The sequence below is a fragment of the Aeromonas bestiarum genome (genome assembly GCF_000819745.1).
In the GTDB taxonomy this organism is placed as follows: domain Bacteria; phylum Pseudomonadota; class Gammaproteobacteria; order Enterobacterales; family Aeromonadaceae; genus Aeromonas; species Aeromonas bestiarum.
Map to the genome: position 1 here is coordinate 258,429 of NZ_CDDA01000006.1, position 43,489 is coordinate 301,917.

48 protein-coding genes and 3 tRNA genes are annotated in these 43,489 nt (G+C 59.2%); 34 read left to right on the forward strand and 17 right to left on the reverse strand.

What is annotated here, in order from left to right:
- Positions 1–71 precede the first annotated feature (71 nt).
- A complete protein-coding gene (locus BN1118_RS02980) occupies positions 72–2,450 on the reverse strand; it encodes a PilZ domain-containing protein (protein WP_043554504.1) in 2,379 nt (792 codons plus the stop codon).
- A gap of 100 nt (positions 2,451–2,550) precedes the next feature.
- On the opposite strand from BN1118_RS02980, the gene radA reads away from it, so the two are divergent.
- Positions 2,551–3,915 carry a DNA repair protein RadA gene (gene radA / locus BN1118_RS02985; RefSeq protein ID WP_043142423.1) on the forward strand — a complete coding sequence of 455 codons (1,365 nt, stop codon included), beginning with the start codon at positions 2,551–2,553 and terminating at the stop codon, positions 3,913–3,915.
- Positions 3,916–4,026: 111 nt separating this feature from the next.
- On the opposite strand, the gene BN1118_RS02990 is transcribed toward radA, so the two are convergent.
- Both BN1118_RS02990 and BN1118_RS02995 read right to left on the reverse strand, forming a co-directional pair.
- Positions 4,027–4,407, reverse strand: a complete 381-nt coding sequence (locus BN1118_RS02990) for a PilZ domain-containing protein (protein ID WP_043554505.1) — start codon at positions 4,405–4,407, stop codon at positions 4,027–4,029.
- Positions 4,408–4,508: 101 nt separating this feature from the next.
- Entirely contained in the window at positions 4,509–4,991 is a 483-nt protein-coding gene (locus tag BN1118_RS02995) for an Rsd/AlgQ family anti-sigma factor (RefSeq protein ID WP_043554507.1), read from the reverse strand.
- A 341-nt stretch (positions 4,992–5,332) separates the two neighbouring features.
- Here BN1118_RS02995 and hupA point away from each other — a divergent pair, with 341 nt between their 5' ends.
- Both hupA and BN1118_RS03005 read left to right on the forward strand, forming a co-directional pair.
- Positions 5,333–5,605, forward strand: coding sequence for a nucleoid-associated protein HU-alpha (hupA, locus tag BN1118_RS03000; RefSeq protein WP_005305063.1), 273 nt, complete (start codon positions 5,333–5,335; stop codon positions 5,603–5,605).
- Positions 5,606–5,706: 101 nt separating this feature from the next.
- Positions 5,707–6,132 carry a hypothetical protein gene (locus BN1118_RS03005; RefSeq protein ID WP_005320448.1) on the forward strand — a complete coding sequence of 142 codons (426 nt, stop codon included), beginning with the start codon at positions 5,707–5,709 and terminating at the stop codon, positions 6,130–6,132.
- A gap of 82 nt (positions 6,133–6,214) precedes the next feature.
- Here BN1118_RS03005 and BN1118_RS21530 read toward each other — a convergent pair whose 3' ends face one another.
- Positions 6,215–6,364 (reverse strand): hypothetical protein, encoded by a 150-nt coding sequence (locus BN1118_RS21530; protein WP_098982287.1) that lies wholly within the window; start codon positions 6,362–6,364, stop codon positions 6,215–6,217.
- Between the two features lie 2 nt (positions 6,365–6,366).
- The gene (gene dusA / locus BN1118_RS03010) at positions 6,367–7,353 is read right to left on the reverse strand and encodes a tRNA dihydrouridine(20/20a) synthase DusA (RefSeq protein ID WP_043554508.1); all 987 of its coding nucleotides are present in this window, start codon (positions 7,351–7,353) and stop codon (positions 6,367–6,369) included.
- A gap of 138 nt (positions 7,354–7,491) precedes the next feature.
- On the opposite strand from dusA, the gene zur reads away from it, so the two are divergent.
- Genes zur through BN1118_RS03025 form a run of 3 tightly spaced genes read left to right on the forward strand, consistent with a single transcriptional unit; the run spans position 7,492 to position 8,636 of the window.
- A complete protein-coding gene (gene zur / locus BN1118_RS20950) occupies positions 7,492–7,950 on the forward strand; it encodes a zinc uptake transcriptional repressor Zur (RefSeq protein WP_084213995.1) in 459 nt (152 codons plus the stop codon).
- Positions 7,940–8,401: a chemotaxis protein CheX gene (locus BN1118_RS03020; protein WP_016351979.1), complete on the forward strand. Its 462-nt coding sequence runs from the start codon at positions 7,940–7,942 to the stop codon at positions 8,399–8,401. The genes zur and BN1118_RS03020 overlap by 11 nt, the downstream gene beginning before the upstream one ends.
- A 4-nt stretch (positions 8,402–8,405) precedes the next feature.
- A complete protein-coding gene (locus BN1118_RS03025; RefSeq protein ID WP_043554511.1) occupies positions 8,406–8,636 on the forward strand; it encodes a hypothetical protein in 231 nt (76 codons plus the stop codon).
- A gap of 71 nt (positions 8,637–8,707) precedes the next feature.
- On the opposite strand, the gene brnQ (BN1118_RS03030) is transcribed toward BN1118_RS03025, so the two are convergent.
- The 3 genes from brnQ (BN1118_RS03030) to BN1118_RS03040 all read right to left on the reverse strand — a co-directional run bounded on the left by brnQ (BN1118_RS03030) (position 8,708) and on the right by BN1118_RS03040 (position 12,591).
- Complete coding sequence (gene brnQ, locus BN1118_RS03030) at positions 8,708–9,985, reverse strand: branched-chain amino acid transport system II carrier protein (RefSeq protein ID WP_052449149.1); 1,278 nt, start codon at positions 9,983–9,985, stop codon at positions 8,708–8,710.
- Between the two features lie 396 nt (positions 9,986–10,381).
- Complete coding sequence (gene brnQ, locus BN1118_RS03035) at positions 10,382–11,689, reverse strand: branched-chain amino acid transport system II carrier protein (RefSeq protein ID WP_043554556.1); 1,308 nt, start codon at positions 11,687–11,689, stop codon at positions 10,382–10,384.
- A gap of 191 nt (positions 11,690–11,880) precedes the next feature.
- Complete coding sequence (locus BN1118_RS03040; protein WP_043554513.1) at positions 11,881–12,591, reverse strand: tRNA1(Val) (adenine(37)-N6)-methyltransferase; 711 nt, start codon at positions 12,589–12,591, stop codon at positions 11,881–11,883.
- A gap of 128 nt (positions 12,592–12,719) precedes the next feature.
- On the opposite strand from BN1118_RS03040, the gene srmB reads away from it, so the two are divergent.
- On the forward strand, positions 12,720–13,943 hold the full coding sequence (gene srmB / locus BN1118_RS03045) for an ATP-dependent RNA helicase SrmB (protein ID WP_043142402.1): 1,224 nt from the start codon (positions 12,720–12,722) through the stop codon (positions 13,941–13,943).
- Between the two features lie 190 nt (positions 13,944–14,133).
- On the opposite strand, the gene yaaA is transcribed toward srmB, so the two are convergent.
- From yaaA to tapT, 3 genes are read right to left on the reverse strand one after another with little or no spacing between them, the layout of a single operon-like run.
- Complete coding sequence (gene yaaA, locus BN1118_RS03050; protein WP_043554515.1) at positions 14,134–14,907, reverse strand: peroxide stress protein YaaA; 774 nt, start codon at positions 14,905–14,907, stop codon at positions 14,134–14,136.
- A 31-nt stretch (positions 14,908–14,938) separates the two neighbouring features.
- Entirely contained in the window at positions 14,939–16,048 is a 1,110-nt protein-coding gene (gene tapU, locus BN1118_RS03055; protein WP_043142397.1) for a type IVa pilus ATPase TapU, read from the reverse strand.
- A 28-nt stretch (positions 16,049–16,076) separates the two neighbouring features.
- Positions 16,077–17,111, reverse strand: coding sequence for a type IVa pilus ATPase TapT (tapT, locus tag BN1118_RS03060; RefSeq protein WP_005320466.1), 1,035 nt, complete (start codon positions 17,109–17,111; stop codon positions 16,077–16,079).
- A 39-nt stretch (positions 17,112–17,150) separates the two neighbouring features.
- Here tapT and BN1118_RS03065 point away from each other — a divergent pair, with 39 nt between their 5' ends.
- The 5 genes from BN1118_RS03065 (at position 17,151) to BN1118_RS03085 (ending at position 20,084) form a co-directional block, all read left to right on the forward strand.
- Complete coding sequence (locus tag BN1118_RS03065) at positions 17,151–17,852, forward strand: YggS family pyridoxal phosphate-dependent enzyme (RefSeq protein ID WP_043554516.1); 702 nt, start codon at positions 17,151–17,153, stop codon at positions 17,850–17,852.
- Between the two features lie 90 nt (positions 17,853–17,942).
- Positions 17,943–18,767, forward strand: a complete 825-nt coding sequence (proC, locus tag BN1118_RS03070; RefSeq protein ID WP_043554520.1) for a pyrroline-5-carboxylate reductase — start codon at positions 17,943–17,945, stop codon at positions 18,765–18,767.
- Positions 18,768–18,795: 28 nt separating this feature from the next.
- A complete protein-coding gene (locus BN1118_RS03075) occupies positions 18,796–19,347 on the forward strand; it encodes a YggT family protein (RefSeq protein ID WP_043142388.1) in 552 nt (183 codons plus the stop codon).
- On the forward strand, positions 19,347–19,646 hold the full coding sequence (gene yggU / locus BN1118_RS03080; protein WP_043554521.1) for a DUF167 family protein YggU: 300 nt from the start codon (positions 19,347–19,349) through the stop codon (positions 19,644–19,646). Before BN1118_RS03075 ends, yggU begins: the two co-directional genes overlap by 1 nt.
- An 18-nt stretch (positions 19,647–19,664) precedes the next feature.
- Positions 19,665–20,084, forward strand: coding sequence for a DUF4426 domain-containing protein (locus BN1118_RS03085; protein WP_043142382.1), 420 nt, complete (start codon positions 19,665–19,667; stop codon positions 20,082–20,084).
- A 69-nt stretch (positions 20,085–20,153) separates the two neighbouring features.
- Here the strand turns inward: BN1118_RS03085 and BN1118_RS03090 are convergent, their stop codons facing one another.
- Positions 20,154–20,453 (reverse strand): hypothetical protein, encoded by a 300-nt coding sequence (locus tag BN1118_RS03090; protein ID WP_043554522.1) that lies wholly within the window; start codon positions 20,451–20,453, stop codon positions 20,154–20,156.
- Positions 20,454–20,567: 114 nt separating this feature from the next.
- A complete protein-coding gene (locus BN1118_RS03095) occupies positions 20,568–22,172 on the reverse strand; it encodes a peptide ABC transporter substrate-binding protein (RefSeq protein WP_043554523.1) in 1,605 nt (534 codons plus the stop codon).
- Positions 22,173–22,353: 181 nt separating this feature from the next.
- On the opposite strand from BN1118_RS03095, the gene BN1118_RS03100 reads away from it, so the two are divergent.
- Positions 22,354–23,061, forward strand: a complete 708-nt coding sequence (locus tag BN1118_RS03100; RefSeq protein ID WP_043554525.1) for a ParB-like protein — start codon at positions 22,354–22,356, stop codon at positions 23,059–23,061.
- A gap of 56 nt (positions 23,062–23,117) precedes the next feature.
- Here BN1118_RS03100 and BN1118_RS03105 read toward each other — a convergent pair whose 3' ends face one another.
- Positions 23,118–23,780, reverse strand: a complete 663-nt coding sequence (locus tag BN1118_RS03105) for a CatB-related O-acetyltransferase (RefSeq protein ID WP_043554526.1) — start codon at positions 23,778–23,780, stop codon at positions 23,118–23,120.
- 301 nt (positions 23,781–24,081) lie between these two features.
- On the opposite strand from BN1118_RS03105, the gene BN1118_RS03110 reads away from it, so the two are divergent.
- Positions 24,082–24,510 carry a DUF2753 family protein gene (locus BN1118_RS03110; protein WP_043554527.1) on the forward strand — a complete coding sequence of 143 codons (429 nt, stop codon included), beginning with the start codon at positions 24,082–24,084 and terminating at the stop codon, positions 24,508–24,510.
- Positions 24,511–24,513: 3 nt separating this feature from the next.
- Here BN1118_RS03110 and BN1118_RS03115 read toward each other — a convergent pair whose 3' ends face one another.
- On the reverse strand, positions 24,514–25,263 hold the full coding sequence (locus tag BN1118_RS03115) for an enoyl-CoA hydratase-related protein (RefSeq protein WP_043554528.1): 750 nt from the start codon (positions 25,261–25,263) through the stop codon (positions 24,514–24,516).
- Between the two features lie 89 nt (positions 25,264–25,352).
- Here BN1118_RS03115 and BN1118_RS03120 point away from each other — a divergent pair, with 89 nt between their 5' ends.
- The 3 genes from BN1118_RS03120 to BN1118_RS03130 all read left to right on the forward strand — a co-directional run bounded on the left by BN1118_RS03120 (position 25,353) and on the right by BN1118_RS03130 (position 27,227).
- Positions 25,353–25,793 (forward strand): copper chaperone PCu(A)C, encoded by a 441-nt coding sequence (locus tag BN1118_RS03120; RefSeq protein ID WP_043554529.1) that lies wholly within the window; start codon positions 25,353–25,355, stop codon positions 25,791–25,793.
- A gap of 92 nt (positions 25,794–25,885) precedes the next feature.
- Complete coding sequence (locus tag BN1118_RS03125; RefSeq protein WP_043554558.1) at positions 25,886–26,515, forward strand: TIGR04219 family outer membrane beta-barrel protein; 630 nt, start codon at positions 25,886–25,888, stop codon at positions 26,513–26,515.
- 31 nt (positions 26,516–26,546) lie between these two features.
- Positions 26,547–27,227 carry an SDR family oxidoreductase gene (locus BN1118_RS03130; RefSeq protein WP_043554530.1) on the forward strand — a complete coding sequence of 227 codons (681 nt, stop codon included), beginning with the start codon at positions 26,547–26,549 and terminating at the stop codon, positions 27,225–27,227.
- Positions 27,228–27,322: 95 nt separating this feature from the next.
- Here BN1118_RS03130 and BN1118_RS03135 read toward each other — a convergent pair whose 3' ends face one another.
- On the reverse strand, positions 27,323–29,047 hold the full coding sequence (locus BN1118_RS03135) for a proline--tRNA ligase (RefSeq protein WP_043554531.1): 1,725 nt from the start codon (positions 29,045–29,047) through the stop codon (positions 27,323–27,325).
- Between the two features lie 136 nt (positions 29,048–29,183).
- Positions 29,184–31,193: a methyl-accepting chemotaxis protein gene (locus tag BN1118_RS03140; RefSeq protein WP_043554533.1), complete on the reverse strand. Its 2,010-nt coding sequence runs from the start codon at positions 31,191–31,193 to the stop codon at positions 29,184–29,186.
- Between the two features lie 239 nt (positions 31,194–31,432).
- Between BN1118_RS03140 and ruvA the strand changes: the two genes are divergently transcribed.
- From ruvA to BN1118_RS03220, 17 genes are all read left to right on the forward strand, one after another.
- A complete protein-coding gene (gene ruvA, locus BN1118_RS03145) occupies positions 31,433–32,047 on the forward strand; it encodes a Holliday junction branch migration protein RuvA (protein WP_043142349.1) in 615 nt (204 codons plus the stop codon).
- An 8-nt stretch (positions 32,048–32,055) separates the two neighbouring features.
- Entirely contained in the window at positions 32,056–33,066 is a 1,011-nt protein-coding gene (gene ruvB, locus BN1118_RS03150) for a Holliday junction branch migration DNA helicase RuvB (protein ID WP_042865606.1), read from the forward strand.
- Positions 33,067–33,506: 440 nt separating this feature from the next.
- Entirely contained in the window at positions 33,507–33,653 is a 147-nt protein-coding gene (locus tag BN1118_RS21535) for a hypothetical protein (RefSeq protein ID WP_156994804.1), read from the forward strand.
- Between the two features lie 349 nt (positions 33,654–34,002).
- Positions 34,003–35,559, forward strand: coding sequence for a cytochrome ubiquinol oxidase subunit I (cydA, locus tag BN1118_RS03155; RefSeq protein ID WP_043554535.1), 1,557 nt, complete (start codon positions 34,003–34,005; stop codon positions 35,557–35,559).
- 12 nt (positions 35,560–35,571) lie between these two features.
- Positions 35,572–36,708 carry a cytochrome d ubiquinol oxidase subunit II gene (gene cydB, locus BN1118_RS03160; protein ID WP_042865604.1) on the forward strand — a complete coding sequence of 379 codons (1,137 nt, stop codon included), beginning with the start codon at positions 35,572–35,574 and terminating at the stop codon, positions 36,706–36,708.
- A 14-nt stretch (positions 36,709–36,722) separates the two neighbouring features.
- Positions 36,723–36,839, forward strand: coding sequence for a cytochrome bd-I oxidase subunit CydX (cydX, locus tag BN1118_RS20955; RefSeq protein WP_043142346.1), 117 nt, complete (start codon positions 36,723–36,725; stop codon positions 36,837–36,839).
- Positions 36,826–37,137 (forward strand): cyd operon YbgE family protein, encoded by a 312-nt coding sequence (locus BN1118_RS03170; protein ID WP_043554536.1) that lies wholly within the window; start codon positions 36,826–36,828, stop codon positions 37,135–37,137. Before cydX ends, BN1118_RS03170 begins: the two co-directional genes overlap by 14 nt.
- A 105-nt stretch (positions 37,138–37,242) precedes the next feature.
- The gene (ybgC, locus tag BN1118_RS03175; protein ID WP_043554537.1) at positions 37,243–37,650 is read left to right on the forward strand and encodes a tol-pal system-associated acyl-CoA thioesterase; all 408 of its coding nucleotides are present in this window, start codon (positions 37,243–37,245) and stop codon (positions 37,648–37,650) included.
- Positions 37,640–38,329 (forward strand): protein TolQ, encoded by a 690-nt coding sequence (gene tolQ, locus BN1118_RS03180; RefSeq protein ID WP_043554539.1) that lies wholly within the window; start codon positions 37,640–37,642, stop codon positions 38,327–38,329. The genes ybgC and tolQ overlap by 11 nt, the downstream gene beginning before the upstream one ends.
- Positions 38,329–38,775: a protein TolR gene (gene tolR / locus BN1118_RS03185; RefSeq protein WP_042036135.1), complete on the forward strand. Its 447-nt coding sequence runs from the start codon at positions 38,329–38,331 to the stop codon at positions 38,773–38,775. Before tolQ ends, tolR begins: the two co-directional genes overlap by 1 nt.
- A gap of 5 nt (positions 38,776–38,780) precedes the next feature.
- Entirely contained in the window at positions 38,781–39,947 is a 1,167-nt protein-coding gene (gene tolA, locus BN1118_RS03190) for a cell envelope integrity protein TolA (RefSeq protein ID WP_043554540.1), read from the forward strand.
- An 82-nt stretch (positions 39,948–40,029) separates the two neighbouring features.
- Entirely contained in the window at positions 40,030–41,355 is a 1,326-nt protein-coding gene (tolB, locus tag BN1118_RS03195) for a Tol-Pal system beta propeller repeat protein TolB (RefSeq protein WP_042865600.1), read from the forward strand.
- Positions 41,356–41,404: 49 nt separating this feature from the next.
- Entirely contained in the window at positions 41,405–41,929 is a 525-nt protein-coding gene (gene pal / locus BN1118_RS03200; protein ID WP_005304908.1) for a peptidoglycan-associated lipoprotein Pal, read from the forward strand.
- A 234-nt stretch (positions 41,930–42,163) separates the two neighbouring features.
- On the forward strand, positions 42,164–42,964 hold the full coding sequence (gene ybgF, locus BN1118_RS03205; RefSeq protein WP_043554542.1) for a tol-pal system protein YbgF: 801 nt from the start codon (positions 42,164–42,166) through the stop codon (positions 42,962–42,964).
- Between the two features lie 174 nt (positions 42,965–43,138).
- A tRNA-Lys gene (locus BN1118_RS03210) sits at positions 43,139–43,214 on the forward strand.
- Between the two features lie 29 nt (positions 43,215–43,243).
- Positions 43,244–43,319: transfer RNA gene (locus tag BN1118_RS03215), tRNA-Val, on the forward strand.
- A gap of 59 nt (positions 43,320–43,378) precedes the next feature.
- A tRNA-Lys gene (locus BN1118_RS03220) sits at positions 43,379–43,454 on the forward strand.
- The last annotated feature ends 35 nt before the right edge of the window (positions 43,455–43,489 follow it).

Sequence of the window (43,489 nt, forward strand, 5' to 3'; positions counted from 1 at the left end):
GGCCCGCCATTATTTTCTTGCTGGTTTGCCAGGCCGATATCCGTGAGCAGGCTTGCTGGCATGCCGCCCGCTCAGTTGATGGGCGGGGTGATGCCGAGCCGGAACAGGGTGGCCTGACTGGTATCGGTCAGCTCGCCCACCCCCACCACGCTCCACAGCTCCTCCTCCAGCTTCTTGGCCTTGTGGATGGCGAACTTGGCGATGTAATCCAGCTCGTTGGCGATGAAGTTGGTATCGGGTCGGCCGGTGCGAGAGATGCCGACCAGCACCGAATAGAATTCCCCCTGACGCAGTGCCAGCTCGATGAAGCTGCGCTTTTCCGCTATGTCCTGAAAACTGCTGGCCAGCCGGCTGGAGAAGACGGGCAGGCCGGCCGGCGTGTGCAGACTGGCGATGTAGACCTCCTCTTCTTGCGGCTTGTCTTCCCGTTCAATGGCGCGCAGCGGGTTCATGATCAGCTGCTTGAGCAGATCCCCCTGGAACAGAGGATAGAGGTTGTCCTGATCCCCCTGCTCGGCGCAGGCCCGCAACAGGCGTGACAGGCTGCGATCCTGTGGGGCATGACCGACCGAGGCCGGCTTGGGCGCGCCCTTCAGCTTGTTGATGTAGACGGGCGTGCTGAAGATATGGTGGGTGTAGATGTTGCGCAGCGCCCTGGCCATGCCGCGATAACGACGCTGCTCCTGCGCCGCCTTGAGCTTGTTCTGGTTGCTCTCGATCAGCAGGCTGAAGAACTGGCGGCCGGTGTGGCGCTCAGGGTCCCCCTCTATACACAGATGCAGCACTGTCCGGGTCAGGTTGATGCTGACCAGCCGGTAGGGGAGGCGTTGCAGATCCATGCTCTTGGAGAGTTCCTGCAGGCGGGGCAGGGCCAGGGTGACTATGTCATCCTTCTCCCCCTCGAACGCCTCTTCCAGCTCTATTTGCATGCCGTGGGCCGAGATGTCGCGGGTCCAACCAAGCCAGGCCCGCCCGTTATGCTTGATGGCGACGGCCGTCTTGTGGATGTAGCGCGCCTCTTTGCGCAACTGCACATAATGCAGCGTCTCTATCTCGAAGGGCGCGGCCCCGAGATCATGGCCGAAGCGCTGCAGCTCGTTGGCGTTGTGTTGCACGCTGGCGTCGTAGTGAAACTCTTCCCGCTGGCTGTCGAGGCCGATATCTTGCAGCAGGCCAACGTAGTTTATCTGCCTGAGCCGCTCCTGCAGCAGCATGTCCTGCAACTGGGGGCTGTCCTGGCTCTGCTGGCTGGCGAGATCGGCCTCGTGCAGATCGCAGCGCTCCAGGCTGAACTTGTACACGCGCCAGCTGGGACGGCGGGCGCCGACCTGGAAGAAGAGGGACATCAGACCGCTCTGTTGCAACTCCTCCCGGGTGGCGGAGAAAAAGTAGAGGTGGCTGCGCACCGAATGGGTGAAGCAGTAGATCAGGGTCTCCCGCAGGGTGCCCGGGGCCGGCAGCAGGGATTGCATGCGGGCCGCCGAGAACAGGCTGGCGAGCATGTCGCGGTTCTTGGCATCGCGCCAGTATTCGAGGATGTGCTGATTGTTCTCGGTACGCAGGGCTATCTCCAGGCTGGGGCTGTCTCCCGAGCCGAAGAACAGCGGCATGCCGGTCATACGTGGCAGGTAGAACTGCTCGTACCCCTTGATGATGGCGGCAGACAGCAGATAGTCGACGCTGACCCGATAGCGGTTCTTGTTGTTCTCGATGAAATCGCTCAGGAAGCGGTCAAAGCCGGTGTGCTCGCCGGTTTTGATCAGTCGTAGCCAGTACTTCCCCTCCTTGCTCTCTTCGCCCAGGATTTGATAGCTGACCGAGTGGTGCAATATGGGGTTGGGGTGGTCCCGCTCCAGCCCGGTGAAGAAGACTTCGACCTGGGCTCCGGTCTGATAGTTGGGCAGATAGGGCACCGAGACCCGGATCCCGCCGAGGGAGAGATCCGAGCTCTTGGCAAACAGCTTGTCGCCGTCGGCAAACTTGATGAGCACGGGAGAGCTGAAGTGCATCCGCTCCTGACGCCGGCCGTAGTAGCTGGCGAAGGGGATGGGATTGACATCGTATTGGCGAAACGGGCTGGCAGGGGGCAGCAGGGGACTGTCACCCTTGCTCTGGTGGTGTTTCTGCCAATATTGCAGCGCCTCGTTGACACCCAGGGTGTAGGCATCCCGGTAGAGATAGCACTGGGACTGGAACAGACCTATGGCCTCGGCCGGCATGAAGTGGGTGACCCCTTCAAACTCATGGACCAGGCACTCCTCGCCCAGCTCGTCGCGCATGTCGATGACCCGCCGGCAGGGGGTGCATTTGCGCTTTATCTCCATCTTGATCAGGAAACGGCTGTTGCTGTTCTCGTCCTGCGTCAGGCGATTGAAGATGTCATCAAAATCTTTTTCTCTGAGCAGAGGAATGAGCTGTTCAATCAGGTGCTGTTGTTGTTCTGAATCCATGTGTTCCTGCCACGGAAAGTCACTTTTCCGATTCTGGGTTTGATCTGTCGGTCGCAAACAAGTATATCAAGCAGGAATTCATCCTGTCCCCGAGTTATCAATGGCCAAAAATAAAACTGCCTATGTTTGTACCGAATGTGGTGCCGACTTCACACGCTGGCAAGGCCAGTGCGGCGAATGCAAGGAGTGGAACACCATCACCGAGGTGCGTCTTGGCTCGGTGACGCCGGGCAAAAATGCCCGCTACACCGGCTACGCCGGCGCCATCGGCAGTCAGGTCCAGACGCTGGCGGAGATCGCCACCACAGAGATCCCGCGCTTTTCCTCCGGCTTCAAGGAGCTGGATCGGGTGCTCGGCGGCGGTGTTGTGCCGGGTTCGGCCATTCTGATTGGCGGCAATCCGGGGGCGGGCAAGTCTACCCTGCTGCTGCAGACCATGTGTGGTCTGGCCGAGCGGATGAAGACCCTCTATGTCACGGGGGAGGAGTCGCTGCAGCAGGTGGCGATGCGTGCCGGCCGGCTGGGGCTGCCTACCGACAAGCTGCGCATGCTGTCGGAGACCAGTGTCGAGCAGATCTGCATCATAGCGCAGCAGGAGCAGCCGCAGATCATGGTCATCGACTCCATCCAGGTGATGCATGTGGCGGATGTCCAGTCATCTCCCGGTTCCGTCTCCCAGGTGCGGGAGGCCGCGGCCTTGTTGACCCGTTACGCCAAGCAGAATCACGTCGCCATCTTCATGGTGGGCCATGTGACCAAGGATGGCACCCTGGCGGGTCCCAAGGTGCTGGAGCACTGTGTCGACTGTTCGGTATTGCTGGATGGCGCCAACGATTCGCGTTTTCGCACCCTGCGCTCCCACAAGAACCGCTTCGGTGCCGTCAACGAACTCGGCGTGTTCGCCATGACGGGGCAAGGCATGCGAGAGGTGAGCAACCCCTCCGCCATCTTCCTCAGTCGGGGCGAGGAGCAGGCACCCGGCTCTATCGTCATGGTGATCTGGGAGGGCACCCGGCCGCTGCTGGTGGAGCTGCAGGCGCTGGTGGACTATTCCCAGCTCTCCAACCCACGGCGGGTGGCCGTGGGGATGGACCACAACCGTCTCGCCATGCTGCTGGCGGTATTGCATCGTCACGGCGGCCTGCAGATGGCGGATCAGGATGTCTTCATCAACGTGGTGGGGGGCGTCAAGGTTGAAGAGACCAGTGCGGATCTGGCCCTGTTGCTGGCCATGGTCTCCAGCTTCAGAGATCAGGCCCTGCCCAAGGATCTGGTGGTGTTTGGCGAAGTGGGCCTGTCCGGCGAGATCCGGCCCGTGCCGTCCGGTCAGGAACGATTGCAGGAGGCGGCCAAGCACGGTTTCCGCCGTGCCATAGTGCCTCACGCCAATGCGCCCAAGCACCCCATAGAGGGAATGGAAGTGGTGCCGGTGAAAAAGCTGGCCGACGCGCTGGAAGCCTTGTAGTCATTGATGCAGCTGTGTTCCAAAACATGGATATAACCGGTCTGGGCAATCAATCTAGGCAATAAAAAAGAGCGCCATCGGCGCTCTTTTTTATTGCCTCAGGAGGGCTCCTCAGGGGTGGGGGTGTTCCAGATGCTCGTTCAGCAGTTGCTCCAGTTCACGATGGAGCAGCTCTTCATCTCCGACGTTGAGCTCTACCATCCGCTTGAGGTGGGTCGCACTGTCGATATCGATATGGTGGCAGTAGAATCCCAGCTTCTTGCTGGCCTCATGGTTCAGCTCGACCTGCATCTTGATCTCGATGTCGCTGCCGCTCAGCACGAAGCTGAGTGAATACTCTTTGTTGTCGTGGCTTTCCCAGTCATCGGGCCGGATCAAGAGCGCGCCCTGCAGGGAGATATCCACCAGCTGGGTCCGCCATTTCTTGTCGCCCTGGACGAGGTCGGCCATGGTCAAGTAAAGGATCCGTGAAAAACGGCGACGCTCGGACATTCTCATCTCCTGTCAGCAATAGGGTTTGGTGCTAAAGGTCATGACATAAAGTGTAATGCACCTTGCGCATCAGGATCTTGAACTGGCTCCGAAATTGGATATCAAACCTGTTGGGTGCTGAGTGACTCTACCACTTGCAACGCCTTGACCAGCCGATCCTCCTGTTTGAAGCGATCCTCCAGCACAGGGCCGAGTTGATTCAGGTCTTCGTCCAGCAGCAGCAACTGAGCCTCATCTGCGTTGCTGTACTTGTCGTTGAATTCCAGTGCGAATTCGGTGCATGCCCGAATATTGGGGTAGATGCGCTTGGCGAGCTCGAGTTTGTCGCCGCTGGCTTTTTCGAAGGCGGTAACTACATGGTTGTAGATTTCGAAGTGACCGGCGCTGACGTAATCGACCAGCTGTTCACAGAAACGCTGCAGCTCGACATGGCCGGGGAGTGAACGTTGCTTGATGCGGGCGGGCGTCAGCCCGGCGAGCCGCATGTATTCGACCAGCAGAGCCTGCCTGGCATCCAGCCAGTCATCGATAGCCCGGTGTTTTCCTGCCAATGCGCGCTTGGTTTGTTCCAGTTCAGTTAACATAATCCCTCCGTGGGGCATAGGCATGGAGTGCTATTGCTACAGGCCTCCGGCCTTTCTTATTGACTGACGACACTCCCTATAACTAGGGAAAATCCTGTTGACCGTCAATAGGTGCATGGGGATATTGTTACATCAGATGGTGTTTTGGCTACAAGACCCCATCATTTGCTCTCCTCTTCCAATCCATCGCGATAACGAAGGGGCGAGATATGTGACTATTTCCGCAGATCTTGATGAAAACCCCAGCATTCAAGCCAATCTGGCTGATAAAGCCTTTGCCTGAGTGTTTTTTTTTGAATAGAGTGGCCCGGTGCTAAATGCCCGATCATAAAGGAAATGTTATGAACAAAGCTCAACTTGTCGATGCAATTGCCGCCAAAGCCGATCTGAGCAAAGCTCAGGCCAAAGTTGCTCTGGAAGAGATCATCAATGGTATTACCCAGAGCCTGAAAGAAGGCGATGCTGTGCAGTTGGTGGGTTTTGGTACCTTCAAGGTGAACCATCGCGCGGGCCGTACCGGCCGTAACCCGCAAACTGGTAAAGAAATCCAGATTGCAGCCGCGAATGTGCCGTCCTTTGTGGCAGGCAAGGCGCTCAAAGACGCCGTCAAGTAATCGTGTAAAACCCGGCGCCAGCCGGGTTTTTTATTGCCATCGTCAGCGGAATTTGTTTCAGATACACTCAAGATATGGCGTGCGCCGTAGTGAGGTGGATGATGGAACAGAAAAATGCCATTCGGCAGGTTGCCGTACCTTGGGCTCCGTCCCGCCAACTCCCCCCAGGCCTGGTTGTGGCCGAACTTCATCAGGATATCTGGAGTGACTCCCTGACCGTCATGCTGGGTCGGGCGCGCAGCATAGATCTGCCGCCACAGATCCTGTGCCGGGTCTACTTTCGTCATATCTTCGCCGTGCGGGTCATGGAGGATTGCGATCTGTCGGAAGGCAAGGAGAGCCATGCCATCGAGGAGCAGATCCAGCTCATCACCCCGTCCCGTTTTGCCAGCTGGTTCCATCAGGAATCGGAGGGGCTTCATCTGGACGAGGATCTGCAGCATTATCGCATCTCGACCTGGGACTACTGTGCCGATGTGCTGACGTCATTTGCACCCGAACTGCAGTTTGTTGACAAAGGGGAGTAGCGTCAGCGCGATGGCCACGCATAGAAAAGCCGGCAACACCTGATGTTACCGGCTTTTTCATTGGTGCTGAAGGCGATGAGGATCAGCCCAGCAACTGTTCCCTGTGCAGGCCCAGCACGATCAGCAATCCGAGAAAGTAGAAGGCGCTGAGCTTGAGACCTAGGATGGCGAGCAGGCCGGCGCAGAGCCGGACCAGCGCCTTGTGCAGCCATGAACCAGTGAAGCGATACATGATTACTCCACCGACTCGGCGCTGGCGAATTCCGGCACCTTGGCCATGGCATCCAGCACGACCTGAATGCCGGCGCCCGGCTTGCAGGCGTTCTCGCTCAGGTGACGACGCCAGGCGCGGGCACCCTGCATGTTCTGGAACAGGCCCAGCATGTGGCGGGTCATGTGGGATAGGTAGTTGCCCTTGGCCAGCTCCTGCTCCATGTAGGGCAGCATCATCCGCACCACCTCGTGACGGCTGGGGGCCTCGCCTGCCAGGCCGAACAGCTGGCTGTCTACCTGCGCCAGGAGATAGGGATTCTGATAGGCTTCGCGCCCCATCATGACCCCGTCCACCTGCTGCAGGTGCTCCAGGGTCTGCTCGATGGAGGTGACGCCGCCGTTGAGGGCTATGGTCAGTTCGGGGTAATCCTGCTTGACTCGATAGACGCGGGGATAATCGAGCGGCGGGATCTCGCGGTTTTCCTTGGGGCTCAGGCCGCTGAGCCAGGCTTTGCGGGCGTGGACGATGAAGGTATCGCAACCGGCGTCGCGCACCTGCTCGATGAAGGCCTGCAAGAATTCGTAGGAGTCCTGATCGTCGATGCCGATCCGGGTCTTGACGGTGACCGGGATGTCCACCACATCGCGCATCGCCTTGACGCAGTCGGCCACCAGCGCGGGTTCGCCCATCAGGCAGGCACCGAAGCGACCATTCTGGACCCGATCCGACGGGCAACCCACGTTGAGGTTGATCTCGTCATAGCCGCGCGCCTGTGCCAGTCTGGCGCAGTGGGCCAGATCCGCCGGGTTGCTGCCGCCCAGTTGCAGCGAGATGGGATGCTCCTGCTCGCTATAGCCCAGATAATCCCCTTTGCCATGGATGATGGCGCCCGTGGTCACCATCTCGGTATAGAGCAAGGTCTGGCGGGTCATCAGACGGTGGAAATAACGGCAATGCCGATCGGTCCAGTCCAGCATGGGGGCGATGGAAAAACGCTGCGCCTGCATAAAAATCATCCGGGTTGGCTAAACAAAGGGGCCGGATTTTATCACAACGTGAGGCAGCCCCAGAAAATGAATTTTGTCGCCGCGCCACTGGGGGCCCTGTGATATTATCCGGCTAATAAAAAGGGTATTTGCGTGATCATGAATCAAGACCAACTTTTACAACGAGCCGAACGACTCTGCGAACAACGCGGGATCCGCTTCACCCCTACCCGGCGCCAGGTTTTCACTCTGCTGGCTGCTCACGGCAACGCCATCAGCGCCTATGATTTGTTAGCCCAGCTGCAGCAAACCGAGGCTCATGCCAAGCCGCCTACTGTCTATCGGGCACTCGATTTTCTGCTCGAACAGGGCTTTGCCCACAAGGTGGAGTCGCTCAACGCCTTCATATTCTGTTGTCACTTTGACCATGCCCATCCGATGCAACTGCTGATCTGCGATCGGTGTGGCGAGGTGGTCGAACTCCATGACACGGCGATCGACAGCGCGTTTTCCGAGCAGGCCCATCAGCATGGTTTTACTATTACCAATAAGACAATAGAGGCACATGGCCAATGTGCTCGCTGTACGTCCACCGTAGGAAATCAACATGAAGGCTGATTTTGTAAACCCGTTCCTGCTTTCCCTGCTCAATGTGCTCTCCACCATGGCACAGTTGGAGCTTAAACCGGGTAAACCCAAGCGCAAGATGGATGAACTGGCGCGAGGGGATGTCTCAGGCCTCATCGGCATGGTGGGCCCGCAGACCCGTGGCTCGCTTTCCATCAGCTTCGAGAAGGGGCTGGCGCTCGAGATCATGCGCCGCATGCTGGGGGAAGCCCCCGCCACCATCAATGAAGAAGTGACCGACATGGTGGGAGAGATCACCAACATGGTCACCGGTGGCGCCAAGCGTATGCTGGGGGAGAAAGGTTACGAGTTCGACATGGCGACCCCCATCATAGTCTCGGGCCCCAACCACACCATCACCCACAGGGCCGATGGCACCAAGATCATGATGCCGTTCGAGTCAGATTATGGCCGGGCCACCATCGAAATCTGCTTCGAGTAACCCTATGTGGAAAGCGCTGAAATGGTTCTTCATCGGTTGGACTCTGCTGCTCATACTGTCTGATATCCAGATCAACACCTCGCTCTACAAGTACAACGACAACAAGGTGGTGGTGAGTTTTCCACGCTGGCAGGCAGACAGGCCCTGGGGCACCTTCCAGTGGCATGCCGGTCGGGTCGAGACCCACTGGTATGGCCTGGAAGGCAGGCCCAAACCGGTAGAGCCTCTGCTGTGAAGTCGACGACAAAATCAGAAAATGAAAGAGGCCAGCATATGCTGGCCTCTTTTTTATTGGTTTGAGAGTGATCAGGCGGTTTCGGCAGCCAGCTTCTCGCTGGAACGCGTCACCATGCCAAGGCTACAGGCCAGCAGAGTCGGCAGCAACCAGGCGAGGCCCTTGTCAAACAGCGGCAGGAAGGCGAAGGCATCCATCTGCATGCCGGCGGCTCCCAGCCCGTCCAGACAGCCGAACAGAAACGCCACCAGCAGCACGGCGCGAAACGCCAGTCGTGGCCGGCCAAAATAACCCTGTACAAAGGTCACCAGCACCAGTGCGATGGCGACCGGGTAGATGGCGACCAGCACCGGGATGGAGAGGCTGATGAGCTGACTCAGCCCGACGTTGGCCACCAGGATGGAGACACATCCCATCAGCAGTACCCACTTGCGGTATGTCCAGCCGGCCAGACCGTGGAAGTAGTCGGCGCTGGCGCAGAGCAGGCCGACTGCGCTGGTGAAGCAGGCCAGGGTGATGATGGCGGCCAGGATCAACTGGCCGTAGTGGCCGAACAGGCTCAGTACATAGGCGTTGACGATGGCGCCGCCATTGTCGACGTTGGTGACCACGCCCGCCGCGCTGTTGCCCAGATAGAACAGGGAGATGTAGACCGCCGAGAGGCCAACTGCCGAGATGAGGCCGGCGATGGTCAGGTACTTGAACTGGCTTGGGTAGTCCTCGATACCCCTGCGTTGCAGCAGACCGATGATGAGAGCACCGAACATCAGCGAGCCGAGAGTATCCATGGTGTTGTACCCCTCCAGCATCCCCTTGATGAACGGCGTATCCGTGTAGTCGCCGCTGGCCTCTGGCAGGGTGCCTTGCGGGTCAACCAAGACCCCGACCGCCAGGATCAGCAACATCACCATCAAGACAGGTGTCATGTACTTGCCCACCGCATCGAGCAGCCTGCCCCGATCCAGCGATACCATGATCACCAGCGCGAAGAAGAGCAGGCTGTAGAGCAGCAGCCCGTGTTGGCCGGCTTCGCCTAGCCAGGGTTTGAGCCCCATTTCATAAGCCACCAGCCCGGTGCGGGGGGTGGCAAAGGCCGGCCCCATGATGATGTAGATGGCGATGGCCAGCGCCGTGGCCGCCCAGGTCGGCAGATAGCGGGTCATCGCCGTCCAGCCGCTGCTGCCTTGTCCAGCGCTGCCTCTGGCAACGGCGACCAGCGTCAGCAGAGGGAGACCCACCGCCGTCAGCAGAAAGCCGACCATGGCTGGCATCAAATGTTCACCGGCCATAAAGCCGGCGAGCGGCGGAAAAATGATGTTGCCTGCCCCCAGATAGAAGGCAAACGTCATAAAACCCAGTCCGAATACGTCGGACAACTTAAGTGATTTCGTCAAACCTTACCTCATCTGCCTTATCAGCTTGTTCTTGTTGATTGCACCCACTGCCTGGCAGATAACCGGATAACAATGCTTCCCTCTCCTCCACGATGAGTACATCGATGAAGGAGCACTCTTCTGAGCATAAAGAAGAGAAATTTGATCTCAATCACACATTAATATCTTGAAACAATTTAATTGGCCAGAATAAATCACCGATTAGCCAGCTGCTGGCAGCAGTGAGGGAGGTCGGGAGCAGCAGCAGATTACTGGTGGCAGGAAAGGGGCAACTCAATGTGAAAGGCTGTTGGCAGACAAACAAAAGAGCCTGCACAAGGCAGGCTCTTCAGAAGGCATAGCGAAGCGGGATCAGGCGGCTTCGGCAGCCAGCTTCTCGCTGGAACGCATCACAACGCCAAGGCCACAGGCCAGCAGGGTCGGCAGCAACCAGGCGAGGCCCTTGTCAAACAGCGGCAGGAAGGCGAAGGCATCCATCTTCATGCCGGCGGCGCCCAGGCCGTCCAGGCAACCGAACAGGAAGGCGACCAGCAGCACGGAGCGGAACACCAGGCGCGGACGACCGAAGTAACCCTTCAGGAAGGTGACCAGCACCAGGGCCACGGCGACCGGATAGATGGCAACCAGCACAGGGATGGAGAGGCTGATGAGCTGGCTCAGACCCACGTTGGCGACCACAGCGCAGATAACCCCCAGCAGCAGCACCAGCTTCTTGTAAGCCACCCCGGTGAGGTTGTGGAAGAAGTCGGAGCAGGCGGAGATCAGGCCCACGGCCGTGGTGAAGCAGGCCAGGGTGATGATGGCCGCCAGAATGAACTGACCCGGCTGGCCGAACAGGCTCAGCACATAGGCGTTGACGATGGCACCGCCATTGCTGACGTCGGTGGCGACGCCAGCAGCCGTGTTGCCCAGCTGGAACAGGGAGACATAGACCACGGACAGGCCGATGGCGGAGATGACGCCGGCGATGGCCAGATACTTGAACTGGCTCTTATAGTCGTGAATGCCTTTCTGACGCAGCAGATCGACGATCAGGGCGCCAAACATCAGGGACGCCAGGGTGTCCATGGTGTTGTAGCCTTCCAGGATCCCTTTCACGAAGGGGCCGTTCTGATAGTCACCGGACGCGGCCGGCATTGTACCTTGCGGCGCGATGAACACACCCACGGCCAGGGTCAGCAACAGCAGCATCAACACCGGGGTCAGGTACTTGCCGATGGCATCCATCAGCTTGCCCTGGTTCATGGAGACCAGTACGGCGACCCCGAAGAAGATCACTGTGTAGGCAGCCAGACCGGCCTGACCCATGTCGCCAATGAAGGGCTTGAGGCCCATCTCGTAGGCCACCAGACCGGTTCGGGGAGCCGCGAAGGCCGGGCCTATGATGATGTAGATGGCGACCGCCAGTGCGGTTGCCAGTCCGGCAGGCAGCAGCTTGGTCATGCCGGCCCAGCCATTGCCCGCCTTGGCGACGGCGAGGATGGTGATGAGGGGCAGGCCCACTGCTGTCACCAGGAAGCCCAGCATGGCCAGGGAGAGGTGCTCGCCAGCCATGTAGCCGGCCAGCGGCGGGAAAATGATGTTGCCGGCGCCCAGATAGAAGGCAAAGGTCATGAAGCCCAATCCGAGTACATCGGATAATGTGAGTGATTTCGTCAAGTTCAACCTCGTCTGTCTTGTAAACTATTGCTTGTTATAGTTTTTTATTGGTCAGTGACCAGTGTTGTGCCGGGGTAAAAAAAAGGAGCCCCGCTTGTTTTTTCATCGCAACCAGTGGTTTTAGCTGGTCTGGAGCGGGCGCTCGTTTAAGAGTCAGCATAATGGCGTGAAAAAATAGTTCAAGACGAAATTTACATCTTCAAATAGAAGGGGTGGGTCAGTTGGATGTATCTGTCGGAATAGGCTCCATCAGCAGAATGGATCACAATCTCATCCTGCTCACACCTGCTTAATCCTCTGCCAAGTAGCAATAAAACACGATTTGCCTCTTTGCCTGCCCTGGTGATAACAGCTGTATAACAAACGCCATGCAGATCATAATCCGCCGAGATGTCTAAAATTTCATCGGCCATAGCGGTCGGCAGCACCAGGGCTACCTGTCCGGTGGCGCTCAGCAAACGGTGGCACGCAGCCAGCAAATCCCGGCTGTCGAGTGCTCCTGTATGGCGGGCCAGCGCCCTGGCCGGATCGCTGAATGACTGGCCTGCCACGAAATAGGGCGGGTTGGAGACGATGAGATCGTAGGGAGGGGCCTGATAATCCTGAATGGCGTTTTCCACTATGTTGACCCGTGAGACCCAGGGGGAGGCCGCCACGTTCTCGCGCGCCTGCGTCGCTGCACCCATATCCAGTTCCACCCCGTCGATGAGGCAGTCGGCATGGCTGCGCTGGGCCAGCATCAGGGCGATCAGGCCGCTGCCGGTGCCAATGTCCAGCACCCGGCGGGCGTCGGTAACCGGAGCCCAGGCGCCCAGCAGTATGCCGTCCGTGCCCACCTTCATGGCGCAGCGGTCGTGCTCGACGTGAAACTGCTTGAAGGTAAAACCACTATTTCGTCCCATCTGACCCCCACCATATGCCGGCTACACAGAAAATGGTCGGCGATTATAGCGACTAAGCCACAGTCACCATAGGAGCCGACGACATAATCGCCTATAATCTGCCGTTTCCTTAATGACCGAGTATTGCCATGAGCCAGTCCTTTGATGATTTCGACCTGAATCCAGCCCTCAACCGGGCCTTGGCCGAGATGGGATTCACCCGCCCCACCACCATCCAGCAGATGGTGCTGGAGCCAGCCCTGGACGGCCGCGATATTCTGGCATCCGCTCCGACCGGCACCGGCAAGACGGCTGCCTTCCTGCTGCCAGCCCTGCAACATCTGCTGGACTTCCCGCGCCGCAAGCCGGGCCCGTGCCGCATGCTGATCCTGACCCCGACCCGCGAACTGGCCCTGCAGGTCACCGCCCACGCCAAGGCGCTGGCGGTGCACACCAACCTCAGCATCGAGACCATCATCGGCGGCGTCAGCCACGACGAGCAGCTGCCTGCCCTGACCAAGACCACCGACATAGTGGTGGCGACCCCGGGTCGTCTGCTCGAGTACATAGAGAAAGAGGAGTTCGAGAGCCACGATATCGAGGTGCTGGTGCTGGATGAAGCGGATCGCATGCTGGACATGGGCTTCATCAAGGACGTGAACCGTATCGTGGCCGAGGCGCGCTATCGCAAGCACACCATGCTGTTCTCCGCCACCCTGGAAGGGGCCGGTCTCGAGAAGTTTGCCAACGAGATCCTCAACGAGCCGGTGGAGCTGCATGCCGAGCCGCCCCGCAGCGAGCGTCGTCCCATCACCCAGTGGGTGCATCTGGCCGATGACGCCGCCCACAAGCTGGCCCTGCTGGTGCATATCCTCAAGGATCCGGAAACCCAGAAGGCCATCGTCTTCGTCAGAACCCGTGAACGGCTGGCGGAGCTCTCAGGCCAGTTGCAGGCGGCCGGCGTCTCCTGCGCCTGGATCCGGGGCGAGATGGAGCAGAGCAAGCGCATCGAATCGATCCGCAAGTTCCATGCGGGAGAAGTGCCCTTCCTCATCGCCACCGACGTCGCCGCCCGTGGCATCGACTTGCCCAACGTCAGCCATGTCATCAACTACGACATGCCTTATGGCACAGACGTCTATGTGCACCGTATCGGTCGGACCGGCCGCGCCGGCAACCGTGGCTGCGCCATCAGCCTGGTGGAAGCCCACGACATGGGCATGGTCGCCAAGATAGAGCGTTACACCGAGGAGCGTCTCAAGCGCCGGGTGATCGACGAACTGCGTCCCAAGCACAAAGAGGCGCGGGTACCGGTGAAGAAGAAAAAGCCGAAGGATGGCAAGAAGAAGAACGCCAAGAAGAAAAAGAAATAAGCTCATGCCTGCTGCAACGGCCATCCTCGGATGGCCGTTTTGCTTGCTGCCTGCGGTGAATGTGGCTGTGTTCGCGGATCGCGCGCAGAAAAAAGCCGACGCATAGACGTCGGCTGATAAAAAGTGCTTACAACAGAGGATTCACGTATTCAGACCCGGGGATCCTGAATTTGGTTCCCTCTTTCTGTAATTAATTTTCGGCGCGTTTAAACATCAGGGTCTGAGAATCGGACTCTTCTGGCACGAAGTAGTAACCATCGACGTTGAAGCCGGTCAATTGTTCCACCTCGGTCAGCCGGTGCTTGATGATGTGACGGGCCATCATGCCGCGCGCCTTCTTGGCGTAGAAGCTGATGATCTTGAACTGGCCGTTCTTCTCGTCCTTGAACACCGGGGTGACGATCCGCCCTTGCAGGCGCTTGGGTCGTACCGACTTGAAATACTCGTCGGAGGCCAGGTTGATCAACACCTCATCCCCCTGCGCCGCCAGCGCCTGGTTGAGCCGCTCCGTGATGATGTCCCCCCAGAACTGATAGAGATCCTTGCCACGCGCGTTATCGAGCCGGATCCCCATCTCCAGCCGATACGGCATCATGAGATCGAGCGGGCGCAGCACGCCGTAGAGGCCGGACAGCATGCGCAGGTGCCCTTGGGCGAAGTCGAGGTCCGCTTCGCTGAAATCCTCCACCGCCAGACCCGTGTAGACATCCCCCTTGAAGGCCAGCAGTGCCTGACGGGCGTTGCCTGGATGGAAGTCGGGTTGCCACTGGGCGAAGCGGGCGGCGTTGAGACCGGCCAGCTTGTCGCTGATCTTCATCAGGCTGGCGATCTGATCCGGCGTCAGCTGGCGGGCTCGGGTGATCAGCTCGGCCGAATGATCCAGCAATTCGGGTTGGGTGAAACGGGAGCTCACCAGAGGCGACTCGTAATCCAGCGTCTTGGCCGGGGAAACCACAATCAGCATAACGATCCTTTATAGCGGTGACACACGCCCCTCATTCATCCAGGGTGACGTTGTCGAGTGTGCCTGCACCCAGCTGTTCACGGCCGGACAGCTTGATCAGCAGTCGCAGGTCGTTGGCCGAGTCGGCATGGGCAAGGGCCTCACTGTAGCCAATTTGGCCGGCACAGAACAGGGTGAACAGCGCCTGATCGAAGGTCTGCATGCCGAGCTCGGTGGACTTGGTCATCACCTCCTTGAGCCGGTGCATCTCCCCCTTGCGGATGATGTCGGTGATGAGCGGGGTGTTGAGCAGCACCTCGAAGGCCGCAAAACGGCGGCGACCGTCCACGCTCGGCAGCAGTTGCTGGGCGACGATGGCGCGCAGGTTGAAGGAGAGATCGAACAGGAACTGGCGGTGTTTCTCCTGCGGTACCAGGTGGAGGATGCGATCCAGCGCCTGGTTGGCATTGTTGGCGTGCAGGGTGGCGAGACAGAGGTGACCCGTCTCGGCAAATTGCAGCGCAAACTCCATGGTCTCCTGACTGCGGATCTCGCCGATGAGGATCACGTCCGGCGCCTGGCGCAACGAGCTCTTCAGCGCCACGTCGAACGACTCCGTGTCTATCCCCACCTCCCGCTGGGTGATCAGGCTGCGGCCGTGCTGGTGCACGAATTCTACCGGGTCTTCCACCGTCAGGATATGGCCATCGGCGTGCTGGTTGCGAAACCCTATCATGGCGGCCTGGGTGGTGGACTTGCCCGCACCTGTGGCGCCGACGAACAGCACAAGCCCGCGCTTGGCCATGGCCACCTCCTGCAAGATGGGGGGCAGGGTCAGCTCGTCGAAGGTCGGGATCCGGGTCTCGATACGGCGCAGCACCATGCCCGGCAGATCCTGCTGCCAGAAGGCGCTGACCCGAAACCGGCCAAGATCCTCGCGGTGGATGGCGTAGTTGGCTTCCTTGGTGCGGATGTAACGCTCGAAGTGATCCTGGCTTAACGTTTCCTTGACCAGGGTCAGGGCACTCTTCTTGTCGAGCGGCTCTCCCCCCAGGGACTGCAGATGGCCGTTCACCTTGAGGGTGGGGGGCGTGCCGACCGTGATGAACAGATCCGAACCTTTACGTGCGACCAGTTCGGTCAACAGGGCATCCAGACTCATAACGACTCCTTCCTTAGATTCGTTGTGCTTAAACGCTATTGGGGTCGACCGCCTTGGCCTTGGCATCCAGGGAGGCCACCACGCCACGGCTGACCAGCTGCTTGAGGCTCTGATCCATGGTCTGCATGCCGTGGGTCATCCCGGTCTGGATCACCGAGTAGAGCTGGGCGATCTTGTCTTCCCGGATGAGGTTGCGCACCGCGGGTATGCCCATCATGATCTCGTGCGCAGCCACCCGGCCACCGCCGATCCGCTTGAGCAGGGTCTGGGAGATGACGGCGCGCAGGGATTCGGAGAGCATGGATCGCACCATGTCTTTTTCCGCGCCGGGGAAGACGTCGATGATACGGTCTATGGTCTTGGCCGCCGACGAGGTGTGCAGGGTGCCAAACACCAGGTGGCCCGTCTCGGCCGCCGTCATGGCCAAGCGTATGGTCTCGAGGTCACGCATCTCACCTACCAGTATGATGTCAGGGTCTTCCCGCAGTGCCGAGCGCAGGGCGTTACTGAAGCTCTTGGTGTCGCGGTGTACTTCCCGCTGGTTCACCAGGCAGCGCTTGTTCTCGTGCACGAATTCGATGGGATCTTCGATGGTGAGTATGTGGTGGTGGAAGTTCTCGTTGATGTAGTTGACCATGGCCGCCAAGGTGGTCGATTTGCCCGAGCCGGTCGGCCCTGTCACCAGCACCAGGCCGCGGGGGTATTCGGATATCTTGCGAAAGATTTCGGGGGCATCGAGATCCTCCAGACTCAGCACTGTGCTGGGGATGGTACGAAACACGGCGCCCGAACCGCGCGATTGTTGGAAGGCGTTGACCCGGAAACGGGCCAGGTTGGGCACCTCGAACGAGAAATCGACCTCGAAGTTCTCCTCCAGCTCCTTGCGCTGGTGGTCGTTCATGATGTCGTAAATGAGGGCATGCACTTCCCTGTGTTCCAGGGCGGGCAAATTGATCTTGCGAACCTCGCCATCAACCCGGATCATCGGGGGAACCCCGGCCGAGAGGTGTAGATCCGAGGCTTTATGCTTTACACTGAAAGCCAATAACTCTGTGATATCCATAGATTTGTCATTCTCCCATCACAAGATCACTAACGAAATATGAGCCAGATTGCCCAGCACCTGCTTCAGGTAAAGGAGCGTATTGTACAAGCCGCGAGCCAGTCGGGTCGTTGTGTCGATCACATCCACCTGCTTGCGGTCAGTAAAACCAAGCCACTTGAGGCCATTTGCGAGGCCTATGCCGCCGGCCAGCGCCGCTTCGGTGAGTCCTATGCCCAGGAAGCGGCCACCAAGATAGATACACTGAGCGAGCGGGCCCTCTGTGCAGACATAGAGTGGCACTTTATCGGCCCGCTGCAATCGAACAAGTCCAGGCTGGTGGCCGAACGGTTCGACTGGGTACAGAGCGTGGACAGAGACAAGCTGATCGAGCGCCTCAACAACCAGCGTCCTGTCGGGTTGGCGCCGCTAAATGTCTGTCTGCAAATCAATATTAGCGGAGAGAGCAGCAAATCCGGAACGTCGGAGCAAGAGATTTTCCGGCTGGCCGAGCTGGTCTCCCGCAGCGAACGGCTGGTATTGCGGGGGCTGATGGCCATCCCGGAACATACCAGTGACGAGGCGGTATTGGCCGCCCAGATGGTGCGCATGCAGACTCTGTTCACCGAGCTTGCGCGACAATACCCGAGTGTCGATACCCTCTCGATGGGCATGACAGAGGATCTTGAGCTGGCGATCGCCCATGGCAGCACCATGGTGCGGGTCGGTACCGCCATCTTCGGTGCCCGTGACTATTCATAAGCAAGACCACCTGATGCAATATGGAACCCTCGCCTTCATCGGCGCAGGCCGTGCCGGTGTCAGCAGCTATTTCAGCAACAGGAGTGTTTGATGCAGCAAAGAATCCTCGCCTTTATCGGCGCAGGCAACATGAGCCGCAGTATCATTGCCGGCCTGATCCAGGCGGGTTATCCGGCCGAGCGTATCATAGCCGCCAATCCCAGCCGTCCCAAACTGGACGCGCTGGCGAGCGACTACGGCATCCGCATCACCCAGCATAATGCCGAGGCGGCCCGCGAGGCTGACGTCATAGTGCTGGCGGTCAAGCCCCAGTTGATGGCCGGCATGCTGAGCGCACTGGTCGATGAGCTGGGGTCGCTGGCGGGCAAGCTGCTCATCTCCATCGCCGCCGGCATCAAGGTGGCACGCCTTGGCGAGATGGCGGGCGATCACGCTCGCATCATCCGCACCATGCCCAACACCCCCTCCTTGCTGGGATTGGGCATGACAGGCCTCTATGCCCCCCCCGGGGTCGAGCAGGCCGATCGCGACTTCGCCGAGCAGATGATGCAGGCCGTGGGCAAAACCCTCTGGGTGGCGCAGGAGTCTGGCATCAACGGCGTCATCGCCGCGGCGGGCAGTGCCCCGGCTTACTTCTTCCTGTTCATGCAGGCGATAGCCGAGGAGGCGCAGGCCATGGGCTTCTCGGCCGAGCAGGCGCGCCTGCTGGTGCAGCAGACCGCCCTTGGCGCCGCTGCCATGGTGGAGCAGAATCCCGATTTGTCGCTGCAGACCCTGCGCGAGCAGGTGACCAGCAAGGGAGGCACGACCGCCGAGGCCATCAAGACATTCCAGGCGCAGGGGCTGATGCCGCTGACCGCTCACGCCATGCAGGCGGCCGTCGCACGGGCCGCCGAGATGGAAACTCTTTTCTGAACACTCTTCTCTTACCGCTGGAGCTCAGATGAACACAGCTTATTTTCTGATTAACACGATTTTTGATATCTACCTCATGGTGGTGCTGCTGCGTGTCTGGCTGCAGTGGGCCCGCGCCGACTTCTACAACCCCATGAGCCAGATGGTGGTCAAGGTGACCAATCCGCTGGTGATACCGCTGCGTCGGGTCATTCCGGGCTTCGGCGGGCTGGACATGGCCTCGGTGCTGCTGGCGCTGATCATCGCCTTCGCCAAGCTGGCGCTGCTCAAGAGCATGAACGTGCTGCTGGCCGACTGGCTCACCCTCAGCCTGTTTGCCGCCCTGACCGTGCTGAAGAAAGCGGGCTCCATGATCTTCTGGGTGCTGCTGGTTCGCGCCATCCTGAGCTGGGTCAGCCAGGGTCGTAATCCCATCGAATACGTGATGCACCAGCTGACCGAGCCATTCCTTGCCCCCATTCGTCGCATCTTGCCGGCGCTGGGCGGGCTGGATCTCTCCGTGCTGGTCGCCTTTATCGGGCTGCAGGCCATAAACTATCTGTTGGGTGATCTGTTCGGCCAGCTGTGGTGGATGATTTGATGCCAGCCGTCCTGCGGGAAGGGGATGAGCTGATATTGCACCTGATGATCCAGCCCAAGGCGAGCCGGGATCAGATCGTCGGACTGCACGGTGAGGAAGTGAAAGTGGCCATCACGGCGCCGCCGGTGGATGGCCAGGCCAACAGCCACTTGATCAAGTATCTGGCCAAGCAGTTCAAGGTGGCCAAGGGGCAGGTTCGCATAGTGCGCGGGGAGCTGGGGCGGCACAAGACGGTTGCCATCGAGGCGCCCAGGCAGATCCCTGCCGAGATCAGTGCCCTGCTGGAGACTCAGGGTTAACACGAGAAGGATGACACCATGAAAACAGCCTGGATAAGCTGCCTGCTGGCACTGCTGATGACCTTGCCGCTGCGGGCGGAACAGATGAAGGAGCTGGGCCCCTGGCAGGTGCACTACAGCGCCTTCAACTCCAGCTTCCTCACCCCGGACGTGGCCAAGGCCTACGGCCTGGAGCGCAGTCGCTACAACGGCATCATCAATATCGCCGTACAGAACAAGCAGGGCGTGGCGCAGGCGGTGGGTATCACGGGCGAGGCCAAGAACCTCACCGGTACCCTGCGTACCCTGACCTTCCAGGAGGTCAGGGAGGGGGACGCCATCTACTATCTGGCGGTGCTGCCCTATCGCAACGAGGATACCTACCAGTTCACCCTGAAGATCATGGGAGAGGGGCAGCAACAGACGCTGACCTTCCAGCAGACCTTCTACGTCGACTGAGGCTGTTGCCCTGCTTGCCGAATGAAGAAGCCCCGAACTCAGGTTCGGGGCTTTTTTCATGGGGTGGCGTCAGCTGGCCGGGGCGAAGTCGTGGATCTCGCCCGAACGCGGGGTGAAGCGAGGATCCTGATCCTGGTTGCGCTCCACCCACTCCATGGTCTGGCAGAAGCTCTCCTGCCTGGCAAACTCGTCGCGCACCTGATCGATGGCCCGCTCGGCGCTGCGCCGTTCCATCTTGCTCGCCTTGCGATCGCTGAACTGTTTTTGCTGGGCCAGCATCCAGTCCGTGAATGCCTGACGGCACTGCGCCTCGTTGGCCGCCTGGGCGGGCAGTGTCATCAACAGGGCGATCATCAATACATAGCGCATAACAAACCGACGACGATAGGGTGGGGACAGGGTGAAAAGGCGGCATTTTAGGCCGAAAGCATGAGCATGAACAGGGGGAATAGTGGGGGCCGGCATGGCCGGCCCCAGGCAGGATCAGTGCTTGATGAGGTAGAGCTGGCGGCTGTAGGCCACGTCTTCCGGGTTGTTGATGGGGTAGCCCTTGAGCCAGGGCTTGATCAGCCGGGCGTTGGTGTATTGATAAATGGGAGCGATCGGCGCCTCATCCTGCAATATGGTTTCGGCCTGATCGAACAGCCGGGCCCGCTCGCGGGGATCCTGGCTGCTGGCCGCCTTGGTCAGCAGGGCATCGTAGCCGGCGTTGGCGAAGCGGGCCATGTTGCCGCTGTGGTGGGAGCCCCACAGACCGAGGAAGGCGGAGGGGTCGTTGTAATCGGCCACCCAGGAGGAGCGGATCACCTCGAACTGGCCGCTCTGGCGGCTGTCGAGATAGGTTTTCCACTCCTGATTGGTGAGCTCGACCTGGGCGCCCAGTTTCTGCTTCCAGAGGTTGGCGATGGCCAGCGCCATCTTCTTGTGAATTTCCGCCGTGTTGTAGAGCAGGGTCAGCTTGAGTGGCTTGCCCGGGCCGTAACCGGCCTCCTTGAGCAGCGCCTTGGCCTTCTCATCCAGCGCCTGCTGGCTGCTGCTGGAGAGCAGGTTGGCCTTGGGCTCGAAACCGGCCACCACGTCCGGGGTGAAGTGATAGGCGGGTTTCTCGCCCGTACCCAGCACCTTGGCGGCGATGAGGCCGCGGTCGATGGTGTAGGAGAGCGCCTTGCGCACCCGCACATCGTTCAGCGGTGGCTGTTGGGTGTTGAAGGCGTAGTAATAGGTGCCGAGTTGATCCGGGGTATGGACCTCACCCGGGATCTGCTGCATCAGCTTGTGATACTGCTCCTTGGGGAAAGACTCTGTGATGTGCAGATCCCCTGCCAGGTAGCGGTTGGTGGCGGCGGTTTCCTGGTTGATGGGCACGAAGGTGACCTTGGTCAGCACCGTATGGGCGCGATCCCAGTAATAGGGGTTGGGAGTCAGCTCCAGCTTCTCGTTCACCACCCGGTGGCTCAATACGAAGGCGCCGTTGCCGACCAGCTTGCCGGGCTGGGTCCACTGGTTGCCATATTGCTCCATGCTGGCCTGATGCAGCGGTGACAGGCTGGGGTGGGTCAGCAGGCTCAGGAAATAGGGCACAGGCTGGGAGAGGGTTACCTGCAGCGTGTGCTCGTCGAGCGCCTTGACCCCAAGCTCGCTGGGGGCCAGCTTGCCGGCCACTATCTCGTCCACCTTGTCGAAGCGGGCCAGCTGGGCAAACCAGGCGAAGGTCGCGGCCTCTTTCGGATCAACCAGTTTGCGCCAGCCGTAGACGAAGTCGGCGGCCTTGACCTTGTCACCGTTGGACCAGCGCGCATCCGGTCGCAGATGGAAGGTAAACTGCTGATTGTCCTTGTTGTCCCAGCTGGCGGCGACGCCAGGCAGCACCTTGCCGTCCGGCCCCTGGGTCAGCAGCCCCTCGTAGAGATCCCGCAATACCTGCAGTTCGGGCAGGCCGACCAGTTTGAGCGGGCTCAGGCTCGCCGGTTCATCTTTCAGATGACGTACGACGGCCTGTTCGGCAGCGAGTTGAGTGCCGGGCGGAACATCGGCGGCCTGGACACAGGCACAACCCAGCAGGGCCAGCAAGGGACTCCATCCTTTCATGGTTGATCCTTCAAATAGTGTGAAGCGGGGAGAAAACTCGGCGAGAAATGATCGCCGGCAGACGGGAAATCATGATATCCCGTTTGCTGGTCAGACCGCCAGTATGAGTCCCGTGATTTCAGGGACGGTATGGAACCTTATTTGACCCGCTGATCTGCGATCAGGGGAAGAGGAGTGAACGATGAGAGCATGGATCCTGTTGGCCTTGGCCATCAGTCAGGGCGCCTGGGCGCTGGCGCCTTGTGAGCGTGGGAGTCCGGTCGGCAGCTGGTGCGAGGTGAACATAGATCAGCTGCACCCGACCCAGGGTGGGGTCGGCCAGATCCAGGTCGACAATACCCAGGCGGAGCTTGCAGGAAAAAGTGCGAAGCAACTCGACAAGTTGATGAAAAAGAAAGAGATCCCCATCGTCATTGCCCCCGATGGCGGCTACTGGCTGGTGGACAGGCATCACCTCACCAAGGCGTTGTGGCAGGCGGGGGTGAAGCAGGCCAGGGTCAAGGTGATCGGCCGCCTGCAGGACAAGTCCAGCTTCTGGAGCCAGATGCAGGGCAATCACTGGGCCTGGCTCAAGGACGAGAAGGGGCTGCCGCTGACCCCTGAGCAGTTGCCCGCCCATATCGGCGAGCTGCCGGATTACCCCTACCGGACCGTGGCGGGCTTGCTGCAGGATGCGGGCTATGTCGACAAGCGGGATCAGGTCTATTTCGTCGAGTTCGCCTGGGCCAGCTGGCTTGGCCAGCAGATGGACTGGTTGCCGGTCGATGGCGCCAATCTGGCGGATCGTCTCTATCAGGCCAAGCGGCTGGCGTGCAGCAGCAAGGCGGGGGAGCTGCCCGGTTATCCCGGCAAGCAGTGCCGGGTCAATCAGTCGCGCAGTGGCAGCTGAGCAAGCGCCAAACCAGTTACCGGAGCGGGGTGCCAGGCGCCCCCGCTCCGGTGTCGTCACGCCTGCTCGGCCGGTTGCCAGCGGGCGGCGGCTTGTTCCAACAAGGCCACCTCGCCTTGCTGGATCAGCGGCAGCAGGGCTTGTACCTGTTCATCGGGCCAGTCCCACCAGGCGAGCGCCTGTAGCCGGGCAATCTCGTCCGAGCCAAAGCGCTGGCGGATCACCCTGGCTGGCGTGCCTGCCACCATGCAGTAGGCCGGCACGTCCCGCGTCACCAGGCTGCGGGCGGCGATAATGGCGCCATCCCCGATAGTGACGCCCGGCATTATCATGGCGTCCATTCCTATCCAGACATCGTTGCCGATACGGGTATCGCCGGCGGGGCGATAGCTGCGCTTGAGGGCAGCCAGATCGGCAAATGGATAGGTGCTGATGAAGGCCGGGTTGTGGGTGTGGTTGCCCCCCATGATGATCTTCACGCCGGCGGCGATTTGCACATAGTCACCTATGTGGAGCCTGTCTATGTGCCAGAGCGGCTCCCAGCCGGTCTCCGGGCTGCGGCTAACGCTGTCGCCATAGAGGTAGCGCACGGCCTCCTCCTCGAACAGGCCGTCCCAGGCCCCCGAGTAGTAGCTGTGCCGCCCCTTGAGGCAGATGTTGGGATTGGTCACCGTCAGATTCAGGTATTCGACCTGCGACCAGTGTTGGCAGGGTGTCATGGCTGTGTTCCTCTTTGAATGGACAGAATGAATGGCGCGAGGAGCGCAGCTAATAGATCCAGACCAGCAGGCGGGGCACGCACAGGGTCGAGCAGCCCAGATCCTGGGGTAAACGGGGTCGCAACATGCAGACAGTGTCCTGACGGTGGAGGCCAGATGATGGACCTGGATGGTAAGGCATGAGAAGGGCTATGCCAACCCGGTGAGGTTTTTCTGGTTAAAACCTGCACAAAACATCGGGTTGATATTCATTCTCGACTGGGCATGATAAGTATCCCACCCATAGACTCGGGAGATCGTCATGACGAATCATGTCTGGCAGCGCTACATGCTGGAGGCCGAAAACGCATTGGGGGCCGGGGCGCTCGGCACCGCCATCTGCCTCTATCAGCAGGCCCTTGCCGAAGTGTACGAACTGGCTGATGAAGATCTGGACGAACTGGCCAGCATGCGGGTGGCTACCTGCCATCGGCTTGCCGACTTCTGGCGCGCCATGGAGGAGCCCGCTTATGAGCTGCGCTACCTCAAGCTCGCCTCCGAGCTGGTGACTGCGCTGGTGCCCCAGTGCCCGAACCGGGATTGCGAGTCCCTTGTAAGCGAGCTGGGTTGCTGCCGGGCGGCGCTTATCTCCTTCCTCAAGCGTCACCCCAATCCCGAGATCGCCAAATTGATCCAGCTGCAGGACAAGGTGCAGGGCTGCGAGCTGATCGGCCGTTTTCGCCTCAACTGAGGATCAGCCTCTGGGCTTGAGCTTTTGCGCGATCCGCTGCTGCGCCTCCTCTCCCTGCAGGGCGAGGGAGAAGGCGCGCGCCTCCAGATCGATGACGAAGTGCACCGCCTGTTTGAGCTCCTGTTTGAGCAGGGCCTTGCTCTTCTGTAGCGCCTTTGGCGGTTTGGCCGCCAGTTTCAAACCCTGCTCACGGGCCAGTGCCAGCAGCGCATCGGCGGCCACCACCCGGTTGGCGAGGCCCAGGCGCAGCGCCTCACCGGCATCGATGGCCTCGGCCAGCAGCAACAGCTCCGCCGCCTTCAGATGGCCCACGGCGCGGGGCAAGAGCAGACTGGAGGCAAACTCCGGCACCAGTCCCAGCTCGACGAACGGCAGTTGCAGCCGGGCGTTGTCCGCCAGATAGACAAGATCGCAGTGCAGCAGCAGTGTGGTGCCTATGCCGACGGCGGGGCCAGCGACCGCGGCTATGACGGGTTTGGGAAAATCCGCCAGGGTGTGCAGGAACTGCAAAATGGGATCGTCCGCCTCCAGCGTGTTCTTGCCCATAAAGTCGGCCAGATCATTGCCGGCGGTGAAGCAATCGCTTTGACCCTGTATCAGCAACACATGCACGGCGTCATCTTGTGTCGCTTGGCGTAGTGCTGCGGTGAGGGCGAGATACATCTCGGTATTGAGGGCGTTGCGCTTGTCAGGGCGATTGAGGGTCAGGGTGAGCAAACCATACTGCTGCTCGGCAACGATAATGGGGTCCATGTCTAAATCCTTGTTATCACAGGCTGTCAAAAGCTTACCGCTGCGGTAATCTTCACGGCGTTTAACAACATCATAAAAGGATTTCAACCATGTTTAAACGTGCGTTTTATTCCCTGCTAGCCCTGGGTCTGGCGGCGCCTGCTCTGGCCAAGGTCGAGGCCGTCGATGGCTATGTGCGTCTGCTGCCCCCCGGCTCTCCCAACACAGCCGCCTTTCTGATGCTCAAAAATGACGCAGACACGCCGGTGAAGCTGGTCGCCGCCGCCTCGCCCGAGGTGGGCCGGGCCGAGCTGCACACCCATCTGCACGAGAACGGGGTCATGAAGATGCGCCAGGTCGAGAGCATTGAGGTGCCGGCCAAGGGGGAAGTGGCGCTCAAGCCCGGCAGCTTCCACATCATGCTGTTCGAGGTGCGCGAGCTGTCCCAGGGCACGCCCTTCCCGCTGACCCTGACCATGGATGACGGTCAGAAGCTGGAATTGAGCCTGCCAGTGAAGCCAATTGAACCCATGGCAGGCATGCAGCACTGACATTAATGGACGCTTGTTCAGCTTTTTACACTGTGTATTCCCGTCGCACTGGGTAAAATGATGGCCTTTCCAGTCCATAAGAGAGTGACATGATGAAGAAGACCTTGATTGCCGGTTGTGTGCTGGCCCTGTTCAGCCAGGCTGCCATGGCTGCTGATGACTGGCGTATCGCTGCCGGTGCCGATGTATGGAACGCGCAGGGCAGCGGCCAGATCAACGGTGTCGGGGCCAACGGCAGCTATGACGAGAACTACAACTGGAGCGGCTACCTGCAACTGGAGCACGGCATCATTCTGCTGCCCAACGCCAAGTTCGAGATGTCCGATTTCGGTACCAGCGGCGGCTCTCTCAACAACGATCTGATGGCCTACGACCTGAGCCTCTACTATCGCCTGTTCAACAACGACCTGTTCCAGATCGACCTGGGTCTGACCGGTCGTCGTTATGATGGCGATTTCAACACCCAGCACTACTCCTATGACAAGGATGTGCTGATGGCTTACACCGGCGCCGAAGTGCGCATCCCGGGTACCGGCTTTGCCGCCTTCGGCGATGCCCGCGTACAGGATGCCGACAACTATGACTACCGTCTGGGTGGCTCCTACAAGTTCGCTTCCGTCCCCCTCAAGGTGCGTGCCGGCTGGCGTGATGCGAGCATGGACTTCGACCGCGTTGATCAGCGGGTTGATGGCTGGTTCATCGGCGGCGAATTCACTTTCTAATCTGACCGTCAGCTGACGACGAGGAGCGGTAATGGGCCACATCATAGTGACGGGGGCGGGATCCGGTCTGGGTCGCGCCCTGACCATAGGTCTGGTTGAACGCGGCCATCGGGTATCCATGATGGGGCGCCGTTATCAGCGATTGCAGGAGCAGGAACAACTGCTCGGCAGCGCGGTGATCGGCATCGCTGCCGATCTGGCGCACCATGAAGAGGTCGATGTCACCTTCGCCGCTGCGGTGGAGTGGGGCGGCTTGCCCGAGCTGGTGCTGCATTGCGCCGGGGTGGGTGAATTCGGCCCGGTCGGTGTCTACACCGCAGAGCAGATCCGCCGGGTGGTGGAGAGCAATCTCATCTCCACCATTCTGGTGGCCCAGCAGACGGTGCGGCTGATCGGCGAGAAAGGCGGCGTGCTGGCCAACGTGCTCTCCTCCGCCGCGCAGGTGGGCAAGGCCAACGAGACCCTCTACTGCGCCTCCAAGTGGGGCATGCGGGGCTTTCTGGAGTCCTTGCGCGCCGAGCTCAAGAGCTCGCCGCTGCGGCTGGTCAACCTCTATCCGAGCGGGATCCGCAGCGAATTCTGGGACAACTCGGATCACGTGGACCCGAGTGGCTTCATGACCCCGGAAGATGCGTCGGCCTACATGCTGGATGCGCTGGAGGCCAGAAGCAGCTGCCACGTGACCGACCTCTTTATCGGTCGCAATGGTTGAGGCAGAGCCCCGCCATCCGCTTCCTCTCGTCAGGTACAGCAGAAACAAAAAGCGCGCCATCAGGCGCGCTTTTTTATGTTGGCAAGGGGGCGGAATTAACGACCCAGCTTGGCCTTGAGCATGGCAACGATCTCGCCGATCGCCACTTCCTGCTTCTCGCCGGAGCGGCGGCACTTGTACTCCACCACGCCGTTGTCCAGACCGCGATCGCCGATGACGATGGCGTGCGGCACACCCAGCAGCTCCATGTCGGCGAACATCACGCCCGGGCGCTCTTTGCGGTCGTCGAACAGCACATCCACACCGGCGGCCTTCAGCTCGGCGTAGAACTGCTGTGCCTGCTCGGCTACGCGCTCGGATTTGTGCATGTTCATCGGCACGATTGCCACTTCGAACGGGGCTATGGCGTCCGGCCAGATGATGCCGTACTGGTCGTTGTTCTGCTCGATGGCGGCGGCCACCAGACGGGAAACCCCGATGCCGTAGCAACCCATCTCCATGGTGACGGACTTGCCGCCCTCGTTCAGTACGCTCGCCTTCATGGCTTCTGAGTACTTGGTACCCAGCTGGAAGATGTGGCCCACTTCGATACCGCGCTTGAGCAGCAGTTTGCCCTGGCCGCAGGGGCTCGGGTCGCCTTCCACCACGTTGCGCAGGTCGGCCACTTCATAGGAGGCGATATCGCGATCCCAGTTGGCACCTGTCAGGTGGAAGCCGGTCTCGTTGGCACCGCAAACAAAATCGCTCAGATGGGCGGCGCTGCGATCGGCGATGATGCGACCGGCAAAGCCGACCGGGCCTATGGAGCCTGCATCACAACCGGCGGCGGCCTTGATCTGCTCGTCGTTGGCGAAGGTCAGCGGGTTGGCCACGCCAGCCAGCTTCTCGGCCTTGATCTCGTTCAGCTCGTGGTCGCCACGCAGCACCAGGGCGATGACGGCCTGCTTGCCGTGCTCGTCCGCTTCGGCCAGTACCAGCAGGGTCTTGGCGATGGCGGTCGGCGCCACGTTCAGGAAGGCGGCCACTTCGTCTATGGTGTGCACATTCGGGGTGGCGACCTTGGTCAGGGCCTTGGTCGCGGCAGCGCGCTCGCCGGCCGGTGCCAGCGCTTCGGCCATCTCTATGTTGGCGGCGTAGTCGGAGGTGTCGGAGAAGGCGATCAAGTCTTCACCGCTCTCGGCCAGCACCTGGAATTCGTGGGAGCCGGTACCGCCGATGGAGCCGGTATCGGCCTGCACCGGACGGAAGTTCAGCCCCATGCGGGTGAAGGCGGCACAGTAGGCGGCGTGCATCCGCTCGTAGGTCTCGATCAGCGAGGCCTTGTCGATGTGGAAGGAGTAGGCGTCCTTCATCAGGAACTCGCGACCGCGCATCACACCGAAACGGGGGCGGACCTCGTCGCGGAACTTGGTCTGGATCTGATAGAGGTTCAGCGGCAGCTGTTTGTAGCTGTTCACTTCATAACGGATCAGGGAGGTGATCACCTCTTCGTGGGTCGGGCCCAGCACGAAGGGACGGTTGTGACGGTCGGTCAGGCGGCACAGCTCGGGACCGTAGTCATCCCAGCGGCCGGACTCCTGCCACAGCTCGGCGGGCTGCACCACCGGCATGGAGACTTCGATGGCACCAGCATTGTTCATCTCTTCGCGAACAATGTTCTCGATCTTTTTCAGTACCCGCAGGCCGGACGGCAGCCAGGCATACATGCCGGAGGCCAGTTTGCGGATCATGCCGGCGCGCAGCATCAGCTGATGGCTGACGACTTCGGCGTCGGACGGGGTTTCCTTGAGAGTGGAAAGCAGATATTGGCTGGTACGCATCGCTCGTGACCTTAGATAAGACGGGCCGCGGGGCCCTGGATAAATTCAAGAGCGGAATTTTAACAGGGAGGGCCCTGCGGCCCAAGGGCTAAATTTAGCGCAGCGGGAGAAAGCGGGGGCCGGGCCCCCGCCCGTGTCAGACCCGAAATTGCGACAGCAGTCGTTGTTGCAGCAGGCTGGCCTGGTGCAGGGAGGAGGCGAGTTGCAGGCACTCCTGCGCCTCCTGCTCACCTGTCTGGGCCTGCAGGCTGATGCCGGAGACCTTGTCCGAGGTGTGGCTCAGGGTGTGGGAGAGCTGGCCTGTGGCATCCGCCACCTGTTGCACCATGTCGGCCAGATGGTCGATGGCTTCTTCCACCTTGAACAGGATCTGCTTGGTGTTGTCGGAATCCTGCATGCCCGACTCCACGGTTTTCAGGTTGCGCTGCATCATCAGATAGGCCTTCTCGGTCTGCTGCTGAATGTTGTTGATCACCTCGGTTATTTCGGCGCTGGAGGAGGCGGTACGGTTGGCCAGGGTGCGCACCTCGTCGGCCACCACGGCAAAGCCCCGGCCCATCTCGCCGGCCCGGGCCGCCTCGATGGCGGCGTTGAGCGCCAGCAGGTTGGTCTGCTCCGAGATGCTGCTGATGGTGGAGATGATCTGGCCAATCTGGCTCGCCTGCTCCTTGAGGGCGTTGATGGCGTTGGCGCACTCGCCCACCTCCACCACGACCCGCTGCATGCCATTGCTGGCGGAGGTCACGTACTGACTGCTTTCAGCGGTGAGCTGGCGCACCTCGTTGGCGTTTTGCGCGGCCAGGCTGCAGTTGTCAGAGATGGAGGTGGCGACCTGCACCATCTGCTCGCTGTCATGGTGCAGCGCCTGGGCATGCTCGGCGGTCTGGCGGCTGCTCTGGCTGATGGCCTCGACCCGGTTGACCGAGGTGTGGACGTGGTCGCTGATGTGCTGGTTGTTGTCCATGGTGGAGCTGATCATCTTCTGCAGCTTCTCGATGAAGCGATCCACGCTGCCCGCCAGCGAGCCAATCTCGTCGTCCCGCTTGAGATTGATCCGCGCGTTGAGATCGCCCTCACCGGCGGCTATGTCCTGCATGCGCTGATTCACCTGCAGCAGGGGCCTGACTATGGTGCGAACCAGCCAGAAACCGCAGAGCGCGACGATCAGCAGGCTCAGTACCAGACCCCCCAGGATCAGGTTTTTGGTATGGCCGATGATGGTATTGAGCTGGTTTACCTGATCCTCGACAGTGGCATCCCCCTTGGCCTCGACTTCGACCAGCACCTGCTTGAGTTGTTCGGCACTGCTCTCGTATCGCGCCAGCTGGCTCTGGTAATCGCTCAGTGCTGCAATCCACTGGCTTATCAGCCGCTGATCGTCGGCCTGCAGGGTCCGGTATTGTGTCGCCAGCGACTGGCCGGCGAACTCCCCCTCACCCGGGATATCGAACAGCCCCGTGGCCAGCATGCCGTCGACCGCCTCCTGATAGAAGCGGGTCGCCTCCTTCAACTCGGCCTGGATGGCGGGGGTCGGGCCCTCGCTCTGCATCTTCTCCAGCGCATAGAGTTGGCGCAGGAAGCCGATGTTGGCTTCCATGCCGCCGTCGGCCGCTTGCCAGCGGGTGGCCAGACCGCCATTCCAGCTGATGGCCTGATCCGGCGACTGGGTGAGGCTCTCGACAGCGCCATCGCCGACCACTTCCAGCTGGGTGGAGAGGCGGGACATGCGTTCCGAACTGGCGCGCAGTGCCTGATCGACGCCGGTATAGGTGCGATAGAGCGCCAGCAGCTTGTCCTGCTGTTGCTGATAATCCTGCTGGCGCTGGTTCATGGTGCTGATCGCCGTCTCGTCGATGAGCCTGCCTTCACCCACCCGGCGCAGGGCATCTGTGGTGGCCGCGCTGGCCCGTTGCAGCTCGGGCTCGTCGAGGGGCATGCCTCTGAGCATTTTCTGGATATAGAGCGACTGGTTGCCCAGCTCTATGGATCCCTCCATGGCGCCATCGGCGGTCTGCCAGGCGGCTCCCAATACATAGGAGAGCAGATCGGCCAGCCGCTGGCTGCCATACCAGCCGATGGCCCCCATGCCCAGCGTGCAGCCGAGCAGGATCGTCAGTCCCAGATTCGATGTAGTGACAATTTTCATGATGCAGGACCTTCCTTGGTTCCGAACAAACCCAATTCAGTGTTCTCTCAATGGCAAACATTCGCCATTCCCGGTGGAAAATAAAGTTACTGCTCAGATCCGATCCAAGCATGGCTCCGAAAGCGCCAGAATGCCGAGAATCCTCTGCCGTACTCCGCCGCCCTATGCTGGATACTTATCCAGTTATTCTTTATGCTATGACCCAATTTACAGATAGATGGTTTGGCGAGGAGAGAGCCGTGATTGGTCGCTTGAGAGGCGTAGTCATTGAGAAACAACCCCCCGAAGTGCTGCTGGAAGTCGGGGGCGTGGGCTATGAGGTACAGATGCCCATGAGCTGCTTCTATGATCTGCCCGAGATCGGCAAGGAAGCGACCATTCACATCCACTTCGTGGTGCGTGAGGATGCCCAGCTGCTGTATGGATTCAACCACAAGCAGGAGCGGGCGCTGTTTCGCGAGCTGATCAAGACCAACGGCGTCGGCCCCAAGCTGGCGCTGGCCATCCTCTCCGGCATGACGGCCACCCAGTTCGTGCTGAGTGTCGAGCGCGAGGAGATAAGCTCCCTGGTCAAATTGCCTGGCGTGGGCAAGAAGACCGCCGAGCGGCTGGTGGTGGAGATGAAGGACAGGCTCAAGGGCTGGGTCAGCCACGATCTCTTCTCGCCGGCAGAGATCAGCCTGCCGGCCAAAGAGAGCCGGCTGCGGGCGCCCGATGCGAGCGAAGAGGCGGCCAGCGCGCTGGTGGCTCTGGGCTACAAGCCGCAGCAGGCCAGCCAGATCGTCAGCAAGATAGCCATCGATGGGATGTCGGTGGAAGATATCATCCGTGAATCCCTGCGTAGTCTGGTGTGAGGTAGGCAATGATTGAAGCGGACCGTCTCATCTCCGCCACAGGCGTGCGTGAGGATGAGATCATCGATCGGGCCATACGGCCAAAGATGCTGGCCGATTACACAGGCCAGGATCCCGTCTGCGAGCAGATGGAGATCTTCATCGAGGCGGCGCGCCAGCGTGGCGAGGCACTCGATCACCTGCTGATCTTCGGCCCGCCGGGTCTGGGCAAGACCACGCTCGCGAACATAGTGGCCAACGAGATGGGGGTCAACATCAAGACCACCTCGGGCCCTGTGCTGGAAAAGGCCGGCGATCTGGCGGCGCTGCTCACCAACCTCGAACCCAATGACGTGCTGTTTATCGACGAGATCCACCGGCTGAGCCCTGTGGTGGAGGAGGTGCTCTATCCGGCGATGGAGGATTACCAGCTCGACATCATGATAGGGGAGGGCCCCGCCGCTCGCTCCATCAAGCTCGACTTGCCTCCCTTTACCCTGATAGGCGCCACTACCCGGGCCGGCTCTCTGACCAGCCCGCTGCGGGATCGTTTCGGCATAGTGCAGCGGCTGGAGTTCTACAACGTCAAGGATCTGACCGACATCGTCTCCCGCAGCGCCCGTTGCCTGGGGCTGGAGATGACCAGTGACGGCGCCCTGGAATTGGCCCGCCGTTCCCGCGGTACTCCGCGGATTGCCAACCGTCTGTTGCGTCGCGTGCGCGACTTTGCCCAGGTCAAGTCTGATGGCCGGATAGACGGACCCATAGCGGCCCGAGCCATGGACATGCTGGACGTGGACAATGAAGGTTTCGACTTCATGGACCGCAAGCTATTGTTGGCTGTGATAGACAAGTTTCTGGGGGGCCCTGTGGGTCTCGATAACCTGGCGGCTGCCATAGGTGAAGAGAAAGACACTATCGAGGATGTGCTGGAGCCCTATCTGATCCAGCAGGGCTATCTGCAACGTACACCCAGAGGGCGGATGGCGACACCGAGAGCGTATGCGCATTTTGGCTTGCAACGGCCAGATGAAAGGTGAAAACAGCTGTTTGAACAAAAAACCGCCATCAAGGGCGGTTTTTTGTTATCCGGGCAAAAAAAAGCCCACGGCGGATGCGGTGGGCAAAGACAATTCAGGATGGATGTTCACAGACAGTGAGTGCGTCTGGACACAGACCGGAAAAAAAACAGAGGAGCCGTCGCGAGGCCTCAGAGTCGGTTCATTTGATAGAGCTGAACGAACGAAAGCTTGTAGTAACGGATGGTTTTAGCAACAAACTTTTTCATCTTAAATTCCAATAGACAGGTTCGAAATGTTCATCGAATACGTACCGGGAACCCAGATTGACCGGCCTGTATCCAAGGGTATGCCCTCACTGCGAGGCGCATTGTAGGAGCTCTGTCGGACTCGGACAAACAAGAAAAATTACCTATATCAGATTAGATTAACTAATCATTTGTCTGGATTGTCGAATTAGCATGAACATGCGTTTTTACTGGTTTTTAATTGGATTTACCGGCGGGCAGCCAAGGGCGGGGAAACATTATGAAAATCCGCTTGAACATTGTTTTTTAACAGAAGCGTCACTTATTGGTGGTGATATTAAATTTGATTTAAATCAATGATTTGCGATTTAGTGTTTTTTGTGACGCAGCTCTCCAAATTAAATGGAACGCGACGTGAAAATGCCTTTGAAAGGCATGTATTGATGATGGTTTTACATTGATTTCAATCAAATAAAGGTGATATAAAACATCGGTCATTATGGGCGGGAATAAAGCAAGTCTGATTGTTTTGTAATTGTTAAACATTAGCTTTTTTTGTTCCTGTGTATTGCCTTGTTGTTAATGCTGGTAGCAGTCGAATCCGGTCGCCAGTGCAAACTGGAGCGTGACCGATAATTCGGGGACTTCCAACGGAAGCTTTGTCCTTAAAACTTAAAATAGCCGTGCCAATAATCGGTGAGGAAACATCATGATTGCTGAGCATGTGGTAGACCTATCGCGGTTCCAATTCGCTGCGACGGCCCTTTATCACTTCCTGTTTGTACCCCTGACGCTCGGAATGGCCTTCATTCTGGCGATCATGGAATCTGTCTATGTGATGACCAACAACCCTGTCTACCGGGACATGACCAAGTTCTGGGGCAAGTTGTTTGGTATCAACTTCGCCCTCGGGGTTACCACAGGGCTGACCATGGAGTTTCAGTTCGGTACCAACTGGGCCTATTACTCCCACTATGTAGGCGATATCTTCGGGGCCCCGCTGGCCATCGAAGGCTTGATGGCCTTCTTCCTGGAATCCACCTTCGTCGGCATGTTCTTCTTTGGTTGGGATCGCCTGACCAAGCGTCAACATCTGGCTTCGACCTGGTTGATGGCGCTGGGGACCAACCTCTCCGCCCTCTGGATCCTGGTGGCCAACGGCTGGATGCAGAACCCGGTCGGTGCCGAGTTCAACTTCGAGTCCATGCGGATGGAGATGGTGAGCTTCGCCGAACTGGTGTTCAACCCGGTTGCCCAGGTCAAGTTCGTCCACACGGTCGCGGCCGGCTATACCACGGGCGCCATGTTCGTGCTGGGCATCTCCTCCTATTACCTGCTGAAGAATCGTGATGTGGCCTTCGCCCGTCGCTCTTTCGCCATCGCAGCGGCCTTCGGTATGGCCTCCATCCTCTCCGTGCTGATCCTCGGTGACGAGTCCGGCTACGAGACGGGTGAAGTGCAGAAGGTGAAACTGGCGGCCATCGAGGCCGAGTGGAACACAGAATCGGCTCCGGCATCCTTTACCCTGTTCGGTATCCCGAACCAGGAAGAGATGCGTACCGATTACGCCATCAAGATCCCGTATGCGCTCGGCATTATCGCCACCCGTTCCCTGGATGGCCAGGTGACCGGCCTCAAGGATCTGAAGAGCGAGCATGAGCTGCGCGTGCGCAACGGCATGACCGCCTATGACCTGCTGACCAAGCTGCAATCCGGCGACAAGTCCGATGATACCCGTGCCCGCTTCGATGAAGTGAAGCAGGATCTGGGCTACGGTCTGCTGCTCAAACGCTACACCAACAACGTGACCGACGCGACCGATGAACAGATCAAGGCCGCCGTGGATGACTCCATCCCGCAGGTTGCACCGCTGTTCTTCGCCTTCCGCATCATGGTTGCTTGCGGCATGCTGATGCTGCTGCTGATCGGCCTGGCCTTCTATGACAGCACTCGCCACAAGATCGGTGAGCGCAAATGGCTGCTCAAGGCGCTGCTGTGGGGTATCCCGCTGCCCTGGATCGCCATCGAGTGTGGCTGGTTCGTCGCGGAATATGGCCGTCAGCCCTGGACCATAGCCGAAGTGCTGCCGACCTCCGTCTCTGCATCCAACGTGCCTGCGTCCGAGATCTGGTTCTCCCTGATCGGGATCTGCCTGTTCTACACGGTGCTGCTCATCATAGAGATGTACCTGATGTTCAAGTATGCGCGTCTGGGCCCAAGCAGCCTGAAGACGGGCAAGTACCACTTCGAACAGAGCAAGGCATAAGGAGAGTAACCCATGTTTGATTACGAAATGTTGCGTCTGGTCTGGTGGGTGCTGGTCGGTGTCTTGCTGATCGGTTTCGCCATCACCGACGGTTTCGATATGGGGGTGGGCGCACTGCTCCCCTTCGTCGGCAAGAAGGATGTGGAGCGTCGGGTGATGCTCAACACCATGGGCCCGCACTGGGAAGGCAACCAGGTATGGCTGGTCACGGCGGGCGGAGCCCTGTTCGCGGCCTGGCCCATAGTGTATGCGGCGGCCTTCTCCGGCTTCTACATCGCCATGATCCTGACCCTGATGGCGCTCTTCTTCCGTCCGGTCGGTTTCAAGTACCGTTCCCTGCGTGAAGACGCCAAATGGCGTACCAACTGGGATTGGGCCCTGTTCATCGGCAGTGCCGTTCCTCCCGTCATCTTCGGGGTCGCCTTTGGCAACCTGCTGCAGGGTGTGCCGTTCAGCTTCAACCAGTTCCTGATGCTGACCTATCACGGCAACTTCTTCGGCCTGCTCAATCCGTTCGGTCTGCTGGCCGGTCTGGTTAGCCTGTTCATGATTGTTACCCAGGGCGCTACCTGGCTGATGATGAAGACCGAGGGTGAGGTGCTGGCTCGTTCCCGTACCGCTGCCATGATCTTCTCCCTGCTGACGCTTGTCACCTTCGCGCTGGCCGGAGTCTGGGTCAGTGGCATGGATGGTTATGTGGTGGTCAGCGGCGCCGCGACCGATGCCGTGACCAACCCCCTGCACAAGGAAGTCGTGGTGCAGGCCGGTGCCTGGATGCAGAACTACAGCCTCTATAGCTGGATGATGATCGCTCCCGCGCTGGGTCTGGCGATGTGCGTGCTGACGGCTGCCGCTGCCAAGATTGGCAAGGGCTGGCTGGCATTCCTGTGCTCCTCCCTGGCCATTGCGGGCATCATATTGACGGCGGGCTTCTCCATGTTCCCCTTCATCATGCCGTCCAGCCTGGAGCCATCGCAGAGTCTGACCATGTGGGATGCCACCGCCTCCTTCAACACCCTCAAGGTGATGACAGTGGTCGCGGCCATCTTTGTCCCGACCGTGCTGGCTTACACCATCTGGACCTACATCAAGATGTTTGGCCGGGTGAGCAACAAGCACATCGAAGACAACCAACAATCGCTCTACTAAGAAGGTGCCCTGATATGTGGTATTTCACCTGGATCCTGGGTCTGCTGCTGGCTTGTGCGTTTGGCATCATCAATGCGCTCTGGCTGGAACACACCGAGAACATGGATCGCAAGATCGATGAAAACAAGTGATCGACTCGCCCGGTTGGCGGCTCCTCTGGAGCGCCAACCCTGGCAGGGGTTGATACTGGTAGCGGCGGCCCTGTTGGCCGTCGCTATTTTGCAGGCCCCCAACCTGGTAGCCGCCAACACCAGCGAGCACGGCCTCTGGCTCGCGCCCTGGCTGATGTGGGCGGTCTGTTGCGGCGTGATGCACGGGCTGGGATTCCATCCCCGCAGCCTCATCGGTCGCGTACTGTTTTGCCCCTGGCTCGCCTGGCCCAGTTTGTTATATGGGCTCTGGTTGACTCAAGGCTATTTCCTTTCATAAAAAACGGGGGGAGGCAGGATTTCCCTGCCTCCCCCTGCTTCTTTCCTATTCAGCCCTGCGCTATGATAGCCCCCCATCTGACTGTCGAATGGATCACAGATTGTTATGGGGGAAGTCTCTGAGTTTCCGGTGCGTGTCTACTACGAAGACACGGACGCCGGGGGCATCGTCTACAACGCCAATTATCTCAAGTTTATGGAACGTGCTCGCACCGAGTTTCTGCGCGCTGGCGGCATCGAACAGGATGTCCTGCTGCGTGACGGACACGCGTTTGTGGTGAGTCGAACAGAGATCGATTTCCGCTCGGCGGCCCGTTTTAATGAGCTTTTGACTGTGTTAACGCAAGTGACTGAAGTGAAACGCGCCTCCATGCGCTTCTCACAACGGATACTGGCGGCTGATGGACGACTGATCACCCAGGCCATGGTACAGATAGCCTGTGTCAGTCATCCGCATATGAAACCTGTTGCAATACCTGAAAATGTGAAGGGAGTGCTGTTAAGTGCACGCTGAAATTTCGTTTATTGGCCTGTTTTGGCAAGCCAGCCTGTTGGTAAAACTGGTCATGATGACCCTGATGGGTATGTCGGTCGTCTCCTGGGCGCTGATCATACAGCGCTCCAAGGTCATCAAGGCGGCCAATATCGCATCGGAGCAGTTTGAGGACAGATTCTGGTCCGGGGTCGATCTGAACCGTCTCTACCAGGAGTCCTCTTCCCGCCGCGATGACATCGAAGGCATGGAAGACATCTTCTATTCCGGCTTCAAGGAGTATGCCCGCCTGCTCAAGGCCGGCGCTCGTGGCCAGGATGCGGTGATGGATGGTACCTATCGTGCCATGCGGGTATCGCTTTCCCGCGCGGTGGACGAGCTGGAATCCAACCTGCCAGTGCTGGCGACCGTCGGCTCCATCAGCCCCTATATCGGTCTGTTTGGTACCGTATGGGGCATCATGAACGCCTTTATCGCCCTGGGTCAGGTGCAGCAGGCCACCCTGCAGATGGTGGCACCGGGTATCGCGGAGGCGCTGATCGCCACCGCCATGGGCCTGTTCGCGGCCATTCCCGCGGTTATTTTCTACAACCGGTTTACCAACAAGGTAGAGAAGCTGGAGAACGCCTACGCCAACTTCATGGACGAGTTCACCACCATACTGAACCGTCAGATTGCACAGCAGCAGGGTGATCAGTAATGCAAACCTATCAGCGGATCCGGCGCAAGAAGGTGTGCGAGATCAACGTGGTTCCCTATATCGACGTCATGCTGGTGCTGCTTATCATCTTCATGGCGGTGACGCCCGTGATCACGCAAGGGGTCAAGGTTGACCTGCCACAGGCGGAATCCGAGCAGTTGCCGGAAGATGCCAAACCCCCCTTCATCGTCAGCGTCAACACCGAAGGCGAGTACGTCATCAAGGCCGGTGAGGCCGATGATGAGCCGGTGCCGAGCGGCACGCCCGAGGCGATGCAGCAATACATCACCGAGAAAGCCATGGGCTATCTGGCCATCAACCAGAACGCCCCCGTGGTGGTGGCCGGTGACAAGTCCGTGCGCTACGAAGAGGTGATCCTGCTGATGGTGGCCCTCAAGAATGCGGGCGTGCCTCAGGTTGGCCTGATGACAGATCCGGTGAACTGACGGAGATGGACGTGAAGCGTGGTATTTCCGGTTATCTCATCGCGTCGCTGCTGCTGCACCTGATCATCGGCATCATTTTGCTGGTCGGGGTCGACTTCAGCAAACCGAAGCGGCCCGAGTCGAAGGGGCAGATCGTCAATGCCGTCATGCTCGACGAGAACTTCCTCAACGAGCAGGCCAAGCAGATCCAGCAGCAGAAATCTCAGCCCAAGCCTCAGAAGGTAGAGAAAGAGAAGGACAAGGAAGACACGGATATCGCCAAGCGTGAGCTGGCCCAGCAGCAGGAGCGGCTGCGCATCGCCGAAACCAAGCGCAAGGAAGCCGAAGAGGCAACCCGCAAGGCAGAGGCCGAGAAGCAGAAGAAGGTAGCCGAGCAGAAGCAGGCGGAAGAGAAGGCCCAGAAAGCCGAGCAAGCCCGCAAGCTGGAAGAGCAGAAAACCAAGCAGGCGGAATCTGAGCGCAAGGCGGCAGAGGCCGAGAGCAAGGCGCTGGCGCTGAAGAAGAAAAAAGAACAAGAAGAGAAGAAAGAGGCCGAACAGAAGCAGGCCAAGGCGGAGGCGGCCAAGAAAGCGGAAGCCGACAAGAAGGCCAAGCAGGAGGCTGAGAAGAAAGCCAAGGCCGAGGCGGACAAGAAAGCCAAGGCAGAGGCCGAGAAACAGGCCAAGGCTGAAGCGGACAAGAAAGCCAAGGAGGCCAAGGAAGAGGCTGCCAAGAAGGCAAAAGCTGACGCAGAGAAGAAGGCCAAGGCCGAGGCTGACAAGAAAGCCAAGATAGCGGCGGAGCGCAAGCGCAAGGCGGCCGAGGAGGCCAAGCTGCAAAAAGAGATGGAAGACATGATGCAGCAGCAGCTGTCGGCTGAGGCCAATGCGCGCAGTCAGGCCGCATCGGCGCAGGCGCAGGGCGAGGTCGATAAATATGCCGCCTTGATCAAGGCCACGGTCGAGCGCTACATGATTTTGGATCCCACCATGCGGGGCAAAACATGTACTATCGGCGTACGTCTTGCCAGCACAGGCTTTGTCATATCGGTAGATAACGGCCAGGGTGACCCGGCGGTATGCCGTTCCGGCAAAGCGGCGGTATTGAAGGCCAATCAACTGCCAGTGCCGAAGGATCCTGCGGCATTCGAGATGTTGAAGGAGTTCAACCTCAAGTTAGAACCTAGCATCTAAGCATGATAAAACGGGGTCAGGCAGCGTCTTGCTGAGAAAGGAATTTAACCTCTCATTTTTATTGGAACCGAGTATTTAAGCCATGATCAGAAAAGTATTTTTTGCTTTGGTTGGCTGTTTGTTGCTGGGCCAGAGTGCCCAGGCGGCCTTGGACATCGTCATCACCGGCGGTATTGACAGCGCACGTCCCATCGCCGTCGCCCCCTTCAAGTGGGAAGGGAACGGGCAACTGCCGCAGGACATCGCGGAAGTGGTCTCCAACGATCTGATGCGCAGTGGCAAGTTCAAACCGCTGGCCCGTGGCCAGATGCCGCAGACTCCGAGCTCCAGTGGCGAGATCAACTTCGCGCCCTGGGCGTCCCAAGGGGTTGAGGCCGTGGTGGTGGGTTCCATTTCGGCTGTTGGCGACGGCACTTACAAGATCAACTTCGAGCTGGTCGACGTGCTGAAGGGCCAGCTGGCCAAGACCCAGGGCGGCGAGAGCAATGGTTACATCCTGGATAGCCGCATGGCGACCATTCCGGGTGCCCAGATGCGCCAGTTTGCCCACCGCATCTCCGACATCGTCTATGAGCGTCTGACTGGCGAGCGTGGTGCCTTCCTGACCCGTCTGGCCTACGTCTCAGTGCAACAGGGGACCCAGTTCCCGTACCAGCTGCGGATCGCCGATTACGACGGTTACAACGAGAAGACCCTGCTGCGCTCCCGCGAGCCGCTGATGTCTCCGGCCTGGTCGCCGGATGGCAGCAAGCTGGCCTACGTGAGCTTCGAGAACCAGAAGTCCGAAATCTATGTGCAGGACATCTACACCCAGCAGCGCAGTCTGATCTCCAGTTTCCGCGGTATCAACGGGGCGCCTGAGTGGTCTCCGGATGGTCGTCGCTTGGCTATCGTGCTCTCCAAAGATGGTTCACCGAACCTCTATGTGATTGATGTTGCAAGCAAGCAGCTGACCAGGGTCACCACCAGCCGTGTGATCGACACCGAACCCTCCTGGATGCCGGACGGGCAAAGTTTGTTGTTCACCTCTGAACGTGGTGGCAAACCCCAGATTTATAGCGTAAATTTGGCGACTGGTATGACTCACCGGATGACGTGGGAAGGTGAATCCAACCAGGGTGCATCCATTACTCCTGATGGCAAAATCATGGTGATGGTGACCCGTGTCCAGGGACAATACCGTATTGCCCGTCAGGACATGGAAAACAATGCCCTGTTGGTCCTTACCCAGAGTGCTCTGGATGAGTCGCCAAGTGTGGCTCCCAATGGCAGCATGATCATTTATGCCACCATCTATCAAGGTCGCAAGAGTCTGGCGTTGGTATCGACCGATGGTCGCTTCAAGGCTGTGCTTCCGACCAGTAGCGGTGAAATTCGTGCACCAGCTTGGTCGCCCTTCTTGAATTGATAAAAATTCGATTGTTTTTTGTTTTGTTATAAAGGTTTAAGGAAATAGCATGCAACTCAATAAACTGCTCAAGGGTTTGGCCATCGCACTGCCACTGTTCACCCTGGCCGCTTGTAGCTCCTCTTCTGATTCCGATGCCGCTGGCGCCGAGTCAGGCATGACCGACGGCATGGGCGGTGTACAAACTGGTGGCGCAAACGGCATGTTGTCCCCGGAAGAGCAGATGCGTCAGAAGTTCGAAGCACTGCAACGCGACAACGTGATCTACTTCCCGTTTGATGGTTATGACATTCAGGGTCAGTACGCTGATCTGCTGGATGCACACGCCAGCTACCTGCGTGAGCGTCCGTCCGTCAAGGTGTTGATCGAAGGCCACGCCGATGAGCGCGGTACTCCGGAATACAACATCGCGCTGGGCGAGCGTCGTGCCAAGGCTGTAGCCAAGTATCTGCAAACCCTGGGTGTGCAGGCCGAGCAGCTTTCCATCGTCAGCTATGGCGAAGAGAAGCCGCTGGATATGTCTCATACCGAGGATGCCTTTGCCAAAAACCGCCGTGCGGTTCTGGTTTACTAAGGTTTGATCCGAATGAAATTCGTGTATATGCAAGCGGCCATTTCGATGGCCGTTTTATTTACACTGAAGCTACCGGTTTGATCTGAATGAAATTTGTGTATAAACAAGCGACTATTGTGATGGCCGTTTTATATACACCGAGGCTACCGATTTGATCCGAATGAAATTTGTGTATAAGTAAGCGACTATTGCGATGGCCGTTTTATTTGCACTAAACGCTAAGGTTTGATCCGAATGAAATCTGTGTACAAGCAAGCAACTCTTGTGATGGCAGTGTTAGTTGCACTGAGCGCTCAGGCGGCTGCGCCCGTGAGCGATCTCAGTGGCGGTGGTGGCGTGGCCCTCAGCGGCAACAATGGCGCCATCATGCCCACAGGCAGCCTGGAAGACAGGGTCGCCTTGCTGGAGCGCACCCTGAATGCCCGTCTGCGCCTGCAGGCCGAGTTGCAGCAACAGGTGGATTCCCTGCAAGGGGAGGTCTCCGAACTGCGCGGCCAGCTGGAACAGCAAACCTACCAGATGGAGCAGTCGCAAGAGCGTCAGCGCCAGCTCTACCAGGAGCTCGACAAGGTGGCCAACAGCCAGTCTGCCGCAGCCCCCGCCACACCGGCGGCCGGTGCGAATGCAGCCCCGGCTGCTGCGGCCAACTACTCCGCCAATCTGGATGAGAATCAGGCCTATGATGCGGCCGTGAACATGGTGCTCAAGGACAAGAACTACGACAAGGCCATTCCCGCCTTCGAAGGGTTCATCAAGCAGTACCCAAGCTCGGGCTATGTGCCGAATGCCCACTACTGGCTCGGCCAGCTGCTGTTCAACAAGGGTGACAGAACCGGTGCCGCAGCCCAGTTCTCTACCGTGGCGAACAAGTTCAGCAAGTCTCCCAAGCGGGCCGATGCCCTGCTGAAGCTGGGTATGCTGGCACAGCTCGATGGCAAGAAAGCGGAAGCCAAGACCTTCTATGAGCAGGTGATCAAGGGCTATCCCAACACCTCGCCGGCCCAGTTGGCCAAGCAGAGTCTGAGCAAGTTGTAGCATTGCCGTATGTCACTGTTTTCGTAACAGTCTTGTAAATACGGCCCTGCTTTGTATGCGCAGTGAACAATCAGATTGAATTTAAGAATTTTCTATTGCGCCAGGATGATAAATCCGTAATATAGGCCGCCGTCAGAGCCGGTGCAGTATTGCATCCGGTCCTGGTCGTGGTGAGGGTCGTTAGCTCAGTCGGTAGAGCAGTTGACTTTTAATCAATTGGTCGCTGGTTCGAATCCAGCACGACCCACCATTTCTCCACCAGGTGGAGACAGAATCCCAGGTCGTTTAGCTCAGCTGGGAGAGCACCTCCCTTACAAGGAGGGGGTCACTGGTTCGATCCCAGTAACGACCACCAGTTTTGTGAGTAGAGTTGAAACTGTTTGCCGAAGGCGAACAGTGCCAGGCAGAAGGTGGGGGTCGTTAGCTCAGTTGGTAGAGCAGTTGACTCTTAATCAATTGGTCGCTGGTTCGAACCCAGCACGACCCACCAATCTGGCCACAAGATTTCCCAGGTCGTTTAGCTCA

What these genes read in the sequence shown, in the direction of transcription:
- BN1118_RS02980 (WP_043554504.1), bottom strand. Translation starts at nt 2,450, where the DNA reads ATGGATTCAGAACAACAACAGCACCTGATTGAACAGCTCATTCCTCTG.
- radA (WP_043142423.1), top strand. Translation starts at nt 2,551, where the DNA reads ATGGCCAAAAATAAAACTGCCTATGTTTGTACCGAATGTGGTGCCGAC.
- BN1118_RS02990 (WP_043554505.1), bottom strand. Translation starts at nt 4,407, where the DNA reads ATGTCCGAGCGTCGCCGTTTTTCACGGATCCTTTACTTGACCATGGCC.
- BN1118_RS02995 (WP_043554507.1), bottom strand. Translation starts at nt 4,991, where the DNA reads ATGTTAACTGAACTGGAACAAACCAAGCGCGCATTGGCAGGAAAACAC.
- hupA (WP_005305063.1), top strand. Translation starts at nt 5,333, where the DNA reads ATGAACAAAGCTCAACTTGTCGATGCAATTGCCGCCAAAGCCGATCTG.
- BN1118_RS03005 (WP_005320448.1), top strand. Translation starts at nt 5,707, where the DNA reads ATGGAACAGAAAAATGCCATTCGGCAGGTTGCCGTACCTTGGGCTCCG.
- BN1118_RS21530 (WP_098982287.1), bottom strand. Translation starts at nt 6,364, where the DNA reads ATGTATCGCTTCACTGGTTCATGGCTGCACAAGGCGCTGGTCCGGCTC.
- dusA (WP_043554508.1), bottom strand. Translation starts at nt 7,353, where the DNA reads ATGCAGGCGCAGCGTTTTTCCATCGCCCCCATGCTGGACTGGACCGAT.
- zur (WP_084213995.1), top strand. Translation starts at nt 7,492, where the DNA reads ATGAATCAAGACCAACTTTTACAACGAGCCGAACGACTCTGCGAACAA.
- BN1118_RS03020 (WP_016351979.1), top strand. Translation starts at nt 7,940, where the DNA reads ATGAAGGCTGATTTTGTAAACCCGTTCCTGCTTTCCCTGCTCAATGTG.
- BN1118_RS03025 (WP_043554511.1), top strand. Translation starts at nt 8,406, where the DNA reads ATGTGGAAAGCGCTGAAATGGTTCTTCATCGGTTGGACTCTGCTGCTC.
- brnQ (WP_052449149.1), bottom strand. Translation starts at nt 9,985, where the DNA reads ATGACGTTTGCCTTCTATCTGGGGGCAGGCAACATCATTTTTCCGCCG.
- BN1118_RS03040 (WP_043554513.1), bottom strand. Translation starts at nt 12,591, where the DNA reads ATGGGACGAAATAGTGGTTTTACCTTCAAGCAGTTTCACGTCGAGCAC.
- srmB (WP_043142402.1), top strand. Translation starts at nt 12,720, where the DNA reads ATGAGCCAGTCCTTTGATGATTTCGACCTGAATCCAGCCCTCAACCGG.
- yaaA (WP_043554515.1), bottom strand. Translation starts at nt 14,907, where the DNA reads ATGCTGATTGTGGTTTCCCCGGCCAAGACGCTGGATTACGAGTCGCCT.
- tapU (WP_043142397.1), bottom strand. Translation starts at nt 16,048, where the DNA reads ATGAGTCTGGATGCCCTGTTGACCGAACTGGTCGCACGTAAAGGTTCG.
- tapT (WP_005320466.1), bottom strand. Translation starts at nt 17,111, where the DNA reads ATGGATATCACAGAGTTATTGGCTTTCAGTGTAAAGCATAAAGCCTCG.
- BN1118_RS03065 (WP_043554516.1), top strand. Translation starts at nt 17,151, where the DNA reads ATGAGCCAGATTGCCCAGCACCTGCTTCAGGTAAAGGAGCGTATTGTA.
- proC (WP_043554520.1), top strand. Translation starts at nt 17,943, where the DNA reads ATGCAGCAAAGAATCCTCGCCTTTATCGGCGCAGGCAACATGAGCCGC.
- BN1118_RS03075 (WP_043142388.1), top strand. Translation starts at nt 18,796, where the DNA reads ATGAACACAGCTTATTTTCTGATTAACACGATTTTTGATATCTACCTC.
- yggU (WP_043554521.1), top strand. Translation starts at nt 19,347, where the DNA reads ATGCCAGCCGTCCTGCGGGAAGGGGATGAGCTGATATTGCACCTGATG.
- BN1118_RS03085 (WP_043142382.1), top strand. Translation starts at nt 19,665, where the DNA reads ATGAAAACAGCCTGGATAAGCTGCCTGCTGGCACTGCTGATGACCTTG.
- BN1118_RS03090 (WP_043554522.1), bottom strand. Translation starts at nt 20,453, where the DNA reads ATGCGCTATGTATTGATGATCGCCCTGTTGATGACACTGCCCGCCCAG.
- BN1118_RS03095 (WP_043554523.1), bottom strand. Translation starts at nt 22,172, where the DNA reads ATGAAAGGATGGAGTCCCTTGCTGGCCCTGCTGGGTTGTGCCTGTGTC.
- BN1118_RS03100 (WP_043554525.1), top strand. Translation starts at nt 22,354, where the DNA reads ATGAGAGCATGGATCCTGTTGGCCTTGGCCATCAGTCAGGGCGCCTGG.
- BN1118_RS03105 (WP_043554526.1), bottom strand. Translation starts at nt 23,780, where the DNA reads ATGACACCCTGCCAACACTGGTCGCAGGTCGAATACCTGAATCTGACG.
- BN1118_RS03110 (WP_043554527.1), top strand. Translation starts at nt 24,082, where the DNA reads ATGACGAATCATGTCTGGCAGCGCTACATGCTGGAGGCCGAAAACGCA.
- BN1118_RS03115 (WP_043554528.1), bottom strand. Translation starts at nt 25,263, where the DNA reads ATGGACCCCATTATCGTTGCCGAGCAGCAGTATGGTTTGCTCACCCTG.
- BN1118_RS03120 (WP_043554529.1), top strand. Translation starts at nt 25,353, where the DNA reads ATGTTTAAACGTGCGTTTTATTCCCTGCTAGCCCTGGGTCTGGCGGCG.
- BN1118_RS03125 (WP_043554558.1), top strand. Translation starts at nt 25,886, where the DNA reads ATGAAGAAGACCTTGATTGCCGGTTGTGTGCTGGCCCTGTTCAGCCAG.
- BN1118_RS03130 (WP_043554530.1), top strand. Translation starts at nt 26,547, where the DNA reads ATGGGCCACATCATAGTGACGGGGGCGGGATCCGGTCTGGGTCGCGCC.
- BN1118_RS03135 (WP_043554531.1), bottom strand. Translation starts at nt 29,047, where the DNA reads ATGCGTACCAGCCAATATCTGCTTTCCACTCTCAAGGAAACCCCGTCC.
- BN1118_RS03140 (WP_043554533.1), bottom strand. Translation starts at nt 31,193, where the DNA reads ATGAAAATTGTCACTACATCGAATCTGGGACTGACGATCCTGCTCGGC.
- ruvB (WP_042865606.1), top strand. Translation starts at nt 32,056, where the DNA reads ATGATTGAAGCGGACCGTCTCATCTCCGCCACAGGCGTGCGTGAGGAT.
- BN1118_RS21535 (WP_156994804.1), top strand. Translation starts at nt 33,507, where the DNA reads ATGAACATGCGTTTTTACTGGTTTTTAATTGGATTTACCGGCGGGCAG.
- cydA (WP_043554535.1), top strand. Translation starts at nt 34,003, where the DNA reads ATGATTGCTGAGCATGTGGTAGACCTATCGCGGTTCCAATTCGCTGCG.
- cydB (WP_042865604.1), top strand. Translation starts at nt 35,572, where the DNA reads ATGTTTGATTACGAAATGTTGCGTCTGGTCTGGTGGGTGCTGGTCGGT.
- cydX (WP_043142346.1), top strand. Translation starts at nt 36,723, where the DNA reads ATGTGGTATTTCACCTGGATCCTGGGTCTGCTGCTGGCTTGTGCGTTT.
- BN1118_RS03170 (WP_043554536.1), top strand. Translation starts at nt 36,826, where the DNA reads ATGAAAACAAGTGATCGACTCGCCCGGTTGGCGGCTCCTCTGGAGCGC.
- ybgC (WP_043554537.1), top strand. Translation starts at nt 37,243, where the DNA reads ATGGGGGAAGTCTCTGAGTTTCCGGTGCGTGTCTACTACGAAGACACG.
- tolR (WP_042036135.1), top strand. Translation starts at nt 38,329, where the DNA reads ATGCAAACCTATCAGCGGATCCGGCGCAAGAAGGTGTGCGAGATCAAC.
- tolA (WP_043554540.1), top strand. Translation starts at nt 38,781, where the DNA reads ATGGACGTGAAGCGTGGTATTTCCGGTTATCTCATCGCGTCGCTGCTG.
- tolB (WP_042865600.1), top strand. Translation starts at nt 40,030, where the DNA reads ATGATCAGAAAAGTATTTTTTGCTTTGGTTGGCTGTTTGTTGCTGGGC.
- pal (WP_005304908.1), top strand. Translation starts at nt 41,405, where the DNA reads ATGCAACTCAATAAACTGCTCAAGGGTTTGGCCATCGCACTGCCACTG.
- ybgF (WP_043554542.1), top strand. Translation starts at nt 42,164, where the DNA reads ATGAAATCTGTGTACAAGCAAGCAACTCTTGTGATGGCAGTGTTAGTT.